This is a genomic window from Loigolactobacillus coryniformis subsp. coryniformis KCTC 3167 = DSM 20001 (assembly GCF_002706425.1).
Lineage (GTDB): Bacteria > Bacillota > Bacilli > Lactobacillales > Lactobacillaceae > Loigolactobacillus > Loigolactobacillus coryniformis.
On record NZ_CP017713.1, the window covers coordinates 1,786,760 to 1,844,430 of the forward strand.

56 protein-coding genes, 1 pseudogene and 1 other annotated feature (1 of these 58 cut by a window edge) are annotated in these 57,671 nt (G+C 45.1%); of the genes and pseudogenes, 20 read left to right on the forward strand and 37 right to left on the reverse strand.

What is annotated here, in order from left to right:
- Nucleotides 1-39 precede the first annotated feature (39 nt).
- The 15 genes from rplT to LC20001_RS08845 all read right to left on the reverse strand — a co-directional run bounded on the left by rplT (nucleotide 40) and on the right by LC20001_RS08845 (nucleotide 17,664).
- The gene (gene rplT, locus LC20001_RS08775) at nucleotides 40-399 is read right to left on the reverse strand and encodes a 50S ribosomal protein L20 (RefSeq protein ID WP_004562617.1); all 360 of its coding nucleotides are present in this window, start codon (nucleotides 397-399) and stop codon (nucleotides 40-42) included.
- 90 nt (nucleotides 400-489) lie between these two features.
- Entirely contained in the window at nucleotides 490-690 is a 201-nt protein-coding gene (gene rpmI, locus LC20001_RS08780; RefSeq protein ID WP_010011013.1) for a 50S ribosomal protein L35, read from the reverse strand.
- 112 nt (nucleotides 691-802) lie between these two features.
- Nucleotides 803-1,306, reverse strand: coding sequence for a translation initiation factor IF-3 (infC, locus tag LC20001_RS08785; protein WP_004562618.1), 504 nt, complete (start codon nucleotides 1,304-1,306; stop codon nucleotides 803-805).
- A gap of 196 nt (nucleotides 1,307-1,502) precedes the next feature.
- Nucleotides 1,503-3,497, reverse strand: a complete 1,995-nt coding sequence (gene thrS, locus LC20001_RS08790; RefSeq protein ID WP_010011012.1) for a threonine--tRNA ligase — start codon at nucleotides 3,495-3,497, stop codon at nucleotides 1,503-1,505.
- A gap of 308 nt (nucleotides 3,498-3,805) precedes the next feature.
- Nucleotides 3,806-4,735 (reverse strand): primosomal protein DnaI, encoded by a 930-nt coding sequence (gene dnaI, locus LC20001_RS08795; protein WP_010011011.1) that lies wholly within the window; start codon nucleotides 4,733-4,735, stop codon nucleotides 3,806-3,808.
- Between the two features lie 2 nt (nucleotides 4,736-4,737).
- A complete protein-coding gene (locus tag LC20001_RS08800; RefSeq protein WP_010011010.1) occupies nucleotides 4,738-6,108 on the reverse strand; it encodes a replication initiation and membrane attachment family protein in 1,371 nt (456 codons plus the stop codon).
- 84 nt (nucleotides 6,109-6,192) lie between these two features.
- Nucleotides 6,193-6,684, reverse strand: coding sequence for a transcriptional regulator NrdR (nrdR, locus tag LC20001_RS08805; RefSeq protein ID WP_004562622.1), 492 nt, complete (start codon nucleotides 6,682-6,684; stop codon nucleotides 6,193-6,195).
- 371 nt (nucleotides 6,685-7,055) lie between these two features.
- Nucleotides 7,056-7,658 (reverse strand): dephospho-CoA kinase, encoded by a 603-nt coding sequence (coaE, locus tag LC20001_RS08810; RefSeq protein ID WP_004562623.1) that lies wholly within the window; start codon nucleotides 7,656-7,658, stop codon nucleotides 7,056-7,058.
- A complete protein-coding gene (gene mutM, locus LC20001_RS08815; protein ID WP_010011006.1) occupies nucleotides 7,655-8,503 on the reverse strand; it encodes a DNA-formamidopyrimidine glycosylase in 849 nt (282 codons plus the stop codon). Before mutM ends, coaE begins: the two co-directional genes overlap by 4 nt.
- A gap of 8 nt (nucleotides 8,504-8,511) precedes the next feature.
- Nucleotides 8,512-11,178 carry a DNA polymerase I gene (gene polA / locus LC20001_RS08820; RefSeq protein WP_010011005.1) on the reverse strand — a complete coding sequence of 889 codons (2,667 nt, stop codon included), beginning with the start codon at nucleotides 11,176-11,178 and terminating at the stop codon, nucleotides 8,512-8,514.
- A gap of 500 nt (nucleotides 11,179-11,678) precedes the next feature.
- Nucleotides 11,679-12,386 (reverse strand): Bax inhibitor-1/YccA family protein, encoded by a 708-nt coding sequence (locus LC20001_RS08825; RefSeq protein WP_003679201.1) that lies wholly within the window; start codon nucleotides 12,384-12,386, stop codon nucleotides 11,679-11,681.
- A gap of 129 nt (nucleotides 12,387-12,515) precedes the next feature.
- Nucleotides 12,516-13,847 carry a UDP-N-acetylmuramate--L-alanine ligase gene (murC, locus tag LC20001_RS08830; protein ID WP_003679203.1) on the reverse strand — a complete coding sequence of 444 codons (1,332 nt, stop codon included), beginning with the start codon at nucleotides 13,845-13,847 and terminating at the stop codon, nucleotides 12,516-12,518.
- Between the two features lie 33 nt (nucleotides 13,848-13,880).
- Nucleotides 13,881-16,490: a DNA translocase FtsK gene (locus tag LC20001_RS08835; RefSeq protein ID WP_010011004.1), complete on the reverse strand. Its 2,610-nt coding sequence runs from the start codon at nucleotides 16,488-16,490 to the stop codon at nucleotides 13,881-13,883.
- 70 nt (nucleotides 16,491-16,560) lie between these two features.
- Nucleotides 16,561-17,217 (reverse strand): YtpR family tRNA-binding protein, encoded by a 657-nt coding sequence (ytpR, locus tag LC20001_RS08840; protein ID WP_003679208.1) that lies wholly within the window; start codon nucleotides 17,215-17,217, stop codon nucleotides 16,561-16,563.
- 15 nt (nucleotides 17,218-17,232) lie between these two features.
- Nucleotides 17,233-17,664, reverse strand: a complete 432-nt coding sequence (locus tag LC20001_RS08845; RefSeq protein ID WP_010011003.1) for a universal stress protein — start codon at nucleotides 17,662-17,664, stop codon at nucleotides 17,233-17,235.
- 80 nt (nucleotides 17,665-17,744) lie between these two features.
- Between LC20001_RS08845 and LC20001_RS08850 the strand changes: the two genes are divergently transcribed.
- Nucleotides 17,745-18,047, forward strand: a complete 303-nt coding sequence (locus tag LC20001_RS08850) for a hypothetical protein (RefSeq protein WP_010011002.1) — start codon at nucleotides 17,745-17,747, stop codon at nucleotides 18,045-18,047.
- On the opposite strand, the gene trmB is transcribed toward LC20001_RS08850, so the two are convergent.
- The 4 genes from trmB to LC20001_RS08870 form a co-directional block, all read right to left on the reverse strand.
- Entirely contained in the window at nucleotides 18,001-18,678 is a 678-nt protein-coding gene (trmB, locus tag LC20001_RS08855; RefSeq protein ID WP_010011000.1) for a tRNA (guanosine(46)-N7)-methyltransferase TrmB, read from the reverse strand. The two genes, LC20001_RS08850 and trmB, sit on opposite strands and share 47 nt — an antisense overlap.
- 188 nt (nucleotides 18,679-18,866) lie before the next feature.
- Nucleotides 18,867-19,658: a phosphotransferase family protein gene (locus tag LC20001_RS08860; protein ID WP_010010999.1), complete on the reverse strand. Its 792-nt coding sequence runs from the start codon at nucleotides 19,656-19,658 to the stop codon at nucleotides 18,867-18,869.
- Nucleotides 19,659-19,803: 145 nt separating this feature from the next.
- Entirely contained in the window at nucleotides 19,804-21,015 is a 1,212-nt protein-coding gene (locus LC20001_RS08865) for an ABC transporter permease (RefSeq protein ID WP_010010998.1), read from the reverse strand.
- Nucleotides 21,012-21,746 carry an ABC transporter ATP-binding protein gene (locus LC20001_RS08870; RefSeq protein ID WP_003679216.1) on the reverse strand — a complete coding sequence of 245 codons (735 nt, stop codon included), beginning with the start codon at nucleotides 21,744-21,746 and terminating at the stop codon, nucleotides 21,012-21,014. The genes LC20001_RS08865 and LC20001_RS08870 overlap by 4 nt, the downstream gene beginning before the upstream one ends.
- A 141-nt stretch (nucleotides 21,747-21,887) precedes the next feature.
- On the opposite strand from LC20001_RS08870, the gene LC20001_RS08875 reads away from it, so the two are divergent.
- The 5 genes from LC20001_RS08875 to LC20001_RS08895 all read left to right on the forward strand — a co-directional run bounded on the left by LC20001_RS08875 (nucleotide 21,888) and on the right by LC20001_RS08895 (nucleotide 25,213).
- Complete coding sequence (locus LC20001_RS08875; protein WP_003679218.1) at nucleotides 21,888-22,328, forward strand: HIT family protein; 441 nt, start codon at nucleotides 21,888-21,890, stop codon at nucleotides 22,326-22,328.
- Nucleotides 22,329-22,381: 53 nt separating this feature from the next.
- Nucleotides 22,382-22,729 (forward strand): YtxH domain-containing protein, encoded by a 348-nt coding sequence (locus LC20001_RS08880; RefSeq protein WP_010010996.1) that lies wholly within the window; start codon nucleotides 22,382-22,384, stop codon nucleotides 22,727-22,729.
- 217 nt (nucleotides 22,730-22,946) lie between these two features.
- A complete protein-coding gene (locus LC20001_RS08885; protein ID WP_003679219.1) occupies nucleotides 22,947-23,993 on the forward strand; it encodes a peptidylprolyl isomerase PrsA in 1,047 nt (348 codons plus the stop codon).
- Between the two features lie 192 nt (nucleotides 23,994-24,185).
- Nucleotides 24,186-24,890, forward strand: coding sequence for an AzlC family ABC transporter permease (locus LC20001_RS08890; RefSeq protein ID WP_010010995.1), 705 nt, complete (start codon nucleotides 24,186-24,188; stop codon nucleotides 24,888-24,890).
- Nucleotides 24,881-25,213: an AzlD domain-containing protein gene (locus tag LC20001_RS08895; protein WP_003679223.1), complete on the forward strand. Its 333-nt coding sequence runs from the start codon at nucleotides 24,881-24,883 to the stop codon at nucleotides 25,211-25,213. The genes LC20001_RS08890 and LC20001_RS08895 overlap by 10 nt, the downstream gene beginning before the upstream one ends.
- A gap of 266 nt (nucleotides 25,214-25,479) precedes the next feature.
- On the opposite strand, the gene LC20001_RS08900 is transcribed toward LC20001_RS08895, so the two are convergent.
- The 5 genes from LC20001_RS08900 to LC20001_RS08920 form a co-directional block, all read right to left on the reverse strand.
- Complete coding sequence (locus LC20001_RS08900) at nucleotides 25,480-26,430, reverse strand: 3'-5' exoribonuclease YhaM family protein (RefSeq protein WP_010010994.1); 951 nt, start codon at nucleotides 26,428-26,430, stop codon at nucleotides 25,480-25,482.
- 149 nt (nucleotides 26,431-26,579) lie between these two features.
- Complete coding sequence (locus tag LC20001_RS08905; RefSeq protein WP_010010993.1) at nucleotides 26,580-29,261, reverse strand: ATP-binding protein; 2,682 nt, start codon at nucleotides 29,259-29,261, stop codon at nucleotides 26,580-26,582.
- Entirely contained in the window at nucleotides 29,251-30,468 is a 1,218-nt protein-coding gene (locus LC20001_RS08910) for a metallophosphoesterase family protein (RefSeq protein ID WP_010010992.1), read from the reverse strand. Before LC20001_RS08910 ends, LC20001_RS08905 begins: the two co-directional genes overlap by 11 nt.
- Before the next feature lie 313 nt (nucleotides 30,469-30,781).
- Entirely contained in the window at nucleotides 30,782-31,126 is a 345-nt protein-coding gene (locus LC20001_RS08915) for a YlbF family regulator (RefSeq protein WP_003679231.1), read from the reverse strand.
- 140 nt (nucleotides 31,127-31,266) lie between these two features.
- Entirely contained in the window at nucleotides 31,267-33,408 is a 2,142-nt protein-coding gene (locus LC20001_RS08920; protein WP_010010991.1) for a PBP1A family penicillin-binding protein, read from the reverse strand.
- A gap of 406 nt (nucleotides 33,409-33,814) precedes the next feature.
- Between LC20001_RS08920 and LC20001_RS08925 the strand changes: the two genes are divergently transcribed.
- Nucleotides 33,815-34,696, forward strand: a complete 882-nt coding sequence (locus LC20001_RS08925) for an RluA family pseudouridine synthase (protein ID WP_010010989.1) — start codon at nucleotides 33,815-33,817, stop codon at nucleotides 34,694-34,696.
- A gap of 85 nt (nucleotides 34,697-34,781) precedes the next feature.
- Here LC20001_RS08925 and argR read toward each other — a convergent pair whose 3' ends face one another.
- The 5 genes from argR to LC20001_RS08950 all read right to left on the reverse strand — a co-directional run bounded on the left by argR (nucleotide 34,782) and on the right by LC20001_RS08950 (nucleotide 40,751).
- The gene (gene argR / locus LC20001_RS08930) at nucleotides 34,782-35,240 is read right to left on the reverse strand and encodes an arginine repressor (RefSeq protein WP_003680056.1); all 459 of its coding nucleotides are present in this window, start codon (nucleotides 35,238-35,240) and stop codon (nucleotides 34,782-34,784) included.
- A 470-nt stretch (nucleotides 35,241-35,710) separates the two neighbouring features.
- Complete coding sequence (gene asd / locus LC20001_RS08935; protein ID WP_003680058.1) at nucleotides 35,711-36,802, reverse strand: aspartate-semialdehyde dehydrogenase; 1,092 nt, start codon at nucleotides 36,800-36,802, stop codon at nucleotides 35,711-35,713.
- 204 nt (nucleotides 36,803-37,006) lie between these two features.
- The gene (argS, locus tag LC20001_RS08940) at nucleotides 37,007-38,698 is read right to left on the reverse strand and encodes an arginine--tRNA ligase (RefSeq protein WP_003680060.1); all 1,692 of its coding nucleotides are present in this window, start codon (nucleotides 38,696-38,698) and stop codon (nucleotides 37,007-37,009) included.
- Nucleotides 38,699-39,008: 310 nt separating this feature from the next.
- Nucleotides 39,009-39,719 (reverse strand): VIT1/CCC1 transporter family protein, encoded by a 711-nt coding sequence (locus LC20001_RS08945; RefSeq protein ID WP_003680063.1) that lies wholly within the window; start codon nucleotides 39,717-39,719, stop codon nucleotides 39,009-39,011.
- Nucleotides 39,720-39,959: 240 nt separating this feature from the next.
- Entirely contained in the window at nucleotides 39,960-40,751 is a 792-nt protein-coding gene (locus LC20001_RS08950) for a hypothetical protein (protein ID WP_010010988.1), read from the reverse strand.
- A 417-nt stretch (nucleotides 40,752-41,168) separates the two neighbouring features.
- Between LC20001_RS08950 and LC20001_RS08955 the strand changes: the two genes are divergently transcribed.
- The 4 genes from LC20001_RS08955 (at nucleotide 41,169) to LC20001_RS08970 (ending at nucleotide 44,606) form a co-directional block, all read left to right on the forward strand.
- On the forward strand, nucleotides 41,169-41,903 hold the full coding sequence (locus tag LC20001_RS08955) for a MarR family winged helix-turn-helix transcriptional regulator (protein WP_010010987.1): 735 nt from the start codon (nucleotides 41,169-41,171) through the stop codon (nucleotides 41,901-41,903).
- A 21-nt stretch (nucleotides 41,904-41,924) separates the two neighbouring features.
- On the forward strand, nucleotides 41,925-43,667 hold the full coding sequence (locus LC20001_RS08960; RefSeq protein WP_010010986.1) for an ABC transporter ATP-binding protein: 1,743 nt from the start codon (nucleotides 41,925-41,927) through the stop codon (nucleotides 43,665-43,667).
- Between the two features lie 186 nt (nucleotides 43,668-43,853).
- A complete protein-coding gene (locus tag LC20001_RS08965) occupies nucleotides 43,854-44,270 on the forward strand; it encodes a DUF1648 domain-containing protein (protein WP_157779227.1) in 417 nt (138 codons plus the stop codon).
- A 72-nt stretch (nucleotides 44,271-44,342) separates the two neighbouring features.
- Nucleotides 44,343-44,606, forward strand: coding sequence for an SdpI family protein (locus tag LC20001_RS08970; protein ID WP_141707584.1), 264 nt, complete (start codon nucleotides 44,343-44,345; stop codon nucleotides 44,604-44,606).
- Between the two features lie 123 nt (nucleotides 44,607-44,729).
- Here LC20001_RS08970 and LC20001_RS08975 read toward each other — a convergent pair whose 3' ends face one another.
- Nucleotides 44,730-45,062: a DUF1648 domain-containing protein gene (locus LC20001_RS08975; protein ID WP_010010983.1), complete on the reverse strand. Its 333-nt coding sequence runs from the start codon at nucleotides 45,060-45,062 to the stop codon at nucleotides 44,730-44,732.
- Between the two features lie 274 nt (nucleotides 45,063-45,336).
- On the opposite strand from LC20001_RS08975, the pseudogene LC20001_RS08980 reads away from it, so the two are divergent.
- The 4 genes and pseudogenes from LC20001_RS08980 (at nucleotide 45,337) to LC20001_RS08995 (ending at nucleotide 49,203) form a co-directional block, all read left to right on the forward strand.
- Nucleotides 45,337-46,646, forward strand: a pseudogene (locus LC20001_RS08980) (IS1380 family transposase).
- 234 nt (nucleotides 46,647-46,880) lie between these two features.
- Entirely contained in the window at nucleotides 46,881-47,690 is an 810-nt protein-coding gene (locus LC20001_RS08985) for an ABC transporter ATP-binding protein (protein WP_010010982.1), read from the forward strand.
- A 26-nt stretch (nucleotides 47,691-47,716) separates the two neighbouring features.
- Nucleotides 47,717-48,442 (forward strand): hypothetical protein, encoded by a 726-nt coding sequence (locus tag LC20001_RS08990; protein WP_010010981.1) that lies wholly within the window; start codon nucleotides 47,717-47,719, stop codon nucleotides 48,440-48,442.
- Nucleotides 48,443-48,723: 281 nt separating this feature from the next.
- A complete protein-coding gene (locus tag LC20001_RS08995) occupies nucleotides 48,724-49,203 on the forward strand; it encodes a nucleotidyltransferase family protein (protein ID WP_081455904.1) in 480 nt (159 codons plus the stop codon).
- Here LC20001_RS08995 and LC20001_RS09000 read toward each other — a convergent pair whose 3' ends face one another.
- Nucleotides 49,204-49,701: a kinase gene (locus tag LC20001_RS09000; protein ID WP_010010975.1), complete on the reverse strand. Its 498-nt coding sequence runs from the start codon at nucleotides 49,699-49,701 to the stop codon at nucleotides 49,204-49,206.
- Between the two features lie 131 nt (nucleotides 49,702-49,832).
- On the opposite strand from LC20001_RS09000, the gene LC20001_RS09005 reads away from it, so the two are divergent.
- On the forward strand, nucleotides 49,833-50,699 hold the full coding sequence (locus LC20001_RS09005) for a hypothetical protein (RefSeq protein ID WP_029508019.1): 867 nt from the start codon (nucleotides 49,833-49,835) through the stop codon (nucleotides 50,697-50,699).
- A gap of 36 nt (nucleotides 50,700-50,735) precedes the next feature.
- Here the strand turns inward: LC20001_RS09005 and LC20001_RS09010 are convergent, their stop codons facing one another.
- A complete protein-coding gene (locus LC20001_RS09010; RefSeq protein WP_004562604.1) occupies nucleotides 50,736-51,155 on the reverse strand; it encodes a MerR family transcriptional regulator in 420 nt (139 codons plus the stop codon).
- Nucleotides 51,156-51,405: 250 nt separating this feature from the next.
- Between LC20001_RS09010 and LC20001_RS09015 the strand changes: the two genes are divergently transcribed.
- The 3 genes from LC20001_RS09015 (at nucleotide 51,406) to LC20001_RS09030 (ending at nucleotide 54,957) form a co-directional block, all read left to right on the forward strand.
- Nucleotides 51,406-52,425 (forward strand): SDR family oxidoreductase, encoded by a 1,020-nt coding sequence (locus tag LC20001_RS09015; protein WP_010010973.1) that lies wholly within the window; start codon nucleotides 51,406-51,408, stop codon nucleotides 52,423-52,425.
- An 83-nt stretch (nucleotides 52,426-52,508) separates the two neighbouring features.
- Nucleotides 52,509-52,756: a binding site (T-box leader), on the forward strand.
- A 183-nt stretch (nucleotides 52,757-52,939) separates the two neighbouring features.
- Nucleotides 52,940-54,316, forward strand: a complete 1,377-nt coding sequence (gene brnQ, locus LC20001_RS09025) for a branched-chain amino acid transport system II carrier protein (RefSeq protein WP_004562607.1) — start codon at nucleotides 52,940-52,942, stop codon at nucleotides 54,314-54,316.
- Nucleotides 54,317-54,423: 107 nt separating this feature from the next.
- The gene (locus LC20001_RS09030; protein WP_010010970.1) at nucleotides 54,424-54,957 is read left to right on the forward strand and encodes a hypothetical protein; all 534 of its coding nucleotides are present in this window, start codon (nucleotides 54,424-54,426) and stop codon (nucleotides 54,955-54,957) included.
- A 46-nt stretch (nucleotides 54,958-55,003) separates the two neighbouring features.
- Here the strand turns inward: LC20001_RS09030 and LC20001_RS09035 are convergent, their stop codons facing one another.
- From LC20001_RS09035 to LC20001_RS09050, 5 genes are all read right to left on the reverse strand, one after another.
- Nucleotides 55,004-55,315, reverse strand: coding sequence for a bacteriocin immunity protein (locus LC20001_RS09035; RefSeq protein ID WP_010010969.1), 312 nt, complete (start codon nucleotides 55,313-55,315; stop codon nucleotides 55,004-55,006).
- 20 nt (nucleotides 55,316-55,335) lie between these two features.
- Nucleotides 55,336-55,485, reverse strand: coding sequence for a hypothetical protein (locus LC20001_RS14410; RefSeq protein ID WP_154646679.1), 150 nt, complete (start codon nucleotides 55,483-55,485; stop codon nucleotides 55,336-55,338).
- Nucleotides 55,486-55,504: 19 nt separating this feature from the next.
- Entirely contained in the window at nucleotides 55,505-55,789 is a 285-nt protein-coding gene (locus LC20001_RS09040; protein WP_010010967.1) for a bacteriocin immunity family protein, read from the reverse strand.
- A gap of 158 nt (nucleotides 55,790-55,947) precedes the next feature.
- Complete coding sequence (locus LC20001_RS09045) at nucleotides 55,948-56,790, reverse strand: ParA family protein (protein ID WP_010010965.1); 843 nt, start codon at nucleotides 56,788-56,790, stop codon at nucleotides 55,948-55,950.
- A 97-nt stretch (nucleotides 56,791-56,887) separates the two neighbouring features.
- Nucleotides 56,888-57,382 carry a methylated-DNA--[protein]-cysteine S-methyltransferase gene (locus tag LC20001_RS09050; RefSeq protein ID WP_029508018.1) on the reverse strand — a complete coding sequence of 165 codons (495 nt, stop codon included), beginning with the start codon at nucleotides 57,380-57,382 and terminating at the stop codon, nucleotides 56,888-56,890.
- Nucleotides 57,383-57,543: 161 nt separating this feature from the next.
- On the opposite strand from LC20001_RS09050, the gene LC20001_RS09055 reads away from it, so the two are divergent.
- A protein-coding gene (locus LC20001_RS09055) for a bifunctional transcriptional activator/DNA repair enzyme AdaA (RefSeq protein ID WP_010010963.1) crosses the window boundary here: on the forward strand, nucleotides 57,544-57,671 show its 5' end (the start). It continues 445 nt past the right edge of the window; the window shows 128 of its 573 coding nt (coding positions 1-128); its start codon is at nucleotides 57,544-57,546; the stop codon falls past the right edge of the window.

A 57,671-nucleotide genomic window follows, 5' to 3' on the forward strand; every position in this document is an offset into this window, starting at 1 on the left:
TGTGCTCGCGCTGAGCACAACTTTTTTTAAACCAAATTATTATTTGGCAATAGCTGATTTTGCTTGTTCTGCTAAGTCAGAAAATGCTTTAGCGTCACTAACGGCAAGTTCTGCTAACATCTTGCGGTTAATGTCGATGCCAGCAACTTTCAAACCGTGCATCAATTTGCTGTAGCTAATGTCATTCAAACGTGCTGCTGCGTTAATACGAGCGATCCATAATTTACGGAAATCACGTTTAACCTGACGACGATCACGGAAAGCATAACGGTATGAAACCATTACTTGAGTGTTTGCTGTTTTGAACAAACGATGTTTTGAACCGCGATAACCTTTAGCTAATTTTAAAACCTTTTTACGACGTTTGCGCGTCACTGTTCCACCTTTAACACGTGGCATTGAAATTCCTCCTCAAATACTTCGGCGTTTCACTATTGTGAAAACTTAGGAGCACGAAGTTACCTAAAAATTTAATCGATCGATGCTACCTTACTTCATTTGGGATAGCATTTGTTTGATCCGCTTCATATCGCTAGCGGAAACCATGCCTGGCTTAGCCAAGAAACGACGTTGTTTCTTAGTTTTACCATGGAAACGGTGGCTCGTGTAAGCGTGATGACGTAACAATCCGCCGTTACCGGTTTTCTTGAAACGTTTTGCTGATGCACGATGTGTTTTTTGCTTTGGCATAATTAATCTTCCTCCCTACAGAAGACTGTGGCGAAAAACTGCCGTCACAGTCTTTCCAAACAATATTAATGGTTGTGCGTTCATTACTGATCGCACCTTGTAGTATAAAATACTACTGCTTCTCGGCGATTGGTTGTAACATCATCGACATGCTACGCCCGTCCATCTTGGGTTGCGCGATAACCGTTGCAATGTCCTTAGTCTCATCGGCCAAGTGCTTGAGTACTTCACGGCCAATTTCCTTATGGGTAATTGCCCGGCCACGGAAACGAATTGATGCTTTAACTTTGTCACCCTTAGCTAAAAACTTACGTGCATTCTTAAGCTTGGTATTAAAGTCATTTTCGTCGATCGTAGGACTCAAACGGACTTCTTTGATGCTAACGATTTTTTGTTTCTTACGGGCATCACGTTGTTTCTTTTGCAATTCAAAGCGATACTTACCGTAATCCATGATCCGCGCTACCGGTGGCTTAGCGTTTGGGGCAACGAGAACAACATCCAAATTAGCTTGGTCAGCAATCCGCAATGCTTCAGTTTTACTCTGAACGCCTAATTGGTCACCATTTTCAGCGATCAAGCGAACCTCACGTGCGCGAATCCCATCATTGACCATCATGTCTTTTGCTATGGCTATTCACCTCCAAAAATTTCGAGAAATTTGCAGAAAAAAACGGAGCCCGCTTCCGCAGACCCCGCCACAAACCAGTAACCTGGTTTGATCCGTTCATTATCTGCCCAGAGACATTTAGTCAGCTTAGGCGAGAAGCGGGCTGCTTCTGCTTTAATTCTCAATACGCTAAAGTATACGGTTATTTCTGATTCTTGTCAAGCTTTTGGGCTACATTTGCTTCGGTACCCTTTAATTTACCGGTGCGACTGTAGTTACCAACTTCGGCAACCATGGCGTCAATATAAATATTGGCATCTTGGGCGATTCCTTTGTCCTCACCGTAATGGCGGACAGAAATGCTGGCGTGACTCTTTTCTTCATCACCAATTACCAAGGTGTACGGAATTTTTTGCGTTTGGGCTTCACGGATCTTGTAGCCCATCTTTTCGTTACGATCATCGATCTCAACCCGCAAACCACGAGCAGCCATCCGTGACTTGATCTGTTCAGCATAGTCCAAATGCAATTCGTTCTTAACTGGAATGATCACTGCTTGGACTGGGGCTAACCAAGTTGGGAAAGCACCTTTGTAAATTTCAGTCAAGTAAGCAGTGAAGCGTTCCATTGTTGAAACCAAACCACGATGGATCATAACTGGCCGATGTTCTTCACCGTCGCTACCAACGTACTTCAAGTCAAAGCGTTCTGGTAACATGAAGTCTAATTGAATCGTTGATAGTGTTTCTTCGTTACCTAAAGCAGTCTTCGTTTGGACGTCCAACTTAGGACCATAGAAAGCAGCTTCGCCTTCTGCTTCAGTGTAGTCAAGGCCCATGTCATCCATAGCCGCCTTCAACATCGTTTGCGCACGATTCCACATTTCGTTATCGTCAAAGTACTTTTCAGTATTTTGTGGATCACGATAGCTTAAGCGGAAGGAATAGTCGTTAATGTCAAAATCAGCGTAAACTTCGATCATCAACTTCAAGATGCGTTTAAATTCATCTTCAATTTGGTCTAACGTAACAAAGGTATGACCATCGTTTAAAGTCATTTCCCGAACACGTTGTAACCCAGAAAGTGCACCAGATTTTTCATAACGATGCATCATCCCTAATTCAGCGATCCGCAATGGTAATTCACGGTAGCTGCGGATATGATGATTGTAAATCTGAATATGGCTTGGGCAATTCATTGGCCGTAATTCCAATTGTTCGCCATCACCCATGTCCATTGGTGGGAACATGTCTTCACGATAATGATCCCAATGACCAGATGTCTTATAAGCATCTAAGTTCATCAGAACTGGTGTATAAACGTGTTTGTAACCATTTGCTACTTCTTTATCGATAATATAACGTTCGATCGTCCGCCGAATCGTTGCCCCTTTTGGCATCCAGTAAGGTAAGCCAGCGCCAACTTTAGGATCAACGAAGAATAGATCCAACTGGTTACCGATCACCCGATGATCACGATCATGGGCTTCTTGCCGCCGTGCATCGTCAGCATCCATTTCCTTTTGACTGAAGAAAGCTGTCCCGTAAACCCGTTGCAACATCTTGTTACTGGATTTACCTTGCCAGTATGCGCCGGCAACGGACAATAACTTGGAAACTTTCAATAATTTCGTATTTGGCAACACGCCTTGTTCACCAAAATCAGTGAAGTCGCCTAAATGATAAAGCACGACTTCATCAGCATCTAAGTCATTTAACAAGCTAGTCTTGTAAGGATCAGCAGCAAATTTAGCCAAAGCATCCGCTTTAGAAACAACTTCGCGTTCGATCACATCACCGTCAGCGACGATTTTAGCCATATGATCATTGATCGCAACTAAGTCATCAACTGAAACTGGCTTAGCATCGTTATCAGTGTCGTAATAGAAACCGTGTTCCGTCAAAGCATGTTCGCCAAAAGTCATTGCTGGGAATAAATCGTGCAATGCGGCACCTAAAGCCAAGCTTGCGGTGTTCCACAAAACTTGTAATCCAGCTTCATCTTTAGCAGTCACGATTTCGATTTTACCGTCTTTAGTCAATGGTGCAGTTAAATCAACTAATTGCCCATCTAACTTACCTGCAATTGCCTTCTTACCTAAACTCGTGCTGATTGATTTTGCCACATCAGCAACGGTTGTTCCTGCAGCGAAGTCTTTGACTGCGCCATCGGGGAACGTTAACTTGAGTTCTGCCATGAATTTGGCCTCCTTAAAATATTAACCGCAAATAAAAAGTCCCTGAGATCAAATAGACCTCAGGGACGATAATTTCGCGGTTCCACCCAGATTTAAAGTGCATGCACACTTCCTCATTAGCGTTATTAACGGTAACGGACCGACCCTACTTTGCATAGAGTTCTTGGAAAGTGGTCATCAACTATTGGCCTAGCAAGTCACAGCACCCTTGCCTCTCTGAAAAGCTAACTTAGTCGACGGTATCTTTCCGCTTCGATAACCCAATTGAACCATATCTCTAAGTAAAATTCAAGTCGGATACTTAATTTTTACGGTTGTCGCCGCCGATTTTTTCCGAGTAATTCGACTTCACGACTGAGAAAACGCACACGTTCCATAATTCGTTTGGCTTTTAATGGTTCCTGCTCGCCACGTTGGGTCACGCTTAAATGCTCTCGCTCCAGTTGCTGCATAGAAAAATTCGACGAGAAGAACGTCGCTAATTCTTCCTGCATCCGGTATTGCAAGATCACGCCTAAAACGTCATCCCGGATCCAACTAGACATTGAATCAGCGCCAATATCATCGATCATTAGAATTCGTGAGCGCTTAATGGCCTCCAATTTCGGCGTCAAATCATTTTGGCCGATGGCATTTTTCATTTCCACGGCAAAAGTTGGAAAATGCACTAACGTGGTTTGAAAACCGCGCACCGCTAATTCATGCGCCAATGCACCTAACAAATAAGTCTTGCCGACACCAAAATTACCATACAGATATAACCCTTGATGGAATTTTTTTGGTGCTTTAGTGTAATCATCCAGAAAAAGGGTCACCGCATCTAACGCAGCGAAACGATCATCATCTTGATAAAATTGACCCAAACGCGCCTCGCGAATATTTTTCGGCATATTGATCGAACGCACCCGTGATTGTAATGCCTTCGCTTCTTCTGCCGCAACTAATTCAGCAGTCGGTTCGTAGGTCACATCAATAAAATGATGATTCAGGATCAGCCGTGGTTGGTAACCCGGTGCCAATGAAGTTTGTTTGGCCTGAAATTTATGATTTTCGGTCACAAACTCGTATAGTTTAGCGGCACTACGATCCAGCATCGGTTGGTCAATGGCCGCACGATTGGCGGCAATAAACTGTTGAACCGCTGGATCGCGCATGACTTTGGCCATTAGTTCATCGTAGTGTTGATTTAAGTTGCGTTTATCCATCAGGATCCGCAGGTTTTTACCCATATCTTCCATCGTTACTCACCATCCTTATTGTCCTGCAATGCCGCTAAGCGCTTCTGTACCGCCGCTCGTTGTTCCGCAGTGACTTGCTGTTTCGGCGCTTTATAACCGTCTTTAGCCCAATCTGGCAATGTTTCTTTGCGAATTGGCTGTTTACTGCGCGTATTGCGCTTAGGCGTCTGCTTTTGCCGGTAAAATGACTTAACTTCCTGCATTGCCGCTTCTGGTGTCGTCACGTTATGCTGCAACCAACCATTGGCCACCCCATCGACATACGCTTGGGTCAAAGTCGGCATTTTGCGTACACTGATCACATAGTGGCTTAAAATATTGATGATACTGGCGTCAGCGAAAACATGACGACTCATCAGCCGCTCCAGCACCCGCTGTTCGCTATCAGTCACGTAGCCACCTTGTTGCTGCTTCAACTGCGTTAAAAAAGTCACCGGTGCTAATTGCTTACTGACAGCGATCAACTGCTGATCATTTTTCGACAGCGCTGCATCTTTAGTAGCCGTCGGCGGTGCTGGCGTTGGAACGGCCGTCGACGCTGTTGTTGGTGCTACTTTCGCTGGCTGCCGCGCTACCAAACGTTTCAACGCCGGAAAATCCAATTTATTCGTCGTAATATTAATGCTTTCATTCACGTATTGCGCCAGTTCCAGCTCATTTAGGCCATATAATGCGTGTAACGTCAATAACTGATCATGATACTGATCCAATTCACGCTCCGAAACAAAGCTAGCATGCAGTTGTTGCTTGAAAAATGGCCAATCGAAATCCGCGGTTGCCCGTTGATCCAACTGCGGTTGCGTTGTTTGTGGCTGCGTTTTAAATTCGGATTTAGCCTCCGCAATCGTTGCCGGTAAGTGATTCAACAACTGTGAATTCACATGGAAAACATCGAGGAAGTTCAGGCTGACCTCTTCTAAATCTGCACTAGGGTGAACTGGATGCAATCGGAACTGTGTTTTTAATTGGGTGAAACGATCCTCACCCACCGCATCGTACAACAATAAACTTAATAGATCATCATTGAAAAACGCATTAGGTGCCTGCGGTGCATATAATTCATAGGTAAAAGTTCGGCCAGCCGCATTAACCTGCTGATAAGTTTTGATCAGGCCTAAAGCTTCCAAACGAATTCGACTTTCATATAAAGTCGGCAAATCAACATTCAATAACGCTAATAACGTACTGTGCGGCTGTGCTTTTTGCGCCACTGACTGCTGCGTCCACAGTAACAAATACAAACTATAAGCGCCGGTCCCCATTAATGGCTGATATAAGTACGTTAGCACTTGCCGATCAAAATCAGAAAGATAATTGGCATCGGTGACCACAAACCCATCACGGGGATCTAATTTAAAAAATGCGTCTTGCATCATCAATACCTCCTTCTAAATGTACTTTTTTAGCCAAAATTGCAAAATTAACCGGATAGTCAAAATCATTCAAGCTGCTCGTCACTATGATGGCTGCTCGTGATCAGACTTACCGGCACGTTTATCCCGGTCAACCATATCATTTAATTCTTTCAAAAACACATTGACGTCTTTGAATTGCCGGTAAACACTGGCAAAACGAATATAGGTGATTTCATCGACATCCGCTAATAACGTCATGACGTATTCACCGATGACCTGTGAAGCCACTTCATTTTCACCTAATGCCCGAATTTTATTTTCGACCTCATCAACGATTTGAGTCATTTGCTCCATCGTCACGGGCCGCTTTTCCGCCGAGCGAATCAAACCACGTAAAATTTTCTCGCGGTTAAATTCTTCACGGGTGCCATTTTTCTTAATGACTAATAGCGGTGTTTGTTCAACGCGTTCAAAGGTCGTAAAGCGAAAATTACAATTTTCGCATTCACGCCGCCGCCGAATAACGCGACCCTCATCAGTTGGGCGCGAATCGACGACGCGGGAACCATTATGATGGCAACGCGGACATTGCATGTTAGACACTCCATTTCACAATTAAAATTGTTTATTAGCACAAACTGCTAATAAATTTAGACGTTCCAGAGAACTTGCCGAATTATAGTTTGATCCAATCGACCTCGGCAAGTAAGTTCCAAGTTTTATTTATCAAATTAAACATTGTATAGCGTTCAGATTTAAATTTAAGCGAAACTAGGCTAGCTAGATTCCATTCCGGTACGCGCGGACGAAACCTAGTTTTTTGTACCCATCAAAAAATCACGTAGTATCTCAGTGCAAGAATATACCAAACTGGACTACTTACAGAAATTATACCATTCAATTGATTAAAACGTGATCTTATCAATCAACTTCATAAAGAAATAAGGTCAGGCCAACGCCCCACCTTATTTCTGTAAACCATATTGTGTTAAAAATTTTACCACTTGTTGCTTAGTTGCCGCAAGTGAATCGTTATTATCGATCACGATGTCAGCCATTTGCCGCTTAGCAATCAACGGCCATTGACTGGCGATGCGCTGTTTAGCCGCAACTTCATCTAAATGATTGCGAATCATCAGACGTTGTAACTGCGTGGAACCATCAACGTAGACCACCATAGTCAAATCAGCGTTTTGCTGATAGTGGCCTTCGAATAATAATGGAACATCTAAAACGATCAATTCTTTTTTAGCGTGCTTCAGCGCCACTAATTGGCGGTTGATCTCTTGGCGGATCAAGGGTCCCGTGATCGCCGTTAATTGTGCCAGCTGGCGGCGATCGGCGAACACGATTCGACCTAACTTTTGCCGATCAAGTGCACCGTCAGCCGTTAAAATTGCCGGTGAAAATAGGGTGGCCAATTGGCGTAACCCGATCGTCCCTGGGGCAACGACTTGCCGGGCGATCACATCTGCATCAACGATCGGATAACCATATTCAGCTAGCCAATGACTAACCGTCGATTTACCACTAGCGATTCCCCCAGTTAAACCTAAAACTAGACTCATGAGGCACTGACCTGGCTTTCCGGCAATACCTGACAGTGCGGGCAAAAATGGGTCCCGCGTTGGGCAACTTTGATTTTTTCGATGGTCACACCACAACGTTCACAGGGCTCACCTTCGCGACCGTACGCATGCAATGACAATTGAAAACCGCCGGTAGCGCCATAGGCATCGGTATAACTGCGGATCGTCGTGCCTTTGGCTTTGATTGCTTTAGCCAATTCGGCAATAATATTGTCGTGTAATGCCTGGATCTGTGCGCTAGTCAATGTGTTAGCTGGCTGTAATGGGTGAATCTGGCTTAACCATAACACCTCATCCGCGTAAATATTGCCTAAACCAGCGACCACCTTTTGATCTAGCAAGGTTGGTTTGATCGCCTTTTTATGCTTGCGTAACCGTTGCGTAAAATCAGCCACAGTGAAATCAGTTGCGGTCGGCTCAGGCCCCAACGTTTTCAAGCCGCCAACCTGATCTTCAGTGCCCGTTTTGATCAAGGTCATTCGGCCAAACTTACGCGTATCCAAATAGCGCAACGCAGTGCCATCAGTAAAATTGAAAATAACGTGAGTATGCTTGGTCACTTCTTGCGCTTGCGGCGTGACGCGGTACTTGCCCTCCATCCGCAAATGCGAAACGATCGTCAACTCGTCACTGAGCCGAAATAATAAATATTTGCCGCGACGGTCGATCTCCTGAAAAGTTAATCCAACTAAATCATTGGCAAACTGGGCACTATCACCATTGATGATCTTACCCCAGCGGACTTCCACGTTAGCGATTGTTTTATTTAAAATCAAGCCGCGCAATCCTTGGCGGACGGTTTCAACTTCTGGTAATTCTGGCATGTGTTCACCTAACCTTTTTTAACATCGTACCAAGTTGGGCCGCTGCCGTAGCCGACCTTCATTGGCACTTCCAACTTAACTGCGGCATCCATTACTTGTGGCACCAATTTTTCTAAAGTGGCGATCTCCGCTTCTGGTGCCTCAAAAATTAATTCATCATGGACCTGCAATAACATGGTTGCTTGTAACTGCTGTTCCTTTAACGCCTTTTGCATATTTAACATCGCCACTTTGATGATATCAGCCGCGCTACCTTGAATCGGCGTATTCATCGCTGTCCGTTCAGCAAATGACCGTAAATTGAAATTCTTCGAGTGGATATCCGGTAAATAACGGCGCCGATGGAATAACGTTTCGACGTAACCATATTTTTTGGCCGCCGCCACAATATCTTCCATGTATTGCTTAACGTTGGGATATTCGCGGAAATAACTATCAATATACGTTTTAGCTTGCTTACGGGTGATACCTAAGTTTTGCGACAAGCCGTAATCACTGATGCCATAGACGATCCCAAAATTGACCGCTTTAGCTTGCCGGCGCATATTAGGCGTTACTTCCGCCGCACTTTCTAGGCCAAAGATCCGCATTGCCGTGCTAGCATGAATATCCGCCCCTTCGCTAAAGGCCGCCTGTAAATTCTGATCATGGGAAATGTGGGCTAAAACCCGCAATTCGATTTGTGAATAATCAGCGGCAAAGATTTGCCAACCGGCTTTCCGCGGCACAAAGGCTTGACGAATTTGGCGGCCATCTTCATCACGAACTGGGATATTTTGTAAATTCGGATCAATTGACGATAAACGACCTGTAGCCGTCAAGGTCTGTAAATAAGTGGTGTGGATCTTACCATCATCTGGATGGATCACCTTCAATAAGCCATCAATGTAGGTTGATTGCAGCTTGGTCAAGCCACGATAATCAAGCACATCACTGGCGATCGGTGCGATCGCTTTTAATTGTTCCAACACGCCAACTGCCGTTGAATACCCGGTTTTCGTTTTCTTGATCACCGGCAGATTCATTTTTTCAAATAAAATTTCGCCTAGTTGTTTGGACGAATTAATGTTAAATTCTTCTTCCGCTTCGGCGTAGATTTTTTTAGTTAGCTCATCGATGCGTTGGGCAAAGTTTTTACGTAGCTGATTTAAGCGGTCAGGATCAACCCGAATACCGGCGATCTCCATTTGTGCTAAAACAATGGCCAAGGGTAGTTCCATTTCCTTGAATAAACCATCTTGTTCATTTTCAACTAATTGTTGGTCTAGCTTAGCCTGTAATTGTTCAATTGCTTGTGCCTTTTGGGCTAAATGCTGGAAAAAGACTGCCGAATCATCAGGAATTGCGCGTTTAACGCCTTTACCATAGACTTCTTCATCGGTGGCTACATCGCGATATTGGTGTAACTGGGCGATCTTACCTAAGTCGTTGCCGCTATCGTTGGGGTTGAGCAAATAAGAAACCAGTAATAGATCAAAGCTGATCCCCGCCAAAGTGATGCCTAGCCGGTTCAGCCCAACATAGGTGCGCTTGGCATCGAAAACCAACTTAGCTCGCTGGGGGTCGGCAAAAAACTTAGTAAAAGCTGGTAACTTCAATAATTCAACCTCGCGGCTCACATACCACTGACCCTTTTGACCGATCACAAAGCCAGCAAATGGTGCCGTATGGTAATTCGTATCCAGCATTTCTAAATAAAAAGTTACTGGGCCGGTGAAACTAGCCAGAACTGCTGGCACCGCTTCTGCCGTCAGTTCCTGAAATTCGATGGCTGCCCGGGCCTGTTCCGTTTCTGGATCTGCCAATTTACTAAGAAATGAGTTGAAATCCATTTCCTGATAAAATTCACGCAAAGCAGCGACATCACGCCCTTGATAAACTAGATCAGCCAAACCGATCGTCAGTGGTGCATCTTGACGAATCGTCGCTAAATCCTTACTTAAAAAGGCCTGCGCGCGATCAGCAACTAAATGTTCCTTCATTTTGCTAGCTTTCAGCTGATCCAGATTTTCGTAGATGCCTTCGACGCTATCAAATTGTTTCAATAACTTGATCGCTGTTTTTTCACCAACTTTGGTGACCCCAGGATAATTATCAGAAGTATCACCAGCCAAGCCTTTCATGTCAATGATCTGCCGCGGCGTTAGTTCGTATTTTTCAGCAACGTGCGCCGGCGTGTAGGCTTCTAACTGGTTCACCCCTTTGACCGTCACGTTGACGGTGACGCTTTCGGTTGCCAGTTGCGTCAAATCGCGATCACCAGTGACCACATCGACTTTAAAACCCTGCGCTGCTGCCTCTTGCGCTAACGTCCCGATAATATCGTCGGCCTCATAGTTAGCCAATTCGTAAGAACGAATGCCGTAAGCCGTCAATAAATCGCGCAAATGCGGTAACTGTTCCGAAAGCTCACTAGGTGTTTTATCCCGTTGCCCCTTGTAATCATCAAATTTAGCCGTCCGAAAAGTCGTTTTACCGGCATCGAAAGCTACCAGCACATGGCTGGGGGCAAAGCTTTTTAACACAATATCTAACATCGTGTTGAAGGCATAGATGGCATTCGTGTGCAGCCCGTTGTGATTAACGAACGTGTTGATCTGTGAATGTAAGGCAAAAAACGCCCGAAAAGCGACGCTATTACCGTCAATTAATAATAAATGTTTATCGTCGGCCATATTAAGCTCCTTAAAATTAGCTATTAACAAATTAAATACGCAAATTACGCTTCCTGCAGCCACAATTAATTTACGTTTACACTACCTTATATTCTAACAAAAAACGCAGCACTTTGCTTCAAACAAAGTGTCTTGGACACAAAAAGAAGCTTGCAACTGATCAGATTTATTTTGAAGTATGGTTATTGAGTGCATAGGAACAGTGCAAGGTTCCATTCCGACAATAACTGAACATTGAATCATTAGCACAGCTAAATACTCAGTTAGTGTGCTTGTAGCTGAATAATTCGCATTTTTAAGTAAACAAAATACCAGTAAAAACAGATTTCACTGTTTTTACTGGTATTTTTGTGTACAACTTATACTGTTTTGAGTGGTGCAATGACCCTAAATTCAGGGTGCACTACCGTGGCCAACTGGAATGGAATCTAACTTTTTCTGTTTAACTCTAACCCTGTTTCAGAAAGAACCATTGAACAGTCACAAGCCCCTACAAATTTTTAATCGTTACTGCTGCCGCCAATACCGAATATCCGTAAGAAGAATAAGAATAAGTTAACGAAATCAAGGTACAGCTGTAAAGCACCCATGATTGCTAAACCATTTAGATCGGCACGACCAGCATTTTGCACGTACATCATTTTAATTCGTTGGCTATCCCAAGCGGTCAAACCGATGAAAATGATTACCCCAATAAAGGAGAAAATGTAATCAACCATCGGGTTACGCAGGAACAGATTAACTAGCGTGGCAACTAACAAGCCGATCAACGCAGCGAAAGCCATTTGGCCGATACCAGCCAAGTTACGCTTGGTTAGTGAGCCATATAGCGCCATCGCGCCAAACGTTCCGGTTGCGGCCACAAAGGCAGTCGTGATATTGGCTACACTATAAAAGGATAACGTTAACGCCAACGTCAGCCCATTGATCACCGCAAAACCCATAAACAGCACAAATGACAAGGCACCACCGCGGCTGGCTTTAAAACTAGTCCCCATGACAAAAGCTAATTCAAGGAAAATCAGCGCGTACAACATGATCGGATTATTGCCGATCAAAGTGGCAAATTGAACCCGATAAATGGTCAACGCTAAAAACGAAACTAATGCGGAAACGGCTACGCCTAAGCTCATATAACCATAAACTTTAGTCAAATATTGACCGAGGCTAGCTTCATTAACAATCATATTTCTTGGTTGTTCTTGCATTGTATACTTCCTCTCCTACTTCTACTTACTTCGTATTGTAACAAATTACCGGTAGTTGGCAACTATTTAGTCGTCAGCTTACATCCCGTTTTTTCCGGAGACTACCAGCTCACTTATTGGTGAGTAATGCTAGTTATTTTTCAAACTAGAATCACTTAACAACGCTTCGTAAGCTTTTTCGTACTTTTGAACGTCACCAGCCCCCATAAACACGACCACGTCATTATGGTATTCCAACAAGGCCGACATATTATTTAAATGCAACACCGTGCCACCTTTGCTGATTTTAGCACCGAGGTCAGCGCTGGAAACTTTGCCGTCATGTTCACGGGCGGAGCTAAAGATCTCAGTCAAATAAACCACATCAGCTAAGCTCAAGCTCTTTGCAAAATCGTCCATATAGGCGATCGTCCGTGAGAAGGTATGCGGTTGGAAGACGGCGATAATTTTCTTATCGGGGTATTTCTGCCGTGCTGCATCCAAGGTCGCTTTGATTTCAGATGGATGATGGGCGTAATCGTCTATGATCGTCATATCAGCCATTTTCCGTTCGGAGAAGCGGCGTTTGACCCCTTGGAAAGTCAAAAGTTCACGCGCAACTTCGGCGTGAGGGATTTTTTCCATATGGCTAACTGCGATCACGGCTAAGCTATTCAGTACGTTATGTTCACCAAATAAATGGATCACATAGTGGCCTAAGTTTTCATCATGATAGTAAACGTCGAATTCAGAACCGTTGACCGTCCGCAAAATGTTGCGCGCTTGGAAATCATCACGGTCGCTGGTGCCATAATAATAAACAGGTACGTTGGCTTTTAATTTACGTAATTCAGGATCATCGCCCCAAGCGAAGATGCCTTTTTTGACTTGATTGGCTTCCGTCTGGAAAGCATCAAACACGTCATCGATACCATGATAATAATCAGGATGATCAAAATCGATATTGGTCATGATCATGTAATCAGGTGCTTGCGCTAAGAAGTGACGGCGATATTCGTCAGCTTCAAAAACGAAAAATTGTGAGTTTTTGATGCCTTTACCGGTACCATCACCGACTAAAAAGCTAGTTGGGGCAATGCCACCGAGTACGTGGGCCAATAAGCCAGTGGTACTGGTTTTACCGTGGGCACCGGCAACACCGATACTAGTGTGCCCAGCTAATAATTCACCAAGCAAGTCTGGGTAGCGTAATACCTTTAAGTCCAAGGCTTTAGCCGCTTGAATTTCGGGATGAGTGTCTGGGAAAGAATTACCGGCTACAATGGTCAAACCAGCGTGAATATTTTCCGCAGCAAATGGCATGATCTTGACGCCGGCTTTTTCCAGATCACGTTGGGTAAATGTATATTGTTCAATATCTGAACCTTGAACGCGATAGCCTTGATCGTGCAAGATCATCGCTAACGCACTCATACCTGAGCCTTTAATTCCAACAAAATGATAGATCGTATTGTTATCCACTACAAAAATCCCCTTTTTTCATCATGATCAACTTTAATTCATGTGTTTACTCTCTTGATATTGCGCTAGATCTTCCGGCGTGAAATAAACATCCCGTGGTTTAGACCCACTGGCCGGTGAGATCAATTTTCGTTGTTCCAAAGTGTCGATCAAATTAGCAGCGCGATTATAGCCAATCGAGAACACGCGCTGTAATTTAGAGGTCGAAACCTGGGCTTCATCCGCGATGTAAGCCAACACTTCCGGGAAAAGTTCATCCTGGTTTTCAGTTGCTTCCACTTTTTCTAACAAGCCTTCTGGCTCAAATAAATAATGTGGCGGCAATTGTTGTTTAACAAAGTCAACGATCGGATCGATCTCGCTTTCCGCGTAGGTCCCTTGGATTCGAATCGGCTGACTTTGACCGTTGCCTAAATAAAGCATATCGCCACGCCCTAATAGTCGCTCGGCACCACTTTGATCAATGATCGTCCGCGAATCGATCTGGCTGGAGACCATAAAGGCGATCCGCGTTGGAATATTATTCTTGATCGTCCCGGTGATGACATCGACACTAGGCCGCTGGGTCGCTACCAACAAATGAATCCCGGCAGCACGCGCCTTTTGCGTGATCCGCACGATGTAATCCTGAACTTCGCTGGAGGCGATCATCATTAAATCAGCTAATTCATCAATAATGATCACAATATACGGCATTTTCAAGCCAAAATCTTTATGTGCGGTGGCCTTGGCGTTGAACTGTTCGAGGTTACGCACGCCAGCAGCTGCCAGTTTATGGTAGCGATTTTCCATTTCATCGACCGCCCACTTCAACGCTGCCGCCGCCGCTTTTGGATCAGAGATCACCGGCGACAACAGATGCGGTAAGCCATTGTATGGTGCTAATTCGACCGCCTTAGGATCGATCAGTAGTAATTTGACTTCACTTGGCTTGGCTTTAAATAAAATCGATAGCAACAGGCTATTGATGAAGACACTTTTACCGGAACCTGTGGCCCCAGCAATCAAGCCGTGGGGCATTTTCGCCACATTGGTGATCATCGGTTGCCCAAATAGATCGACCCCTAAAGCCACGGTCAATGGTGACTTGCTTTCCTGAAATTTAGCTGATTCCACAACTTCAGATAACATCACCGGTCGTGACTTCAAATTAGGGATCTCGATCCCCACTGTTGATTTACCAGGGATCGGCGCCTCGATACGGATATCCTTCGCCGCTAAAGCCAACTTCAGATCATCGCTTAAGTTAGTGATCTTGCTGACTTTGACACCGCGGGCTAAGCTAACTTCAAACTGGGTGACCGCCGGACCAATACTCCAGCGACTGACCGTTGCCTGCACGTTAAAAGCTTTTAGCGTTTCATTCAAAACGACTCGCTGCTGCTCGACCCAGGCCTTCATTTCACTACTATTATCTTTGATTGGTTCTGGCAATAGTGAAAATGGTGGCAATTGATAGTGCTGATCATCTAACGGTGCCTGTGTTTTGATAGTCAATTGCGGCTTTGCATCGTGGCTATCACCGACTGTATTCACGGCTTGATGCATACTCGGCGGGCGCTGACTGGCTGACTCGCTAACTGGTGTTGCACTGATCGGTGCCGCCGATTCAACCGTCACGGGCACCGCACTTGGTGTATGGGCCGCTACTGCCGCCACTACTTTACGCCAAGTTGGCTGCTCCGTAGTTGCGGTACTATCGTCAGCACTTGGCGTTTCTTCTGCCACTACCGCCGCTGATTCAGCTGCTTCTACTTGTACAGTGACTGCTGTCGCGGCACTAACTGCATCCTCCTTTGACAATGCTTGCGCGTCAGACTGCTGCATTTGCTCGTCCGCCGCACTTACTACCTCTTCGTTCTCCACTACACTAGTTACCGCAGTATTTGAATCGGCCACATCTGCTGCCGATTCTGGTGCAACGGACGTTGGGGCGGTACTTGTTTCTTCAACCACGTCAGCTACTGAATCGCTTGACCCATTTTCATCAGTAGCTGCCGCGGTGGACGTTGGTTCAACCGCACTTGTTGCCGCTGTAGTCGTAACTGTGGTCGCACTGCTTTCATTGTCTGACTGTGCAGAAACTACAACTGCAGGCTGTTCGCCTGAACGATCAGCTGTCGCAGTTGTGCTGGTAGCGGTAGCTGCTTCAATGCTGCCTGATACTTGTGCTGCCACAGAAGCCGTTGGTTCAACAGCAGTAGCTACTGCCGCAGCCGTGCTATCCGCTACGCTTTCAGCGCCGACTACCGTTGACGTACTAGCTGTTGCCGCGTTATCGGGCAAGAAAGTTGGGGCTTCTTCAAACGCAGCTGCTGGTTCATCTGCTGCTGTACTGAACAAAAGAACACTATCGTTGGTTTTATTTAATGCTTGGACATAACGAGCTAAACGTACCTGCTCGTCACTATGTTGTTGGTGTTGTTGCGACTGTGGAATATACTTCGGTGTAAACCGATGTGTACTGTTAACCGAGGGCCGCTTAGCTGCTACTGGTTGCTGTGGCCGCCGCTTCGGTGTGGCCGTTGCAGTCGGTACCGGCGCTGGTGCTTCTGGCACAACCTGCCGCCGAGCCGGTGTTGGCTTAGCTACAGGTTTATGCTGCTGACGCCGCAAAAATACAGGTCCATCATAATGTTCCACACAACTACCCCCTCTACTTCACTATTTACTATGTATGCGCGACACTTTAAACAAGTCCCGCGCGCTGCTACTATTCGGCTGCGTTTTGCGCTGCCACCACTTGTGCTGCCTTTTCAAGATCAAATGGTGTGCCGGCAGGAATATCAGCCGGCATAACCAAAATACCCCGCTTTTGTGGCGCATTCGGCACAGCTAATTCACGTGCTGAGCTGATCATACCATCACTGGATACGCCGCGGAGCGCTCCTGGCCAAATAATCTGGCCATTAGGCATCATTGCACCAACCTTAGCGACAACCACTTTTTGGCCTTGCGCCACATTGGGAGCACCGCAGACGATCTGCAGAGTTTGCCCATGGTCGACTTCAACTTCGGTCACTGATAAATGATCAGAATCAGGATGGGCAACTAAACTTTTAACGTAGCCGATCACAAATTTAGGACTTAGGTCCGCCGCCAATTCGCCAGCAAAACCATTATCTGTCAGCAATTGATTTAATTTAGTCACTTGATCTTCAGTTAAGAAAACTTGACCGTTACCGGTTAGATCAGGTAAATATTGGCTAACGTGAAAAATATTGAAACCTAGCGTTTGGTCAGTGGTCTGATCATAAATGCGCACCACATCACCTTGCTGCTTGGTGGCTTGCAAGTTAGCCGTATCAGCGGCGACGATCAAAATTAACGTATCAGCAAATGATGCTGAATTCAAACTTGAAATTAACATAACTCTTCCTCTCGTTTATACCTTTTCATTACGAACCACTAGGACATCACCAGTCGCTTCGCGCACAATCGTTTCCGCGAATGATCCGAGCATGAAACGATCCAGCGCTGATTGGCCCGATTGCCCCACCACGAGCAGATCCGCCGATTGTGTTTCTAGCAATGTTCGGGCAGTTCCGGTTAAAATAGTTGTGGTTACTTTTTCGATACCCGCAGCCAATGCTTGCTGCCGGGCAGCGGCTAGTTCAGTGGTAAAAGTGGCTTGTTCTTTTTCATGCGCTTGTGCGACTAATTCTGCTGTACTACCAACTTGGGGTGAATATTCGATCACATGGACTAACTGCAATGCAGCGTGGTCACTTTGAGCCAACTCAATGGCTTTTTGAAGCGCCGCTGCTGCTGGGCGACTACCGTCAAGCCCAACCAAAATAACGTGATAGTGTTGCACCGCATTCATCTCCAGCCTATACTTTGACTAAACTACTTCACGATCAACGATCATTACTTCAATCAATGGAGGTCTTCATTATGTCGCAGAAATCAACAACTAACTTATCAAGTGGTCTACTACTATTAGCAGCCGGCAGCGCACTTAGCGCCCTGCTGTGGCGGCGTTATCGTGGTGCCCAACCTGACAAATTATTGCACCAGATCAAACAGGAATTCGACACACAACCAATCACTGGTTCATGGATCGATTTTCAACCTTTCCGCTATCAAAAGCGCTGGGCTTACCGTGGCGGCATTCGCCAACAGAACCGGGAGTATCGCTTTATTGTAGCGGCTAACGGTCAGCATCTGGTTGGACATTGGCAGCCGTTGACGCATTAAATTGTGCCTCGATCAAATAGATCGGATGGCCCATTTGACTGAAACGTTGTTCATATTCCGTTTCAATATTTTCCGGCACATCATCTGCATGTAGATCCAACGATAATTCCTTAAATTGCATGCCAAACTGATTGAAGCTGATCAGCGAAAATTCAAACAACCCCCGATTATCAGTCTTGAATTGTAGGCTACCTTCAGGCTGTAAAATTTGTTGATACATGGCTAAAAATAGTCGATGCGTCAACCGCCGTTTTGCGTGGCGTGACTTGGGCCATGGATCGGAAAAGTTCAAGTAGATCTGGGCCACTTCGTTTTCAGCAAAGAAGTCAGTTAAATCGCCACCATCAGCTTGGATCAAGTACAAATTTGGTAGCTTAGCGACCAATTGTTTTTCTAAGATCATGATCGCCACTGACGGTTGTATTTCAATTCCGATAAAATTACGCTCGGGATGAGCCTTAGCCATTTCAACGATAAAGCGGCCCTTACCTGAGCCAACTTCAATACTCAACGGTTGGGCTTGGGCGAATTTACTTTGCCATTGACCCTTAAATTCAGCCGGTGTGGTCGTGATATATTGTGAATTAGCTGCAATTTCGCCAGCAGCCCGCGGCTTGTTTCTTAAACGCATACTTGACCTCATTTTCCTTTTCTGGTGTATTTTAATTGTAGCTTAAATGACGTGCGATTGATATTTTTCAACTATGTTTAGCCTAAATAGCGCTCAAAACGCTTTTGTCTTCTGAATGCAACTATAATATCTATTCACATAAAAAGGCTGGAACGTAACCTTGTTACCGCTCCGGCCCTATCTGTCCCTTATTGTCCTGATCGTGAGGTGAATAGCTCACGTAGTTGGAGTAGTGCCTGATTCATTTCATGATAACGTTGCTCCGAATAGAAACGCTTAACGATCAGTAATAAATTTAAAAATCCATACCATTCGATACGTTGAATGATGCCGTTATCGCTACTGATGCCGTAATCGCACAGCCACCGATTCCACTGATCACGTGGTACGTACTGGCACAATACGGTACTTAGATCAAACGCCGCATCAGCGAACATCGCGTCATCCCAATCAACAATGTAAAGGCGTTGTTGCTCTGATAATAACCAATTTTTGTGATTCAAATCCCCATGGCAGACTTCCAGCTGTTCTGGATCAAATACTGGTTTGTTCTGGATCAAATAAGTCAGCACCTGCTTCAAAAGCGGATGACTGCGAAGATCCGAGGATAGATTTAAATAATATTGTTGTAAGAAGTGATCCGAGGTGACGGTCATCCCGCCGACTCGCTGTAACATTTTCTTCAATGACTTCGAATGATGGACGCGGGCTAATAACTTAGCCACTGCGGTATCCGCCATCTCTTTACGCGATAAGGTACGACCATTCAGCCATTCTTGCGCGGTCAAAACATCACCGCTTGAGATCCGCTTAGTCCAGATCAATCGCGGCGAAATTCCTTCCATCGACAACGCAGCGAGAAATGGTGACGTATTGCGCTTGAGGAATACTTTCTCTTGCGCCCTAGTCCCCACGAAGGCGGCTCCGGTACTACCGCCCGCCGGCTGAATCTGCCAACCAGCATCTAAATCAAAATCCATCGCCACACCCCCTTAAATTAGTGTGTGCCGCAAAAAATATTTTGCGACACCGCTTTGTGATCGAGTCAATTACCGCACTCATTCATAATAACTCCACTCACTATTTTACTGGTCGAGAAAACTAACGTCAAGCAACTATCCACCCTTATTTTTCTGTGCGTAAACGCCGGGGGAAATACAGCTGCGTCAAAAGGAAAACTGCCGCCAATTCAACGACTACGAACAAGCCCCACTGACTCAATGTACTATTGAATAAGATCACCACCGCAAAAACAATTGCTTGCACTAGCAACAAACCTTGCACTAAATGCTGAAATGAACGTATTTTGCTAACTTGCGGGACGGGGTACAAATGTGCCAATAAATTTTCATTAAAAATTTGGTAAAACGGTAGTAGTTGAAAACCGACTAGATAGAGGAAAATCGCCCCAGTTATTGCTGCGACCCACCATAGCGGAATAAACCATAAAATCACTGCCCCCAGCACCAACAAGCGTAGGTACAGGCCTAAATATTCGGTACCGCGGAAAAATTCGCGTAAATACAAATAACCAAATGTACGTTGCTGACTACCTTTAAACAAATTTAATAATGGATCTAAATAAGCTCGCCGATGAACCTTGCCACTTAATTGCGGCACATCGGTAAATAGGTTGATCAACCGGTAAAGCTGCAGCATCCGCGAATTTTCATTTTTTACCGCCGCACGCCATTGAAAAACTGCCGTAGTCAGTTGACGCGGAATGTACCAGCGTAATGCAAATTCAGCGATCACGACTAACAAAATGCCAACCAACGGCGTTACCCACAGACTTACCGCTAAAATTAACGCTGCTACCAAATAAAATAACCAGCGTATTTGGGTGATGTGCTGGGGTTGGTCATCGTAACTGGCCAACAATTGTAGCCACAACTGACCGTCTTTTAACGCCACTAGGACCACGAACAGCCCGATGCTGCTAGTGGTAGCTAAATTAGTTGCCACCACTTGAAACGGTAATAACGCGCCTAAACACAGCGCAAAGATTCCGGCTGGCAACCATAGACTATAGCGCCGCGCCGCCAACAAATAACTGAGTAAAGCCCGTTCTTTCGGCAATAAAAACAGCGTATCGGCATCTTGTAATAAGGTTGCCCAGCGACCAAAGCTGAGTACGGCTAATAATAAAATTAAAATCAGTGGCTTAGCCCACCAAAGCTGGGTGTGAATCGTATCCAGTAAATTGGCGTAGCTATAAGCCAGCGCCCCAATAAAAATAAACACAGCGATCATAAAGAATTCATTGAACACGTAACGCGAGTACTTCAGCATTTCCTTATGATGCTGGCGTAATCGTTGTTGCCATAACTGTTTCATTTTGCTACCTCGTCGATCATCTTGAAGTAAATATCGTCCAAATTAGCATCAGTCATGCCGAATTGTTGCTTCAATTCGGTTAAGGTCCCCTGCGCGCGAATTTCGCCATCGCTAAGCAAAATAAAGCGATCGGCGTACTTTTGGGCAGTAGCCAGCACGTGAGTCGACATTAAAACGGCTGCACCGCGCGCTTTTTGTTGCTCGATGACTTGTAGTAAATCACGAATCGCCAACGGATCTAGTCCGGTAAATGGTTCGTCAATAATGTACAAATCGGCTGGCACAATAAAGGCACAGACGATCATGACCTTTTGCTGCATCCCTTTGGAGAAATTAGCTGGGAACCAATCCAGACGTTTGTCTAAACGAAAACGGACCAAAAGATCCCCCGCCTGCTGCCAAGCTTTTTCATGATCAAGATCATACGCCATGATCGTCAATTCAACGTGCTCGCGCAGTGTTAGTGCTGGGTACAAGACAGGCGTTTCCGGCACAAATGCCAACGATTTACGATAAGTTTCCGGATCATTGGCTAAGGTCACACCATTTAGTTTGATCGTCCCTTTTTGTGGGGTCAAAATGCCAATAATATGTTTGATCGTCGTTGATTTACCGGCACCATTTAGGCCAATCAAGCCAACAACCGTTTGTTCAGGGATCGTAAAGTTTAAATCTTTCAGAACGGGAACGTGCGAGTAGCCCCCGGTTAAATGTTCAACTTCTAAGCTCATAAAATTATTTGGCTCCTTTGTTTAAGCGTTAAATCAGCCTTTATTTACCGATAATTATAACATACCCCACTAGTGGTATTGGTTCAATTTAGGTGCCTAATATGGTAGCATGAAGTAAACATAGAAAGAAGGGTCTGCCCTATGGCATATGATGCAGATTGTATTTTTTGTAAAATTATTCAGAACGAAATTCCTAGTACGGTCGTTTACGAGGACGACGTTGTCAAAGCGTTCCTCGATTTAACGCAAACGACACCGGGCCACACTCTAGTCGTACCTAAAACTCACGTCGCTGATATTTTTGCGTACGATGCTGACCTGGCCGCACAAGTTTTTAGCCGTATTCCCAAAATTGCCCGTGCCATCAAGGCTAGTGACCCTGCGATCGTCGGCATGAATATCATCAATAATAATGGTAAAGTCGCTTCACAATCAGTCTTCCATTCGCATTTCCATTTGATTCCGCGTTATAGCGACACGGACGGCTTTGGATTGAAATTCACTGACAACAGTGCCGACTACACCCCAGAAAAATTACAACAAGTTGCCGCAAAAATTAGCGCACAATTAAACGCTGATTAGTGTTACATATCCCGGCTTAGTTGGAAAAGTTTTAACTCGATGGAGGTTATGCTATGAAACATTTCAGCACTGGTTTATTGCTTGGCGCTACTGTGGGCAGTGTGTACGCCCTGTTCACCGCTAAACGCAGCGGTCGCGAAACCCAGGCCCAAATCAAACATTACTTAGATGATGTCACTGAAGGCGCACTAGCGGTCAACGATAGTTTAGCTAGATTGCGGCAAGCAGCACAAGTTTTAGCTAAGGAAGGCAGCGGTAACGCCGCACAAACCGTCCAAGAGCTACAACAATTATTTGATGATTTTAATTTTCAAACTGAATCACGGATCAAACGAGCCAAAGACGCCAGCGAGCAACTACAAAAAGATCTCGGCGACTTTGATCAACATTCAGAAAACTAGCTCTGACTCACGGTCACCAGTTACTGGTGGCCGTTTTTTTAACCGCTAACTAATTTAGCCTAAGCGTGCGTAAAATCTAAACGCTTTTACATTCACGTCCTTAGATTTATTGAAGTTTTCATGAAGAAATCACTCGATATTTCAAATCTTGCTTACGTTATGGTATATTAGGGCTTGTGAGTTTCAGAAAAATATAATTTATAAGGATGTGCTATGCATGCGGAAAAAATGGCTATTGTCCATTGTGGGCGTTTTACTAGCCGTCACTCTTGCGGGCTGTGGTAACAAAACAGTTGCAACGACCTCTGGTGGTAATGTAACACAGGATGATTATTACAATGAAATGAAGAAATCATCCAGTGGTAAACAAGTTTTACAGCAATTGATCTTGAATAAAGTATTGGAAAAAGAATACGGCGATAAGGTCTCCAAGGCTAAAGTCAACAAACAATACAATTCATATAAGAGCCAATACGGTTCATCATTTAGCTCAGTTCTATCACAAAATGATATGACTGCTTCCAGCTTCAAACAAAATCTACGTTCTAACTTATTATTAGAACAAGCCGTTAAAGATAACGTTAAGATCTCTAACGCTGATTTGAAGAAGCAATGGAAGTCATACGAACCAAAAGTGACCGTTCAACACATTTTAGTTGCTAAGAAAGATACTGCTGAAACGATCATTTCTGAATTGAAGAAGGATAATTCTGCAGCTAACTTCAAGAAATTAGCTAAGAAATATTCAACTGATACCAGCACCAAATCTGATGCAGGTAAGTTACCTGCCTTTGATTCAACTGATACTAGCTTAGATTCAACTTTCAAAAAGGCTGCCTTCAAACTTAAAACTAACGACTATACAACCACGCCAGTTAAGACCCAATACGGCTACCATGTTATTCGTATGATCAAGAACCCTGGTAAAGGCACAATGAAGTCACACGAAGCAACATTGAAAGCACAAATTTATGCTGCTGATATGCAAGACAGTACCGTTCTGCATAACGTGATCGTTAAAGTCTTGAAGAAGGGTAACGTTCAGATCAAGGATAACGATTTGAAGGATGTTTTGTCTGGCTACACTAAGACCACTAAAGCTAGCTCATCTAGCGCAAGTGCAACTTCAAGCAGTGATTCTGCAACTGAAGCGTCATCTTCTGAATCAAGCTCATCAGATAGTTCTAGTGAATCTAGTTCCAGTGCCGCAAGCGAATCAAGCTCAAGTGCTGCTACTAGCTCATCATCTAGCGCTGCTGAATAAACTCATTTAAAAAACGTTCCGAACAAAATGTTCGGAGCGTTTTTTTGTGGCTACTCTATTTTTATGAGCAATGATCATTTAGTTCTTTAATCATTTTCTAATTTAGTTTAAACTAGATATTAACTATTTATTTCAGCTCGCCCTATTTTCAGCACCATTTAACCTGGAATATCGCATAAAGGGAGTGACCTAATGGGTTCAGAATTAACTTTTCGCAGTGGTCTGCACGATGTATTGCCAACCACTTTTGGCTATATCGGCGTTGGGCTTGCTTTCGGTGTTGTCAGTCGGACCAGCAATTTATCTCTATGGACCGTGCTATTGATGTCGTTGGTGGTCTACGCCGGTTCCGCGCAATTTATTATCACCAGCATGCTGTTAGCTGGTAGCCCGATCTCAGCCATTATTTTTTCCGCTTTTTTAGTTAATTCGCGGATGATTTTAATGAGTACGTCGATGGCGCAATATTTTAAAAAATATTCCTTAGCCACTAATATTGGCATTGGCTCATTGTTGACTGATGAAACCTTTGCGCTGGGGATGAATAAGTTAAACGATACTGGCCGTAAATTAACGCCAGTTTGGTTCCATACCGCGAACGTGGTCGCCTATTTGGTTTGGGCAGTGGCCACGGTTGCTGGTGCGTTGATCGGTAATTTGATCACTGACCCGAAAACATTTGGCTTGGATTTCGCTTTAGTCGCTATGTTCTTGGGCCTACTCTACCTGCAGATGGTCAGTGATCGTAGCAAAAAGTTAAGCTTACAATTATCAGTGATCGCTTTTGTGGCGGTGGCGGTTTATGTGCTGTTGATTTTCTTATCAGCTAATTTTGCCCTTTTAGGTGGGACGATCTTAGGCTGCTTATTCGGGATGGGGGTGACAAAATGGCGTTAACTGGTTACGTTTTTTGGACGATCATTGGTTGTGGCTTAGTCACTTGGTTATCCCGCGTACTGCCATTTATTCTGGTTAAGCAATTTGAATTGCCCCGCTGGTTGGTGGAGTTTCTCTCCTTCGTCCCAGTAACAATCATGACCGCCCTGGTGGTGGAAAACTTGTTTGTCGCTCACCCCGGTCACCTACCCAGTCTGGACGTCGGCAACACCCTAGCCACTCTGCCAGCATTAGTCACTGCGATCATTACTAAAAGTTTATTAGCCATCGTTGTCGTCGGTATCGCTGCCATGGCCCTAGTACGTGCCCTCGGTTGGGCATAAAAAAGTGTGCTAAAAAAGCACCCAGATTATGTGGAACAAACAAAATGGTATGCAAAAAGCCCAGAATTTTTTCTGGGCTTTTTGCGTTCTTTCTTCACTGTTTTCATCCATGTTTTTCGCTGGTGTAGACGATTCAATTTTTAAATTCGCGAATTACCAAATTTGGCGTTCATACCCAATTGGACTAACATTCACGGTGAAATGAAAATGCTGGCGTATTCTGTGGGTCTTTAACCAGGCTTGAGAAAGAGAACCATTTTTCGGTACTATTCTTCTTTAGGTTGATAGAAGTTGCGATTATTCATCCCAAAGATGCGCTCGGAGAAACCACCTGGTTCGGTGTGGCGCAACGTGGTGGTCATCATTTGCATCGACGCATCCAAATTATCCAATTGATGGAGCACTTCGGCTTCGATCAACTCCGGCTCGACTGGCGAACCGTATTCGCGTAACCCATGATGCGCTAAGATCACGTGCCGCAACAGCAACATATCTTCACTGGCAGCATCGATTTTCAACGCTATACAGGCACGAACAATTTCTTCATCAACGATCACGATATGCCCCAATAAATTACCGGCGACCGTATATTGCGTTGCCACCGGCCCCGTTAGCTCAACGGTTTTACCGATATCGTGCAAAATGACACCGGCATATAGTAGTGGCCGCTTGATCTCGGGATACTCGTCACACGCTGCTTTTGCTAAATGCAACATCGTGATCGTATGGTAAGCCAAGCCACCTTTAAAGGCATGATGGTTGGTTTTAGCCGCCGGGTATTCAAGAAACTCTTCTTGATGCCGCGCCATGATCCAACGCACCACCCGATTCCAATTAGCATTGGTGATCTCAAAAATAGCTTGATTCAACTCTTCAAGCAAGGTGCTAGCACTGACCGGCGCCTTAGGTAAATAGTCGGCCACGTGTTCATTTTCATCAGGGGTAGCTAAGCGTAATTTATGAATCTTGATCTGTGGTTTGCCTTGATAAAGCTCACGTTTGCCGCTTAAAAAGACGATCTCGCCGGCTTGATAAAGTTCAATATCAGCATCACTAGCGTCCCAGAATTTGCCGGTGATCGAGCCAGAAGTATCCTGGAAAGTAAAAGCGATAAACTTCTTGCCGTTTTTGGCTACGCGAACTTCAGCGCCTTTGACCAGCACGAACAGCGCAACTTCTTCATTATTTTGGTAATCATACAACTGTTTATCGGCCACAGCGAGGGCCTCCTTTTCTTAAGAGTGCGTTGAAAAAGCTTTTTCAACCACGTTTATAGTTAGGGGCCGATTGCTCTACAGGGGTCTCTAACTATTTTAGTAATACTACTGCGCACTAGCCCCTAACCGTTCGCTCATCCAGCAACCGATTACGCTTGAAGCTGGGTCACTTGACCGCTGGTAACTTGTACAGTGCGGGCCGTGAAATAGATGACCTGATTGGTGCGACTTAATTCAGTTAATAAGGTTAGCACTTGTTGTTGGCGCGGCGCATCAAAATTAACGAAACTATCATCGATCACCAGCGGAATTTGTTGAACGTCACTGATGGTTTGTGCAAAGGCTAAACGCAACGCTACGTATAATTGTTCCGCCGTTCCTTGTGATAACTCACCGACCGCAAATTGTTGACGATCTTGTCGTACCACCGTAATTTGGTCAGGTGTCAGCTTTATTTTAACATATCGCTGCTGGGTTAAAATGGCAAAATATTGTTCCGCCAAAGTTAGCATCGCCGGCAAACGTTGTTGTGAGGCTTGACTTAAGGTTTGTTCGATCCACTGGGCAGCTAATTGGTAGCTTAACCAGCGTTGCGTCAACTCAGTGATCTCTGCTTCTTGTTGCGCGACTTGTTGCCGCAATACCCGGTAACTGCCGTCGCTGGCCAACTGCGTTAATTCGGTTTGATCCGTTGTTAATTGACGTTGCGCTGTATCCAGTTGTGCTTGCTGCTGTTGTAACTCGGCTTGCCGCGTGTGCAACTCAGTTTGTAAAACTGCTTGATCAGGATACTTTTTTAACGCCGGCAACAATGCATCGAGCTGACTGTGCAGTACTTGTTGTCGTTCCAGCAATTGATTTTGGGCCTGATCAGCCTGGTGGCGCTGCTTCAGTTCATGTTCACTCACTAAATGATGTTGCGCTAGTAAATCATGTAAGGCTTGATCCAGCGTGGCCAGTTCTTGTTGCACGCGCGTCGTTTGTTGCTGATAGTAAGCATAATTTTGGTTACCATCACGTAACGTTGCTAATTGTTGCTGCTGATTAGTGACAAAAGTCGTGACCTGTTCGATCGCTGCTGCCGGTTCAGCATTAGCTAACGGCAGCCAATCGCGAGCAAAATCAAAGCCGGCCAGCCACTGCTGAATTTGCTGATCCGTTGCGCTTTGGCGTTGTTTTACCTGACTGATCTGTTGCTGGCAAGCTAATAAACGCTGCAGGTCGTGTTGATGATTTAAAATCACATCATCACTTAGTGCATCATAAGCGTAACGCGTCTTCAACGACTCCCACGCTGCGGTATAAGCTGCTAAATTGGCCTGGGTCGTCGTTTGTTGCTGAGTCAGTGCCGCGATCTGGGCTTGTTGCTGATCTAATTCAGCCAACGCTTGTTGCCACTGTTGCTGCACCGGATCAGTTGACGGCGTCATCGTCTGTTGCTGGCGGTAAAATTGCCACGCGCCACCAGCTAGGCCGACCAAACCAATTAATTTAGCCCAACTTGGCAACAATAGCCCAATCACAGCCACTACACCCCAAATTAAATAATTAGACTGCTTATGCTGCCGCTGACTGCGGCTTGTTGGTTGTTGTAACTGATTTTCCAACTGTACAACTTGTTGCTCTAACTGCTGACTTTGCGCTTGTTGCTGTTGTAAGGCTTGTTGCTGTTGTTGCGCTTGAACTTGCAGCTTCTGCCGTTGCTGTTGATTATTGCGCGCTTGGGTCAAATCGAGCTCACTTAAGGGTTGCACCGCGGTGGTCACACCTAAGCTTTGCTGAAGTTGCTGACTTTCTTGTTGCAGGGCTTGGCTTTGCTGCTGTAATTGTGCACTGACTTGCACCGCGGCTTGGATGTCAGCCACTTGCGCGATCTGAGCGTCAAATTCAGCTTGATGTTGCTGATAAAATAAAAAGGCTGGCGCTAACTGCTGTTCATCGGTGGTTGCATTTAATTTAGCCGCCAATTGCTGTAATTCAGCATTTTTGCTACTGCGTTTTTGTTGCAACGCTTGGTAGTCTTGGTAGACTTGTGGGGCTAAGCTAGCCGGCTGTTGAGCCAATTGCTGGCTGACTTCCTGCCAAGCTTGATAGTTAGGCCAGGCCGCCACTAATTGGCTCAACTGATTGACCAAGTCACGCTCGGCATTAAGCTGTTGGCCTAACGTCGCCACAGCTGCCTGCTGTCGTTGGACCTTTTGTTGCTGGGCCAAATAAGCTGGCAAAGTTGCTTGCGCATCGGCTAATTTAGCATTTAAATCGTCCAGCTGGCTTAAAGCCTGATTCAGTGGCCACACACGGCCCCGTGGTTTATACAGTCGTGCGGCTTCACGCCGATATTTTTGCGCTAAGTTCAACCAATCTTGACTACCGGCCGCACCCACTGTCAATAAATGCCGACTGAGATCCGCTTGCTGCAATTGAAAAATCGCCATCAGATCCTGTTGGCCAAACCGAAAAATTTGCCGGAACAGTTGTCCATCGATTGGTGCCAGCAATTGCTGCAAAAAAGCCTCATCATGTTGCTGACCATCAGCAGTTGTCACCGTGACGTCCCCACCAGCCCGACCGGCAACGCGCTTAACTACATAACGCTGGCCGGCTTGCACCAAAGTCAACTGACCACCATAACTGTGGCCAGTTTTCGGAATATACTGCGCGTAGGGTTTCTTTTTAGTCGCAAAACCAAATAAAACCCCGTCAATAAAGGCACTTAGCGTTGACTTACCGGCTTCATTGGCTCCTTGAAACACTTGCAGCTGCGGATCAAAGTCAAAATGCTGATCATACCATTTACCAAAGCCAAAAATATCAACTGCTTCAATCCGCATCTGAATCACCTGCCAATGCTTTATTTTCACGCAATAAATTCAGCACTTGTGCCTGCAAAGTTGCCGGTAAATCAGCTTGTTGTAATGCTGCCGCTAGGAAGTCCGGCTGCGTCAGTGGCTGTGCTACTTGGGCAATATTTTGCGCCGTAAATATTTTTTTTGCGCTGGCTTGCCAGTAAGCTTGATCTAATTGATTAAAGTTCAGCGTGGCGGTCATCTGCGGCCGTAATGAATAGATCCAGCGCCACGGCTGTTGTTGTCGCTGTTTTTGTAAGTAGCTTAATAACTCGCCACTTTCAATTCGTTGCAATAGCGCTGGGCTCAGCGTCTCCGCTGCAGTCAAGTTCACTTGCAATAGTAATGCTTCTGGCTGTTTTAATTTAGCCACGGCCTGTTCGATCGCGTTGATCACCGTTGTCAAGCGAACAGCACCAGCCACCGAAACGGTACACGTTTGCCATTGGATCGGCGCTACTGCGTGAAATTCTGGCTGCAGTTGCGCCCCCTTTTGACTGACCAAATAATAACCGCGGGCACCAGCTTCATTAGGATTGCGGCCTTGCGGATTGCCAGCGTAGACGATCGGCGGCTGTTCCTGTAAAAGTTGATGCTGATGAATATGACCTAAAGCCCAGTAATCGTAACGTTTTTGATTCAATTCTGTTAACGTAAATGGGGCATAAACCGCGTGGGCACTGGTCACACCACTTTGACTACCGTGCAATAACCCAATGTGCCAATCCGTATTGGTCTTGATTGGAAATTGCGGCGTCATATCGGTTTCCACCCAACGCTGGGCATAGCTAAACCCGCTTAATGCCACTGATTGCCCGTCTTTGGTGGTCAAGGTAAAGGTTGCACCAGTACTGGGAAAAATATGCGTATTTTCCGGTAATGGTAACTCAGCGGCAGCGTCACTGACGTAATCATGGTTCCCGTAACTCAAATAAACTGGGATGGCCGCATCAGCCAAGCGCTGGAGCTGTTTTTGTAAAAATAATTGAGCCTGAATGCTGCGTTCAGCACGGTCGTATAGATCACCGACCAAACAAACAAAGTCCACCTGTTCCGCTAAGGCCGCGTCAACGATCTTAGCAAAAGCTGTAAACGTCGCGTCATAGATCTGTTGCCACAACGCCGCCGGTGCTGTGCGTAAGCCGAGAAATGGCGTATCTAAATGTAGATCCGCCGCATGAATAAATTTCATCGGTGCTGGGGCCTCCTTCTAGTTTTACAACGCAAAAATCGGCCACGCAGGCTTCCAGTCAGTATACTGCCCCGACCATTCGTCCCGCGCGACCGACCTAAATGCGCTAATTTTTGTTGTTTATCCAAACGTACAGTGGTGCCTGTGCGTAAACGTGGCATAATGCCATATAGCTACGCTAGCTAAACGATCCACTATGTTGTCTTTTCGCCTAGCTGCCACAAGAATGGTCAACGTCCGCAGCGTCAAAGATTAGCTAATAATGCAAAGTAGTCGACTACATTCCGTAATCTGGACGCTTTTTCGACACACGCTAATTTGCGTACAATTCTTGAACTGGCTTCGTAATGATTTGGTTCAAGTCGTCCATGATTTGGCTCATGGCTTTTTCTTTTTCCATCAACGCTTGGACTTCTTTAAATTCGCCCACTTTGCCAGCTAGATCATGTGCTTTTTCGATCTCGGCATCGGCTAATTCTTGGCCTTGCATTTGTTTTTGTTGTAATTCAATGTTGATTTTTTGGAATTGTTTAAACATGTCATAGGCGGTTTTATTTTGTTTCATCGCATCATAGGCTGCCTGTAGGGCAACAAATTCATCGATCTGCCGTAATTCGCCTTCTAATTTGTTTGCTGTATCGTACACATTGACTGCCATGTTGTGCCTCCGTTGATTTAAATTATGTTTAGAGTGGTTGAAAAAGCGCTAATCACTTTGCCAATTCACGCTAAACATTATAGCTTCCAGTATAGCATGTTTCTAAACGTTTTCCTAGTTGGAAACGAACGTTTGTACGCTTAATTTCCACCAAAAAGTCCTTTGACCGAATCGATCCAATTCTTCGCCTTGCTGGTAGCTGAATCAAGATTTTCCTTGGCCTTGGTCGCGCCATCTTTGACCTGACTCCAGACATCCGATGAATTCGTCGTTTGTTCCGCGCTAGCCCGGGTCTTCGCATCTTTAGTGCCAAATTTGGTTTCTGCAGTTGTTGGTAAAATATTAGCCATTTCTGACCGCCAAACTTTAGCCACGCCCTCTTCGCTGATGCCCTGTAAGAAATGGCTACTGTCGGTGCTATCAAAGCCGATCCACGTTGCCACGACCACATCTGGCGTGTAACCGACGATCCACTGATCTTTGGTGCCAAAGCCGTAGCTATCGGGCACTTCAGTACTCCCAGTTTTACCGGCAACGTCATACCCAGTTGGCTTCGCCGAAGTTCCGGTGCCGTAATCGAAAACGCCAAGCATCATGCTGGTCATTTCTTTAGCTGTTTTCGCCGACATCACTCGTTTGGACTTGGTTTCGGTATTGTCAACGATCACATTGCCGCTGGCATCAACGATTTTGGTGATGAAATGACTTTCCGGACGTTTACCTTGATTAGCAAACGTCGCGTAAGCCCCCGCCATTTGGTACGGCGACACGCCCACGTTTAAGCCACCTAAAGCCATCGCCAGATTCTGATCACTTTTTGGTAACGTAATGCCAAAATCTTTTACCGATTGAACGCCTTTTTGAACGCCAATCTGATCTAATAACCAAACGGCCGGCGCGTTTAGACTCTGAGCCAAGGCACTGTACATTGGTACTTTACCTTGATAATTGTTGCCATAATCGGTTGGTGTGTAGTGATTCGAGCCGTAGGACAATTTTTTATCGGTCAGCTGTGAGTCATAATGATAGCCATTTTCCAGCGCCGGCGTGTACACCGCCAGGGGCTTCATCGTTGACCCCGGCTGGCGCTTGATCTGGGTCGCTCGATTGTAACCGCGGAACACCGGCTCCGTATTCCGTCCACCAACAATTGCCGCGACGCCACCCGTTTGTGGGTCCATCGCTACCGACGCCCCTTCAACTTTGGTTCCATCCGCCGCATTAGATGGGAAAATCATACTATTAGCGAAGGAAGCCGTCATCTTTTGCTGATAGGTTTGATTTAACGAGGTGTAGATCTTGTAGCCCTTATTCAAGATATCCTCTTCGGATAAACCGTAACGACTGATGGCCTCGTTGATCACCGCGTCAAAATAGTACGGATAGCGGTAACCGTTAGTTGAATTGTAATTATCCTGTAAGTTTAACGCCTCTTGCTTGGCAGCATTAGCTTGACTGGTGGTCAACTTATTATTATCGACCATCAGATCTAAAATCAAATTACGTCGTGAAATATTGTACTTCGGATGATCAATTGGATTGTAGAAACTAGGGCTACGCAACATCGCCGTCATACTAGCTGCTTCTGCTGAATCGATCTCGGCCGCACTTTTACCGAAGTACTTCTCGGCCGCATCTTGCACACCCCAAACGCCGTTGCCAAAGTAAGCGTTGTTTAAATACATTGTGATAATATCTTTTTTACTATAAACTTTGTTGATCTCGATCGCTAAAAACAGCTCTTCGGCTTTGCGGACAAAAGTTTGCTGCTGAGTCAATAACGCGTTTTTGGCCAGCTGCTGGGTCAAGGTACTCCCACCACCACTGATCTGGCCGTGATGGATCACATAGCTAACTGCCGCCCGCGCATAACCTTTAATACTGAACCCGGGATTAGTCCAAAAAGTCCGATCCTCAGTGGAAGTCACCGCATTTTGAATTTGTGGTGAAATTTTGTTATAGCTAACGTAAGTGCCTTTTTGCGCGTACAACGAACCCGCTTTTTGCTGCCGATAGTCATAGATTGTCGTTGACGTCTGCAAATTAGCCTTCAAATGTTCCACATCTGACGTTTTCGCCAAAAAAGTTAAGTAGGTACTGACGCCGAGAAAGATCAACATTAGCACCAAAATCAGCCAACGAGTCATTAAAAACCGCCGCCAAAACCGCCGCACAACATGCCAAAAACTAAGCCAGTATGGCGCAATAAAATGTAATATGGGGGCTAAAAAATGCCCGATCGCGGCAAAAAAACGCCGTAAATTTGTTAAAAATTTTTGCATAAAAATCCTCATTTACTAGAGAGTGAGTTGAAAAAGCGCCCTGCTTATAGCAGCTAGCCTACTTTTTATAACCACGTGGATACTAAATCCAAAATAACATCGTCCTAATTAACAAGTGCGCTTAAAATCCAGCCTAAAAATGCGGACTCCATAGCATGGTAAATTACGCCAGTCTCATTCAATGGCTAAAGCGCCATTATATTGTAGCATACTTCTACTTCACCTAAACTTAAGCCTGATTTAAGTTTAGGTGAAGTGGTCGTAATGCACCACCGACTTTAGACGGAAAAATCAATTGCTATGGTCGTAGTTTAGCGTGTCACCAGCACCAACGACCAAACTAATTTGGCACGGCCGCCTTTTTTAGTTAGAATGGTAACAGTCTAATAATCGAAGGAAGAATTTCATGCAAAAATGGCAATATCATTGTACCGTTAACACCGCACAAGCTGGGCACCGCCTCAAACAATATTTGCGTGGTGATTTATTGATCCCGAAAACGATCTACCATGAATTACGGATCCATCATGCGGTGACTTTAAACGGGCACTATCAATCTGTCCATACCACTGTTGCCACCGGCGATGACGTTCAATTCACTTTTTACGCCAGCGATTTTAGTACCCCAGAGCCACAATATCAAGGCGGCGATGCCAGTCAAGTTCACGTTTTATATGAGAATAGTGATCTATTAGTCGTCGACAAGCCGATTGGCACTAAAACCCACCCTAATCGGCCAGACGAGCAGGATAGCTTGATGAACCACGTGACCGCTTATTTAGGTTCCCCAGCCTATGTTGTTCACCGGCTGGATCGTGATACCAGTGGCGCCATCGTGATCGCCAAAAATCCAGTGGTGCTGCCGATCCTCAATCGCTTGATCAGCAGCAAGCGGATCACCCGCCAATACCGCGCGTGGGTCCACGGTCATTTACCGGCTAGCGGAACGATCAGTTTGCCGATCGGTCGTGATCCACTGGATAAACGTAAACGGCAAGTCGACGGTCCTGACGCAGTGGCGGCGATCACCCACTATCGCGTTTTACAGCAAACGGCTACTAAATCTTTACTAGCGATCCAGTTGGAAACTGGCCGCACCCACCAGATCCGCGTTCACTTTAGCTACTTAGGCCATCCCTTAGTTGGCGATGTGTTGTACGATCCCCAAGCTAGCCACTATTCGCGTTTATTTTTACATTCCGCCAAAATGCGCTTACTGCTACCGTTTAGCTTCGCGCCGATCGAAGTGATGGCGCCATTGCCGCAAAGTTTTTTGGATATTGAATAAACTGCTAACCGCCTATTTTTATTCTAGGCGGTTTTTGAGGCACAAAAAAAAGCCGCTCAAATGAGCCGCTTATTCATTATATGATTTATTCAACGACCATTCGTTCAGCAAAATAATCGTGTACGTATTGCGCACTGTCCCGATCAGGGCTGATGATCAAAATCGTATCGTGCCCCGCCAATGTACCGGCTACCTGCGGAAAAGCGAGATCGTCAATGATCGCCGCCAAAGAATTGCCATTGCCTGGTGCGGTGTGGATAACATTGACAAACTCCACTAATTTGACGGCTACCACCACTTCGGCAATCGACTCATCCAACCGCTCAGCCACCGTTTTTTCACCATTATGATAAATTGTATAGCGTAAAGTCCCATCTTGATCGCGCTCTTTAACGACTTGCATCTCGCGAATATCCCGTGAGATCGTCGCCTGCGTTGCCGGAATACCTTCAGCTTCCAATGCCGCTAACAAGGCTTCCTGAGTCGCAATTGTATGTTCCTTGATGATCTCTTCAATTTTTGCTTGCCGATCTACTTTTTTCAAAATAGTCACCTCTGCTCCACAATAGTAGTTAATTCTGATGCCAAAACCATACTGCAAGTAATGTGTTTACTTGCAGACAACGCTAACCGTACTTATGACCAAAATATAGGCCAGAAAATAGGCAACGCGCTGCTTTTTGAGGGCAGAATTTTAACTAGGCTAACTGCACAACGACGCCAAGAAAATTCGCCGCAATTAAGGTTACTATCGGCGGACTTTACTCAGCACACAGCCGGATACTCCGGTTTGCAAGCCCATACTTTACCGATTACCTTGATTATAACAAAAGTCAGCGCACTTTACTCAATTTTACGAATAAAAATGCGTTACGCTTCCCGAACAGTAAAAATATTACTTGCCAATTTGCAGTTCTAACTGCTGCTGACAAAGCCATGGATTGCCAGTGTTTGGCGCAGTTGTCAGTGATTAAAAAAAGCCGTGGAAAAATTTCCACGACTTTTTTAATGACTTTATTTTTTAGTAATGTAGCCTTGGGCCTTCAATAATTCAGCACACAGGATCGCGCCACCAGCGGCGCCACGTGCAGTATTATGCGATAAGCCGACAAATTTCCAATCGAAAATTTTGTCTGGCCGCAAGCGACCGATTGAAATACCCATGCCATTTTCAAAGTTAACGTCGTAACGCACTTGTGGCCGGAAATCGTCAGTCATATACTGAATAAATTGCTTGGGCGCACTAGGTAAACCCAATTTTTGTGGCTCGCCACTATAACTTTCCAAAGCAGCCACTAATTCTTCCTTAGTTGGCTTTTGTTTGAAGTTGACAAAAGCAGCCGCGGTATGACCGTATAAAACCGGCACCCGCAAGCATTGGCTAGTGATCGTTGGCGCATCTGCGGATACGATCGTCCCAGTCGCGGCATCAACGTGGCCAAAAATCTTAAGTGGTTCGTCTTCGGACTTAGCTTCTTCGCCGGGAATGTAAGGAATCACGTTGCCGACGATCTCTGGCGCATCTTCTAACGTTTTACCGGCACCAGAAATTGCTTGGTAAGTCGTAGCGATCACTTGAGTCGGTTCAAATTGTTGCCAAGCCGCTAACGCTGGCGTGTAACTTTGAATCGAGCAGTTAGGCTTGACCGCAATAAAGCCGCGTTTTGTGCCTAAACGTTCACGCTGATATTTGATCACATCAGAATGCTCAGGATTGATTTCGGGTACGATCATTGGTACATCAGGGGTCCAGCGATGGGCACTATTATTGGAAACAACTGGCGTTTCCGTTTTAGCGTAGTCTTCTTCAATTTTACGGATTTCGTCTTTGGACATGCTGACCGCAGAGAAAACAAAATCGACTTGGCTAGTGACTGCTTCAATGTCGTTGGCATCTAAAACAGGCAACTCTTTGACACCATCAGGAATTGGGGCTTGCATCTTCCAGCGACCATTAACGGCTTCTGCATACGTTTTGCCGGCACTATGGGCACTTGCGGCAACAACCGCCACTTCAAACCAAGGATGATCGGCTAATAACGTGACGTAACGTTGACCCACCATACCAGTCGCGCCAATCACACCAACTTTTAACTTTTCACTCATTCTCTCAACCTCACTTTTTACATTACAATTGCTATCATATAGTTAAATTGCATGAAAAATCAATTAAAAAAATCTAATAAATAAAATTCTTTTCCCATTTTACACTTTCCCGTAGTCAAAAATCAACTGTTGCTGTATTTTAGTTAGCCGTATACAAAAAAGGCTAGCCATAATGCGCCAGCCTTCGTTATTTACTGCTTCACTTTACATTTCTTTTGGTGCTTGGACGCCGAGCAAGGCTAAGCTTTGGGTCAAGACTTGGCTCACACTAGCAACCATTGCTAAGCGGGCCGTCTTTTCACCGTCGTCAACAAGGACTTTAGTGTTAGCGTAGTACTTGTTGAAGTTCTTCGCTAAGCGTAATGCATATTTAGCGATCACGGATGGTTCGTATTCTTTGCTGGCGCGGACGATCACGTCAGGGAACTCAGCCAATTGCTTCAACACATCCCACGCTGCTGCATCAGTGATCGTGTAGTCAGCGTCGGCATTTAATTCAACCGCAGCCTTGCGTAAAATGCTTTGTGCCCGCGCGTTCGTGTACTGCACGTAAGGACCAGTTTCGCCTTCAAAACGAACAACTTCTTCCAGATTGAAATCAAAGTTGTTCAAGCGATCATTTTTCAGATCGTGGAAAATAACCGCGCCGATACCAACTTCTTTAGCAACTTGTTCTTTGTTAGCCAAACTAGGATTCTTAGCGTCGATTTCTTTTTGCGCCAAATCAACTGCATCGTTCAAGACTTTTTCCAACAAGATCACACGGCCTTGGCGGGTCGATAACTTTTTGCCCCCCTGTGTGATCAAACCAAACGGGATATGATGAATATCGTCAGACCAAGCAAAGCCCATTTCTTTCAAAACAGCCTTCAATTGCTTGAAATGATCACGTTGTTCGTTACCGACTACATATAGTGACTGCACAAAATCATAGGTCCGTTTACGATAAATTGCTGCCGCTAGATCACGGGTGATGTATAAAGTCGCACCATCACTCTTCTTGATCAAAGCGGGATTCAAGTCGTAAGCCGACAAATCAACGATTTCAGCGCCGCGACTTTCTTTTAATAGCTCTTTATCTTCCAACATTTGGACAACTTCAGCCATTTTATCATTATAGAACGCTTCGCCATTGTAGGAATCAAACGTGATGCCTAACATGTCATAGATCTTCATGAATTCCTGCAAGGAAACTTCGCGGAACCATGACCATAGCTTAGTTGCTTCTTCGTCGCCGGCTTCCAACTTAACGAACCATTCCCGCGCTTCTTCATCAAGTTCAGGATGTTCAACGTCTTCTTGATGGAATTTAACGTAGTACTTCAATAAATTAGTGATCGGATCCGCTTTGACCGCAGCTTCGCTACCCCATTTTTTGTAGCCAACGATCAATTTACCGAATTGGGTGCCCCAATCGCCTAAATGATTGATCTTAACTGGTTTGTAACCAACCTTGGTTAAAATGTTGGCGATGGCATTTCCGATCACGGTTGAGCGCAAATGGCCCATTGAGATTGGCTTAGCAATATTTGGACTAGACATATCGATCGGCACTTGGCCTTGGTGACCAAGATCAGCATCACCGTAGTGATCGGCCGCCGTTAAAATAGTTTGCAGCAAGTCATGACTGAATTTAGGTTTGTCCAAGAAAAAGTTGATGTACGGGCCAACCGCAACAACTTTTTCAAAATTACTTTGGTCGATCTGTGCCACTAAATCAGCGGCGATCTGTTGTGGTGCTTTACGGAAAACTTTAGCTAAACGGAAAACAGGAAAAGCATAATCACCGAGATCAGACGTTTTCGGGGTTTCGATCAATTGACTGATCGTTGCTTCATCTAAATGTTCCGCCAATAAAGGCTTTAATGCCGCAATAACAAGATTTTGTTCGTTCATAATAGACTCCTTTATTTGAATATGACAGGTGCTTTTTAAACCACCCTTAACAACAAAAACCGCGGGTAAAGTCCATCCCTACAGTTAACCTGTAAGAGACGAGCTTTGCCCGCGGTACCACTCTTTTTGATAAAATATCCACTCAATTATTTAATTGCTTGCTCCTCAAAAGGACGACTCAACCGCTTGATCATCTAGCTCCCACCAAATCTAGATTCGCTGTGCATTTTTCTGGTTGATTATTTTTCTCACTGGAGCGACTTCGCTAGTTACTATACCTGATTTGGCTAATGAATTCAAGCCTGCAAAATTAAATCGCAAATAAATGCCCAACCGCGTAGGTGACGATCATTGTCAGTAAACCAACCACTAAGTTGCGCCAAACGGCTTTGCGCCGCCTAGTCTGTCCTAAAGTGGCACTAACGTAGCCGGTCAATAACAAGGCACAAGCCACCGCAACAAAAGTCACTTGAACTTTCCACCGTGCGGGCACCAACGTGATCGTCAGTAACGGTAAAATGGCCCCCACAAAGAAAGAACAAAACGACGAAACCGCAGCGTGCCACGGATTAAAATAATTGCCTAATTCAATATTATATTTTTCACGGCAAGTCGCGCCTAGACCATCCTTAACCATCAATTCAGCGGCAACTTGATGCGCTAATTCCACCGAAATCCCCTTATCAACGTAAACCTGGGTCAACTCGGCCAATTCTTGGGGATAATGTTCCGCGATTGCCTGTTGTTGCTTTTGTGCCGCTGTTTTCTGCATATCGCGCTGCTGACTGACGGAGACAAATTCGCCGCCGCCCATCGAAAAGGCCCCTGCTAACATCCCCGAAATACCGGCGATAAACAAGGCAAACGAACTCTGTTGTGCGCCAGCCACGCCGAGAACGATCCCAGCAGTTGAAATAATACCATCATTCATACCCAAAACACCGGCCCGCAAAACATTCAGCCACTCTGACAAACGCAATGACGGCTTAGTTTGGGTGCGGTGAAGATGTAAATCAATCATATGGATCGTCCTTTCTACTTCACAAATTGATTGGTTGTTAGCAACTAACCACGGCTATCACACTATGTATCTATAGCCACGTCACACTAATTTTTTGATCAGTCTAAACGCTTAAAACCCAATGAATTAAGCGCTTTACTTTGTAACTGATATTACTTCTCAATTATAACACGAATTGCAAACGAATACAGCCCCTTGCCTGCTATATTTTTATTTAAGCAAAAAAAGTTTTAGCTATATTCATGCTAGGATGGCCGCGTAATTACCATTGATGTATTGCGCGTGTACAAAAGTCGCCAATTGCTCGTAATCTTGCGCGCAACTGATGATGTTACGTTCCAACAATTCCCGTCGATGTACCCATAAAACTTTATTGATCGCTAAAACACCGTTGGCTTCCAATTGCCGCAAAGTCCGTGCCACTGAATAACAACTACGCCCATAAGTTGCGCCCAAAGCTGATTGGCTTTGGTAACAAACACGAAACGCATCTGTATGATGGTAGATATTTTGTTGGACGGCCAAATATGCGGCGTACCCCTTTATTTTATCAGCCGGTTTGATTAAGCGTAATTTGATCCGCTCCCAATCAATAATATTGATCCGACTAAAGCCTTGCAGATAGCCGACACCGTCAAAATTGATCGGCAGCTGGCAGCAGAACCACCCTTGCAACCAATCCATAGCTGGCTCGATTGGCGTTACTGCAATGATCTGGGCGGTGACCATTTTTTGCAACGCTTGGCGGACCGCGACTTTCTTACGTGAATCTAAACCTAAACTGGTACACAACAAATCAACCGAAATTGCCCGTGTTCTAATCACACTTTGATGTTCATACTTTTGGCTCCCAGGTAATTGAAATAACGTGATCCCACCGTAAACAGCTAATGTAAGTGCATCTAGCTCAGCCAACGTGAAAATCGTACGCGGAAAATTAACTGAACCAAGATCGATTGGCTTAATACCATAATATTTGCTCCAATGCGCATGTTCCGCTTCTGACATTTGTCGTAATTTATTTTGCTGCATGATTGCACCCTCCTTGAGTTAAAACTAGTTGCGGCTTAAGTTCCTAATGCGTTATTCCCTAATCTTTTAAATCCTTAATGCTTAAATACATACTGTGGCGTTTTCGACAATAATCGGTCGAAATGGATCACAAAAACAACAGCTTTCGGATATTTTCACCATGCACAATCACCCCTTTCTGTATATAAATTACGCAAAAAGAACGAGATCTGTTTTTTTTACTTTTATTTTTTGCCAAGTTGGGGCTTACCGCACCCTTCTGTGGGGGTATTTTTGCCAAGTTGGGGACTTTTTACCCCAACTTGGGGGCATAAAATACCCAACTTGGGGGTACCCACCAAAAAAGTTTGAACCAACTAGTTGACAATTAGTTCGGTACCGAACTATTTCTTAAAAAACTGAAATGAGGCAGATATAATGAGTGAATTTACCGATGATTTAATGAAGCAGTTACGCTTTATCAGCCAAGCCAGTAACGCTTTTATGCGTGACCATAAACAAAAGTTGACCGGCCAACAACGCGTGTTAGCCGTGCTGGCACATGCCGATAACTTAAACCAAAGTTATTTAGCGGCGATTTTAGACCTGCGTCCCAGCTCGCTAGCCGAATTATTAAAAAAAATGGAGCAAAACGGCGATATTGTTCGGACGGAGGACGCCACCGACAAGCGGAGTAAACAAGTGGCTTTGACTGAACAAGGCCGTCAAAAAGCACAAAAAAATGCCGACCAAAAAACAGCCGACTACAGTGAGATCTTTTTTAAAGGGCTAGATGAGGATCAACAAAAACAATTTGGCGATTATTTAGCCAAAATCACAGCTGGCTGGCCCGACGATTTTCAGCAGGAAGCGCGTCGTTTTATCGACCCGTTAGACCGTCTACAAATGATGCAAACTATGCGGGACAATTTTATAACCCAGTACGGTGAACGCCAGAACTTATCGGTTGCGGAAATGAAGGATTTGAAAGCACGTATGCAGCAAGCTATGCGGGAGATGCCGTTTGCCGGTCAGCGCGGTATGCCTGGCTTTGGTGGCCCCCACTTTCAGCGGGACCATCACCACGGTTTCCGCCGCGATCCGCGCGCTGGTTTCTGGAATCAACGCCCCGATGGCGAAAAACCTAACGAAGACGATTGGAAAGATTTTTAAAGACGGAAGAAGGCAGTTAACATGCGTAATCCAGCATTAATGGCAGACTTACCTGCTGCTAAAAATAAATTTAAATTACATGATTTTCTCCACTTGATCAACAGTGTCAATCCGAAAAAAGCGTTGTTTGCGCTCGGTATCGGCTTCAGCTTGATCACCAGTGGCGCTAGTTTGATCGTTCCCCAATTGACTAAAGGCTTGATCGACACTAGCAGTCTTAATAAAATCAATGGCCCAATGATCGCCATTTTGGTGGTCGCCTTTTTAGCACAATTAGGCTTTGGTACTTTAGGCGGCTTCCTGCTGCGCTATGTCGGTGAAAGTGCCGTTAAAACGCTACGCGAACGGCTGTGGGCTCACCTATTAAAATTACCCGTAACCTATTTTGATGCGCATAAATCAGGCGAAAGCAGCTCGCGCTTAGTCAATGATACCAGCGTGATCAAGGATTTAGTCACGCAACAATTCCCTAACTTTATCACTGGCGCGATCCAATTAATTGGTGCAATGATTATTTTATTCGTGATGGATTGGCGCATGGCACTATTGATGTTTAGTGCGGTGCCGATCATCGCGTTGATCATGTTGCCGATCGGCCGCCAGCTACAAGCCGCTACCGCTGATTTCAACGCCGATGCCAGTGAAAAACTAGCCGACGTCCGCCTGATCAAAGCCAGCAATGGCGAAAATTTTGAAAAAGTCACTGGTGGTCATTTTATTGAACGAATCTTCACGCTCGGAGTCAAAGACGCCAAAATCGAAGCCGTACTGCAGCCAATCATGATGACGGCGATGCTAGGTCTTTTCGTTGGTATCTTGGGCTACGGTGCCGTCCGCGTTCAATCTGGCACTTTGACCAGCGGCTCATTAGTCGCTTTCCTAATCTATTTGTTCAACATTATCGCACCGGTAACCACCTTTGCCACCTTCTTTTCCCAAGTGCAAAAAGCGATGGGCTCGACGGAACGAATTCAAGAGATCCTTGCCACGGAACCTGAACCAGCTGACCAAACAGCTGCCGTGGACGTTGTCGGCCAAACCATAACGGTAAACCAGCTTTCCTTCGGCTATACTGCGGACCAAACGATTTTGCATAACGTTAATTTTACCGCCAAACCGAATACGGTCGTTGCCTTTGCTGGTCCTAGTGGCGGCGGTAAATCAACGATTTTTGCCTTGCTGGAGCGTTTTTATCAACCATACGCTGGCACGATCAAAATCGGTACACAAAATATTCAGGCCATCGATCTGGCCAATTGGCGCCAGCAAATCGGCTATGTTTCCCAAGATAGCGGCGTTTTTGCCGGTACGATCCGCGAAAACCTACAGTATGGTTTAGCTAAAACGTTGACCGACGCTGAATTATGGCACGGCTTAGAATTAGCCTATGCCGACCAATTTGTCCGCGACTTTACGGATCAATTGGACACACAGATCGGTGAACGCGGCGTCAAGTTGTCCGGCGGGCAAAAACAACGTCTAGCCATCGCCCGTGCCTTTCTCCGTGATCCGAAAATCTTGATGCTGGACGAAGCCACCGCTAGTCTGGACTCGCAATCCGAAGAAAAAGTGCAACGCGCCCTTGACCAACTCATGGTCGGCCGCACCACCCTAGTGATTGCCCACCGACTCTCCACCATCGTTGACGCCGATCAGATCTACTTTATCGAAAACGGCGCCGTCACCGGTCATGGTACCCATAGTGAATTAATGCAGCAGCATGCGTTGTACGCACAGTATGTGAACGAACAAGTTGTGAATTAGGCGAAAGACCTATCTGGAACTCAGCAGATAGGTCTTTTTTGTACGCGCTACGAGTTCGCAACATAGCCAATTATTTTTGGCTCTAATAATAGATGCAGACTACAGCAACTAAGTTTGACTGAAAAAACATTCCCGTTTCAGCTTGTGTAAGCGCTATAATTAAACTGAAGAATTAAACCCAAGGAGTTGAGCATATGCACCCCCCGTAAAAAATTGGCCGCTATTATCGGTGGCAACACCCTTGTTCAAGTTGTACTCGTCGTTATTTTTCAACGTCTACTACCTGCGCAAATTCCTTCACACTTTGGCTTTTTCGGACAAGTCGACAGTTATGGCTTCGCCGGTAAGCCCCTATCAACCAGCATCGTTTTGATTCTAATATTTAATCTCGGCGTACTTTTGCTGAATTACGCTAACGTTTTAATACCGCATCTATTTCAAGTTTTAAGTCTTTTTCTGGCGGCTAGTCTGTGGGTGATCATTTTGCGGTTATTGCTGCATTTTTCTTGGTTAGCCACGATTCAATTTGGACTCAATATTCTTGTGGCAGTCGCACTGGCTTATTTAGTGTTGCGCTACATCGTAACTTATCTACGATTTTAAAAAGGTTGGTGCCAAAAATGATCGTTTATGGCGTGGGCATTCTTTTTCTAGTACTTTTTGGCTTTTTTTGCAGTGGCTAACATTCCGATCAATCATTGGGCCGGCTACCGTACGCCAGCATCGATGCGCGCTGAAAAAAGTTGGCGCCTTGCTAATCATTACATGGGCAAAGTGAGCATCATTCTAACTTTATTGTACCTACTGTTTTATTTCCTTTTGACTCAGCTGCATATTGGCGCCACCACTTCCGATAACTGGCTGCTTGGCTATATTGTAATTCCATTTATCTGCATAGGATTGACTGAGTTGAAACTGCGTAAAAATAATTCAGCTTAACTTGGATCAATAATATGGCTTCATAAAAGATTTTTCTAGATCAAATAAATCCAGCTTGCAAATAATCGTTTTATCTGCAAACTGGATTTTTATTTTACACTGATCAAAGTTTAAAAATTTCATTCACAACGTGATTTGCTGGTACATCACACCGACAAACGCCACTAACACCACGATTGCTAACACAATATAGCGCAGTTCCCCAGGCAGCAAAAAGTTTAAATTGACATCATCGTTTCTTACCCGTTCGCGCTTAGCTTTGAAAATCAGCAATTCATCCACAATTAATTGCGCTACCGGCAGAATGAAAATTTGCCACGCTGGCCCAGTCGCATCTACCTTATTATCGATCGTAATATGTGTCGCTATTGTAGCAGGCTCAATAATGAAGCAGATCAGCCCAATCAAAAAACATAATCCAGAGATCAACCTAATAGTAAGCTTAAGTTTTTGCATGGCGCACTCCCCCAATCAGTTTGTATTATACGCCCCAAAAAAGCGCTATCAAGACTGCTTCCACTAAAATTATCAGCCGTCCGTCTGACCCATTTGCAGTATACTTAGGCCTGAATTATTCACCATAAGTTCTCCAAGTACAGTGTCACCCCGGTATCATGGGCGGTACTGTGTTTTTTATTTTTCACCTTTTTAGTGCAGAAAAAGAACCTCCGATTTGGTATAGTTGATTCACCACAAGTCAGCTATCCACCAAAAGAAAGAGGTCCTTCTCATGGCAACTTTACCGGAAAAACGAGTTAATTTCAATCCTAAATTACATATTTCGCACACTGGTGGTGAACTTTCCACTGATGCTGGGCTAGTGTTGGTCAAAGAATTAATGGCGCAACTCAATTTCACGACCTTAGCGTATCAATTAATCCATTTTGATGACCAGCGCCATTACGCTCGTTACAGCAACGTTAGTCTACTAGAACAGGTCGTGCTGCAGTTGATCGCCGGTTACCCGGCTGATCTAGCTGCCACCAGTTTGCGCAATGACCCCACATTTAAATTACTATTGGCACAACCGCAATTGGCCTCACAACCGTCATTATCCCGTTTTGGCAACGCTGTGACGAGCAGACCATCACCTCATTACAAACGTTGAATCAAGCATTGCTTGACCAAGCGTGGACTGGCGCCAAGCAACAACAGCTGATCCTCGATATTGACTCGACTCACGCCGATACTCATGGTCATCAGGAAAAAACGGCCTTTAATGCGCATTACGGTACCACGGGTTACCATCCGCTGGTCGCTTTTGACGGGCAAACGGGCCACTGTTTAAAGGCTCAATTGCGCCCAGGTAATGTTTATACCAGTACGGATATTGCCCCCTTTATCACACCACTACTACAGCACTATCATCAAGTCAAACCGAACGCTGATATCTTGGTCCGCGGGGATAGTGGCTTTGCGACTCCAGAATTATACGAAACTTGTGAAGCCAACGACACTTTTTACTTGATCCGCCTGAAAGCCAATCGGCGGCTGAACCAACTGGCTGAACGTTTTGTTCAGATCAGTGATGAGCAGAATTGGACTGAGACCGAGGTCCATTATTATCGCGCGTCTTATCAAGCCCGATCATGGCCTAAGCCGCGCCAGATCTATATTAAATCAACTCGACCAGCTGGTGAATTGTTATTTCAACATGAATACCTTGTGTCCAATTTAACGAGTTTTGTCGCCGAAGATGCGTTTCAAGCCTATCATCAACGGGGCCAAATGGAAAATTATATCAAGGAAGCCAAGGCTGGCTTTTACCTGGATAAAATGACTAGCTCGCAATTTATACCAAATTATGCCCGCATGATGCTCAGTGTCCTCGCTTATAATTTAGTCAGCTTGATGCGCCAATTGTTGCCTGTACAACATCAGCGATTACAGGTTACAACCTTGCGCTTATGGCTGTTTAAAGTAGCGGGTAAGCTGGTGACCAGCGGCCGGCAACTTTATCTAAAATTAAGCCGCCACCACGTCTATCAGGATTTGTTTTATCAACTGTTAGCTCGAATCCAAGCGCTACAGTGGGGCTAAACTGGTGCAATAAATCAAAAAAAGTCGGTTCGGCCAAGGGGCAAGTATGCTCAAAATTGAGGATCAAAAATTTATCCAGCCCCATAATTTGGTAGCCTTTAGCAAAAACAGTACATCTTGGTTTGACTACACCATAGCAGCACGAGAATTGGTCCAAAATTGTGCGGTATGCCGATATTAAACCTCGTATGAATAATTCGGGTTAGGCTAAGTTACTGAACGAGGTGGTATCACATGTCCCAAAATTACATCAAATTAACCGATCTAGCTTACGGTTATGGTACGAAAATTCTGCGGCAAGCCGTTAATTTAACGATTACAACTGGTGATTTTCTCGCACTGATCGGGCCAAACGGCATTGGTAAAACGTCACTTTTAAACATTATCCTAGAATTAAAACGACCATTACAAGGGACACTGGTCAAGAACCATGCCTTGATCGAACACTACGCACCAGAACATTTTCCACCCACCAAATTAACGGCGCGAGCTTATTTAAAGTCGATTGCCAGCATCAGAGCAGTATCAACCCCGCAACCAAACAATTATGCGGCTTTGGTTGACAGCTTAGCCTTCCAAAGTTTATTGGATATCCCAGCCGATAAGTTATCCAAAGGCAGTTTGCAAAAACTTAACCTAATTCAGGCTTTAGGTGGACACCCAGATGTTTTACTTTTAGACGAACCGCTTGAAGGACTGGACGAAAAAGCGCAACTATTTTTGTTAGATTGGCTAACTGCCTATAATCAAGCCGGCAACACGATCATTATGTCCGTTCATGGTCAGCGCCTAGCCAACCGTGCCAAAACTATTTACGATGTCGCGCATAATACCTTAATGACCACAACTAACACAAACCAGGCCACTTATTTGGTGGCTTTTAAAGTCACCCCAGATGCCGCTTTAGCTAAAATATTTAAACTGTTTACCTATGAAAAGGCAGCTACCAAAGTGGTCCTGACTTGCACGGCTAAAGACTTAATTACGGTCTTACTTTTACTGGAACAAAACGATTTTGAGCTTTTAACCATCACCAAGCAATAAATATTTTTTGAAAGGAATCATCACTTTTGAAATTGATCAGAGCGGATCTCACCTACATTACCAAACTATATTTTCATTCAACTAAAGTTATTCTGCCTAGTATTATTTGGCTGCTAAGCGTTTTACTCAACTATCAAGTGCAGCCTAATTATATTACCGCTAGTTTTTTGACCACCGCCACAGTGATGTTTATCGTTGCAATGATCACGACTTACGGTTTCTTTGAAAATCTGACCACCTTACAGGAAAAGCTGCTACTACTAGATAATCGCAATCAAAACAGCATTTATCTCGCCTTTTTTATCTTTATCTACTTAGTTTTGGCCTTAGGTTCCACTTTAGCCATCATCATCCCCATGATCAAATACCTTTATATTGGTAAAAACTTCTTCATCGGTCAGCTCACTGGCATCGATATTATCAGCGGTTGGCTCGTCCAGTTGATCGGCATTCCCTTAGGCATCGCAATCGGCTTCTGGACGCAAAAAAGGGTCATCAAACGCCGTAAAACAGCGCTGCTATTGACCGCATTGATCGCTATTATTGCCATTCAATCGGGCTCAATGTTCGGTCAAACCAGTTGGCTCAGTTATGTATTTCCCCCGATTTATCCAGTTTTCTTAATGCTGGGCAAAAGTAACCAATTTCATTTAGCTTCCGTTTTACTGGCGTTTATTATTGTCTACGGCTATGCGCTGCTATTATTGTTACTGAATTTCTATTACCTCAACCGCTGCAAATTCGATCGTTAAAAGGAGTGTCCACTATGTTAACTGGTATCAATCAGCCCCTCGCCAAACAAGTTGCCCTGCTGGAGCACATTTTGCGGTTAAACCCCGCGCTATATGAACTGATCACAGCGGTCGCCCAACTGAAGGAGTTGTGACATAAGTCGTTTATGCCCAACGCCTTCTTTGCACTTCCGAGCAATATAGTTAAAACGTGTGACATAAGGCAACTTTTTCCGCTTAGCTACGATCGTCAAATAATCCACTGCGTGAATTATTCGCCGCTCTAGGCTAATGCTCAAAAGCTGAGCGCCTTATGTCACACTCTCGGTAGCATCACCCAATCGGTTTGGAACGCACTTTTTCACCAAACACCGGATTACGGTAGCGACGTCGATATTGTGTATTACGACCCCGACTTAAGTGTTGCAAAAGAAGCTGCCACGCAAGAAAAAATTGCGCAGCAGCTCGCAGGAAATCAATACACGATTGACGTCAAAAATGAGGCGCGGGTTCATTTATGGTACGCACAACGCTTTGGCAAAACGATCACACCCTATCAATCAACCGAAGATGCCATCAGCACCTGGCCGACGACCGCAACCGCGTTAGGCGTCTATATTGACGAAAACGCACGGTTACAGGCCTTTGCCCCTTATGGTCTGAATGATTTATTCATGGGCATCGTGCGCCCCAATAAAAAGTTGATCACAGCAGCCGTTTATCAAGCTAAAGCACACAAGTGGCAACAAAAATGGCCTGATTTGACCGTTGTGGATTGGTGATCATCCCCTCACTTCACGAATGATCCGCGCCACCACTTCACTTTGGCTCAATTCCGCCGGCAGCAACTGTTCCTGCGGAATATTCAAGTAGTCGTGCTCTAACCACCACTTTTGCATGACTTCGGCACCAAATTCCTGAGCCTGAGCACGCTGACGGTGTCGGCGCAATGTTTCGGCAAAAGTCAGATCAAAGTAATAAGCGTAGACTTGCTCATCAAAATAAGTGATCAAATCGCGGAGCATCGGCTGATACTTTGCCAGCCCTAAAATACCTTCTAAAATAACGTAGTCACACTTGCCCTTACCGTATTTACAAATAGTTGCTAGCAAATCGATTGCCGGATTAGCCGGTCGATCTTTCACATTGAGCATGCCTAAGCGCACTTCGTCTTGTGATACCCGTAACGCCTGACCAGCCGGAAAAGCGTGCTGCAATTTGATTACCGTCGTCGTTTTGCCGCTACCAGAATTACCGCGGAGAATGATCAATTTAGTCATAATGGCACCCCCTGATGTTAATCATCCCACCTTAACCAAAACTTTACCCATTTTTCGGTCAGTCTCCACACCTTCACCACCAAAAAGTTGTACACTATACAAACAAACTGAACCCATTGGAGCTGTAAGTTATGGCAAATCATTATTCAGATGCACCTATGAGTCGTGAAGAATTGCGGCACCGCAAACAAGCACAATTAGCCGACGAGCAAGCGGAAGCCAAATTAAATAAAGTGCATAAAAAGAAAAAGCGCCGCCGTCACCATAAATTCTGGTTTGGCTTGATCATTTTGATCCTGCTCATTGGCGCCTTTTTCATGTGGCACGGTTCACGCTCCGCGCTGACTGGCTCGTGGGTCGAGGTCAGTACTGCCCGCGGCAACGCGTACACCAATAGCAGCGATATCGCCGATCTCAGTACCTTGACCATCAAAAATGATAAGTACACCTATACATCGAAAAATGAGCAAAGCAGCGCAACTACAGGTAGCTTTGCTGATGATAGTAATAGCGGTCAGGCGACGTTTGACAACGATACCGCCGATTACACACTAACCGCAGATGACGATCAGGTCACCTTTACCGCTAATAGTGGCACGATCACCGGTCTCGGCAGCAACACGAAAGTGACTTTTGTGCGCTATAACTCAACTGAGTATAAGCAGATCAAATCACAGATCAGCGCCCAAAGCGAAAGTCGCGCTGCCGCGGCCAGCAGTTCCAGCGTGGCGGCAGCGGCGTCTAGCTCGGCTGCCGAATCTAGCTCAAACAAGCTCAGTAGCACCATTGCCGGCATTAAAGATAAAATTACCAACAATTCATCCTCCGCAACCAGTGACTCCAGTAGTGACGGTAGCACGGATAGTTACAGTTCAACCGACTCAGCCAGTAGCAGTACCCCGGATTCCGCCACCACTGACAGCAGCACTAATATTATCGATCAGCTGCAAGAGCAAGTGCAAAGCTGGCTCAACGAGCTTGGTAACCAATCAAATTAAAGTCACTAAAAAACGACGAGCAATTGCCCGTCGTTTTTATTTCGCAACGCTAGCCTTTTCTTGGGCCACGTAAGCTTGTTCTAATTCAATGATCTCGGCAGCTTGTGGCGAATTATAAATACGCAATTTATAATCAATTTCCTGCAAACTAGCCGCTAATTGCTTCTGCTGCGCCAACACTTTTTGCCGTTGCGCCGTCAGTAATTCACTGCGTTGCGCGACTGTATCTGCACCGGCCATCACATAATCAATGTATTGACGGATGTCGTCAATTTTCATCCCCGTATCCTTCAAACAACAAATCGTATGCAATAAATTGAGATCCGAATCGGTAAAAACGCGATAACCTTTTTCATCACGCAAAACAAACGGCAATAAACCAGCTTTATCATAATAACGCAGCGTATAGATCGACAAACCAACCTTAGCTGCAACTTCTTTGATCGTATAAGTCATTATTTTCTCCCCTTTCATAATTAAGGTCGTCTATTAACCAAGTAGGCTAATAAACATGACGTTCCGAGTCGCATCATTCAACTACGGTAAAAATCGCTGCGTTGAAATAGTGTTCTTTTGCTTGCCCTAGAGTATACTCTAGGGACTATTATAAACAAAAAGAAGCCATAAACAAGGATCATGCTACTTAACGGCATGGCATACATGACTGATTAAATTAACCCTCATTAGGGAATAGGAGCATAACATTATGACAAAAAACGTATTAGTTACCGGCGGCAACGGTTATCTGGGTCTGCACATTATCTTACAACTTTTAAATCAAGGTTATCACGTCCGTGCCACCTTACGCCAACTCGACAAACAAACCACCGTCCGCACCGCCCTAAAAGAAAATCAGGCGCAACACCGCGAAAATTTAAGCTTTGTCGCCGTTGATCTCACTCAAGATGCTGGCTGGACAGTAGCTATGCAAAATATCGACTATGTCTTAAGCGTAGCATCACCCGTTCTTTCCAATGACCCGAACAGCGACACAACTGCCACCGAGGGTATTTTACGCATTTTAAAGGCCGCCCAACAGGCCCACGCCAAGCGTGTTGTCATGACCGCCAACTTTGGCGCCATCGGCTTCAGTAATCACGACCAAACGAGCATCACCACTGAAGCCGATTGGACTGATCCTAACGAAAAAGGCTTATCGGCCTATGAAAAATCCAAACTGATCGCCGAACAAGCTGCCTGGCAGTTTATTGAACAAAGTCACGGCAGTTTAGAACTGACTACGATCAATCCGGTGGCGATCATGGGCCCAGCATTAGACGCCCACGTTTCTGGCAGCTTCGATCTATTGAAAAATTTGCTTACCGGTCGTCCCAAAATGATTCCCAATATCCCACTCAATCTGATCGATGTGCGCGATGTTGCTGACTTACACATTCGTGCGCTGACCGCACCTCACGCTGGCGGGCAACGTTTTCTGGCTAGTGCTGCTGGTCAGATATCACTACCAGAGATAGCAGCACTGATTCGCCAAAAACGACCGCAAATTGCCCAAAACATTCCCACTAAAACGATGCCGAACTTGCTTTTAAGCAGCGCTGCTTTGTTCAACCAGACCGCCCGCGAAGGCAATTTATTAGTGCACGTCAATCGTCAGTTGAGTACCCAAAAAGCGCAAGATATCCTAAAATGGCAGCCACAGTTTGATAATACGACCATCGTATTAGATAGCATTGACACGTTAATTCAATATGGACTACTGCCTTAAATTATAAATTTATTTTTATCACCCCCTTGACAAACACTTAAAATCGCGTTAAATTATAGCCACATGATAAATCAATGAGTAAATTAAACGCTGTGATAAGAAAAGTATAATTGTATTCACCAGTTAAGCGAGCGTCGTTTGGTGCAAGGACGTCAAGGTGCGACAATTAGAAAATCATCTTTGAGCGATGGATGCGAAGTTTGAGCGTTCATTGGGGGCTCCCATTATCGAGCTAGGGTATTTCGTACCAATTGGTGCTTGTACCCGAAGAGGCTGTTTTCGTGAGAAAATGGCAAATCAAGGTGGTAACACGTTTATTAACGTCCTTATCTGAAATTAATTTTTCAGGTTTGGGCGTTTTTTGTTTATCGTGATCATTCCCGCGCAGGATGATCGCCGCCATTACTAAAGTCGACTTAGCAATGGCAACACTCATGATTTAAACGTGGGGCAACAGACGCTTAGTCTTTGAACCACATTTCCACAAACCTACAAAATTTAAGGAGTGCTGCTTATGTTAGAGGAACGTAAACTCACTAAACGCGATTATTTCGTGGTTAGTTCAATGCTTTTTGGTCTATTCTTTGGTGCTGGTAACTTGATTTTTCCATTACATTTAGGCCAGTTAGCGGGACAGAATTGGGTGCCTGCCGCGCTTGGCTTCTTAGTCACTGGTGTGTTATTACCATTATTATCCGTTTTAGCAATCAGTATCACTCGTTCCGAAGGTGTCTATGATGTTGGGCGGCCTTTAGGTCCCGTATTCGCGCTCTTATTCATGATCTTGATCCACGGCACCATCGGCCCACTTTTTGGTACACCACGGACAGCCACCGTTTCCTACACGGTTGGCTTAGCGCCACTAGTACCAAAGAATTTCCAAACAGTTGGTTTATTAGTTTTCTCCGCTGTTTTCTTCGGCTTAGCCCTCTTTTTCTCATTAGAGGAAAATAAAATCGTCAACAATATCGGTAAGTTATTAAATCCAGTTTTCTTAGTCTTATTAGCTGGCGTTTTCTTCTTAGCTTTTAGTTCACCAATGGGCCACGCCGGTGTTCAACACGCCACCGCTGCTTATACATCAGGCTCTTTCGTCAATGGTTTCTTGCAAGGTTATAACACGATGGACGCCTTAGCTGGCTTAGCCTTCGGGGTCACCGTAGTTACCGCCGTTCGCACCTTAGGCAAAAAACGCGCTAACAGTGTCGCGCTGGTCACTGCCCGTGCCGGCGTCTTCGCAATGGCAATGATCGCCGTCATCTACGTTGGTTTGATCTTCGTTGGCGCGATGTCCTTAGGTAAATTCAAAGTTTCCGCTAATGGCGGCATCGCTTTTGACCAAATTGTCAATCATTATATGGGCGTCGCTGGTCAGGCCATCTTAGCCACTTTGATCACCGTCACTTGCTTAACCACGGCGATCGGTTTAGTTGCGGCTTTTGCCCAAGACTTTCATAAACATTTTCCCAAAGTTAGCTACCGCACTTGGTTAGTTCTAACTACTCTGGCATCATTCTTGACCGCTAATATCGGTTTAAATCAAATCATCGCTTGGTCAACGCCAATGTTGATGTTCTTATACCCACTATCAATGGTCTTGATTTTGTTGTCAGTCGCTTCACCACTGTTCCACAAAGACCCAGTCGTGTATAAATTCGTTGTTCTCTTTACCGTTGTTCCTGCTTTTTTCGACATGGTAACTGCTTTTCCAGCGGTCGTCAGCCAAAGTAGCTTCGGTAAAGCGATGACTGGCTTCGAACAGGCATACTTGCCATTCGCCAACTACGGCTTAGCTTGGTTAGTCCCTGCCTTAGTCGGTGCCGTTTTAGGGGTTGCCGTCCACGTCTTCAAACGTGTTAGCGCCCGCAACACCGTTTCACAAACTAAATAGGTAAGTCAAAAAAACGTTCACTTGCGGTGAACGTTTTTTATTGCCTTTAAATTTATTTTCACATCACATTGCCCTTCCCGTAACCTAGTAGTAGGAGTTGAAGGTCAATGAAAAAATGGGTACTCAGCAGTCTACTTGCATTACTAATTTTTAATTTTGGGCAAACTGTTCGCGCACAAACTACGCTGGCTGGACAAAGTTTTCAATCACCAACTAATCGTACCAACTATCTACACCTGACTTTAATCGATCAAACAAATTATCGTGCAGCTACCGGCTTGGCTGCAGGCTTTGGTGTGGTAATCAATTTTGAACAAGGTACTTACCATGTGCAGCACAATCGGCTTGTTTTAAAACCTAGTCAGATCGATCCACAAGTAAGTTATTCAGACGTCAATAATGGCGATTGGGAACATCCAGCAAACTATAACAACATCGTCGAAACGCATCCCGACGCCATTAATCACCGCTACCGTTTACGCGTCAAACACGACCATCTACGCGCTACCTTTAAAAAAAGTGCTACGCAAATCAGTCATACCAAAGCGCTAACTTTACGACCAACAACCATGACGACATCGACTTATGCCGCATTTATGCAGAATCTACCACAAACTAAAAACTTTCGGCAAGCAGACTAAAAGCGTCCATCGTCAAACCATGACGATGAACGCTTTATTAGTTGTCCTAAAAACTATCCTTATTCCCATAAGCCATAAACGCCCCACCAGCGGGACCAGCACGTTTGCCGATCTCAGCTAAGTCCCTGATCAAACGCTCTTGCTCCTTGGTCAAACCTAAATACCCCACGGTCCCCGTCGAATAGATCAAATTAACCAAGCGACTGTAAAGCGGCTCAATGTTTGCCGTCTGATCCGTTTTATTGTAGACCTTCAACAAGGCTGCTCGGATATCCGCGATTTCCGGTGCTTTATTACTGCCTAAACTATTGTACAACTCATGAATCGTTTGCTTTGCTTGTGCTTTATCTGGTTTCATTCCCTAGTTCCCCCTCGTATTTATTTCAACCAAATGCTTGCCGTCATAGCACCGCGATAAGCTGCTGCCGCTGACCCAACCGCGGACGATAGCCGCATTAAAGCTGGTGCTGCCTTGAATTGGTGAGCCAACAAATACGCATTGATGCCCTTATCTATTGTGCACATCATCAATTGACACTTTTAAGCCTCAATAACCCCATTTAATTTCAACTAATGCCATCAGAGATTTCAACCGCGCCTCATTATCAGCATCGACGACAATCTTATTTTCCCGCATCACTTTAGCAACAGCAACGTTCATTCGACTCAAAATGTACGGAATCGACTGACTTTGCGCAGCTATTTCCTGATGGAATTGAAATAATAACTGCTTTAACGGTAACTCATTATCGTTATTTAAATGGTTGATCAGCTCAGTTAAAAGTTCAACCGCTTGCTTTCCTCGCTCTGTGCCACCAGCGTACCATTTCATTGTGCGCTACCCCCCCATTAAGCTCACTCATTATATTTATCGTATCATACCTATTTAATAGCGTTAATACTTTGTCGCTGGACAACTGACCATAATTGTCCACTAAATACGCAAAACAAAAAGCCGCCACAAGTGTGACGACTCTGTACGACAATAAATCAGGCAAATAAATCGACGGCTTGCCCTTGCTCAGTCAAACCAGCGTTAGTCGCAAATTTGCCCAGTTGTTGCTGCAACGCGATCCGCGCCTGTAACTCATTGAAAACCTCACTATACATCGCGCCCGCCATTTGCCGTGCAATCGTATTATGCGTTGCCTGCGGCGCAAACGGTGCGTCCTCCGCCAACCATTCATTATGGGTGATTACAGTGCGGAACGCATCGACCACGTCAAATGATGACACTGGCTCCACCTGATAAAATGGCGCGGTTTCCGTGAAGTCCACCGCTAAATGGCCAATGATCTCGGCCTTGACCGTCGGCAGCTCTTGCTTTAATTGCTTCAAATAATAGAACAGCTTATCCGTGGCATCAAAGCCAGCTTTGCCAACTGGCTGCATGATGACCACATAATTGGTGCTAGCCAAACAATTATCCATCACCGCAGCGAATTTGGCATCACTATCAATGAAAATATAATCATAACGGTCGCGTAAAATATTCATTAATGGCGGCACTAACCCTAAGGTTCGTGCCGTTTTAGTTGTGCCCGCCGCTTCCATAGCGGTATTAAAATAATCTTCCAGCGTTGGGACGCCAGCAATAAAATCCAATCCCGCGCGCAACGGGGTCACTACTTTAGCCAAATCTTTGACTGCCAAGCCAGTCAATACATTACTAGTTGGTTCAATATTAAAAATCTGTTTAAAATTTTGTGTTGCTTTTAAAGTTGTTGTCGCGTCGATCACTAAAACACGCTGTTTAAACAACTGATGAGCCGCCAACGCCGCCATAATTGTGGCAGTTGTTTTTCCGGTTCCGACTTTTGAGCCAGCGAACATGACCACTTACCCCATAAAATCACCCACTTCGTTTGTTTTGTATCCACTTTCATTATAGCTTAAAAAAGTGGCGCTGACAGCTGTTATTTCAACGCACCTATTTTTGTTCCAGTGCTAAAAGCGTTTGTTTCATGATTACCCCACCACGATAACCGCCTAACTGACCGTCTTTACGCAAAACGCGATGACAAGGCGCAACGATCAATAGTGGGTTTTTACCAACCGCACTCGCCACCGCGCGAATGGCTTTGGGATAGCCGGCTTGCTGCGCCAACGTCGAATAATCCACCGTTTGCCCGTACGGCACTTTAAGCAGTGCTTGCCAGACCGCTTGCTGCAGTGGCGTTGCTTGCGGCCAAGCTATTGGGATCGTAAATTCGCGCCGCTGACCGTTCAAATATTGTGCTAACTCGGTGGCCGCTGCTTCTGTTTGTGTCGTTGCCGGTCGTAACTCAGCCAGTGGATAAAAACTTTGTAGCTCGGCTAATGTTTGCGCCCACGAACCGACAAAACACAACCCCTGCGCCGTGGCGCCTAAATAATAAGTGTGTCCCGCCAAGTTATGTCGGCGATAATAAATTGTTGGCATCATGCCACCCCCTCTTTTAATTTGACCATAGTATAGCAGAAAAAAGTCAGCTTAAACTTCACTATCTTGCTTTTCAATTCAAATCACTCGAAATTCACCCCACTTTTGCATATGCTAGAGTGGGATGAGAAATAATGCTTATTAATATCAAGGGGGTGCTGTACATGACTCACTATCGCCTGACCGCTAAACGTTGGCACGCGATCCAAACTAACGACCACCACGCTGATGGCCAATTTTTCTACGCCGTCGCCAGTACCGGCATTTTTTGCCGACCATCCTGTGCTTCGCG

Bases quoted from the DNA above. Each gene is read 5' to 3' on its own strand.
- rplT (WP_004562617.1), bottom strand. From the start codon at position 399: ATGCCACGTGTTAAAGGTGGAACAGTGACGCGCAAACGTCGTAAAAAG.
- rpmI (WP_010011013.1), bottom strand. From the start codon at position 690: ATGCCAAAGCAAAAAACACATCGTGCATCAGCAAAACGTTTCAAGAAA.
- infC (WP_004562618.1), bottom strand. From the start codon at position 1,306: ATGGTCAATGATGGGATTCGCGCACGTGAGGTTCGCTTGATCGCTGAA.
- thrS (WP_010011012.1), bottom strand. From the start codon at position 3,497: ATGGCAGAACTCAAGTTAACGTTCCCCGATGGCGCAGTCAAAGACTTC.
- dnaI (WP_010011011.1), bottom strand. From the start codon at position 4,735: ATGGAAGATATGGGTAAAAACCTGCGGATCCTGATGGATAAACGCAAC.
- LC20001_RS08800 (WP_010011010.1), bottom strand. From the start codon at position 6,108: ATGCAAGACGCATTTTTTAAATTAGATCCCCGTGATGGGTTTGTGGTC.
- nrdR (WP_004562622.1), bottom strand. From the start codon at position 6,684: ATGCAATGTCCGCGTTGCCATCATAATGGTTCCCGCGTCGTCGATTCG.
- coaE (WP_004562623.1), bottom strand. From the start codon at position 7,658: ATGAGTCTAGTTTTAGGTTTAACTGGGGGAATCGCTAGTGGTAAATCG.
- mutM (WP_010011006.1), bottom strand. From the start codon at position 8,503: ATGCCAGAATTACCAGAAGTTGAAACCGTCCGCCAAGGATTGCGCGGC.
- polA (WP_010011005.1), bottom strand. From the start codon at position 11,178: ATGGCCGACGATAAACATTTATTATTAATTGACGGTAATAGCGTCGCT.
- LC20001_RS08825 (WP_003679201.1), bottom strand. From the start codon at position 12,386: ATGCAAGAACAACCAAGAAATATGATTGTTAATGAAGCTAGCCTCGGT.
- ytpR (WP_003679208.1), bottom strand. From the start codon at position 17,217: ATGTTAATTTCAAGTTTGAATTCAGCATCATTTGCTGATACGTTAATT.
- LC20001_RS08850 (WP_010011002.1), top strand. From the start codon at position 17,745: ATGTCGCAGAAATCAACAACTAACTTATCAAGTGGTCTACTACTATTA.
- trmB (WP_010011000.1), bottom strand. From the start codon at position 18,678: ATGCGTTTAAGAAACAAGCCGCGGGCTGCTGGCGAAATTGCAGCTAAT.
- LC20001_RS08860 (WP_010010999.1), bottom strand. From the start codon at position 19,658: ATGGATTTTGATTTAGATGCTGGTTGGCAGATTCAGCCGGCGGGCGGT.
- LC20001_RS08865 (WP_010010998.1), bottom strand. From the start codon at position 21,015: ATGAAACAGTTATGGCAACAACGATTACGCCAGCATCATAAGGAAATG.
- LC20001_RS08870 (WP_003679216.1), bottom strand. From the start codon at position 21,746: ATGAGCTTAGAAGTTGAACATTTAACCGGGGGCTACTCGCACGTTCCC.
- LC20001_RS08875 (WP_003679218.1), top strand. From the start codon at position 21,888: ATGGCATATGATGCAGATTGTATTTTTTGTAAAATTATTCAGAACGAA.
- LC20001_RS08880 (WP_010010996.1), top strand. From the start codon at position 22,382: ATGAAACATTTCAGCACTGGTTTATTGCTTGGCGCTACTGTGGGCAGT.
- LC20001_RS08885 (WP_003679219.1), top strand. From the start codon at position 22,947: ATGCGGAAAAAATGGCTATTGTCCATTGTGGGCGTTTTACTAGCCGTC.
- LC20001_RS08890 (WP_010010995.1), top strand. From the start codon at position 24,186: ATGGGTTCAGAATTAACTTTTCGCAGTGGTCTGCACGATGTATTGCCA.
- LC20001_RS08895 (WP_003679223.1), top strand. From the start codon at position 24,881: ATGGCGTTAACTGGTTACGTTTTTTGGACGATCATTGGTTGTGGCTTA.
- LC20001_RS08905 (WP_010010993.1), bottom strand. From the start codon at position 29,261: ATGCGGATTGAAGCAGTTGATATTTTTGGCTTTGGTAAATGGTATGAT.
- LC20001_RS08910 (WP_010010992.1), bottom strand. From the start codon at position 30,468: ATGAAATTTATTCATGCGGCGGATCTACATTTAGATACGCCATTTCTC.
- LC20001_RS08915 (WP_003679231.1), bottom strand. From the start codon at position 31,126: ATGGCAGTCAATGTGTACGATACAGCAAACAAATTAGAAGGCGAATTA.
- LC20001_RS08920 (WP_010010991.1), bottom strand. From the start codon at position 33,408: ATGCAAAAATTTTTAACAAATTTACGGCGTTTTTTTGCCGCGATCGGG.
- LC20001_RS08925 (WP_010010989.1), top strand. From the start codon at position 33,815: ATGCAAAAATGGCAATATCATTGTACCGTTAACACCGCACAAGCTGGG.
- asd (WP_003680058.1), bottom strand. From the start codon at position 36,802: ATGAGTGAAAAGTTAAAAGTTGGTGTGATTGGCGCGACTGGTATGGTG.
- argS (WP_003680060.1), bottom strand. From the start codon at position 38,698: ATGAACGAACAAAATCTTGTTATTGCGGCATTAAAGCCTTTATTGGCG.
- LC20001_RS08945 (WP_003680063.1), bottom strand. From the start codon at position 39,719: ATGATTGATTTACATCTTCACCGCACCCAAACTAAGCCGTCATTGCGT.
- LC20001_RS08950 (WP_010010988.1), bottom strand. From the start codon at position 40,751: ATGCAGCAAAATAAATTACGACAAATGTCAGAAGCGGAACATGCGCAT.
- LC20001_RS08955 (WP_010010987.1), top strand. From the start codon at position 41,169: ATGAGTGAATTTACCGATGATTTAATGAAGCAGTTACGCTTTATCAGC.
- LC20001_RS08960 (WP_010010986.1), top strand. From the start codon at position 41,925: ATGCGTAATCCAGCATTAATGGCAGACTTACCTGCTGCTAAAAATAAA.
- LC20001_RS08975 (WP_010010983.1), bottom strand. From the start codon at position 45,062: ATGCAAAAACTTAAGCTTACTATTAGGTTGATCTCTGGATTATGTTTT.
- LC20001_RS08985 (WP_010010982.1), top strand. From the start codon at position 46,881: ATGTCCCAAAATTACATCAAATTAACCGATCTAGCTTACGGTTATGGT.
- LC20001_RS09000 (WP_010010975.1), bottom strand. From the start codon at position 49,701: ATGACTAAATTGATCATTCTCCGCGGTAATTCTGGTAGCGGCAAAACG.
- LC20001_RS09005 (WP_029508019.1), top strand. From the start codon at position 49,833: ATGGCAAATCATTATTCAGATGCACCTATGAGTCGTGAAGAATTGCGG.
- LC20001_RS09010 (WP_004562604.1), bottom strand. From the start codon at position 51,155: ATGACTTATACGATCAAAGAAGTTGCAGCTAAGGTTGGTTTGTCGATC.
- LC20001_RS09015 (WP_010010973.1), top strand. From the start codon at position 51,406: ATGACAAAAAACGTATTAGTTACCGGCGGCAACGGTTATCTGGGTCTG.
- brnQ (WP_004562607.1), top strand. From the start codon at position 52,940: ATGTTAGAGGAACGTAAACTCACTAAACGCGATTATTTCGTGGTTAGT.
- LC20001_RS09030 (WP_010010970.1), top strand. From the start codon at position 54,424: ATGAAAAAATGGGTACTCAGCAGTCTACTTGCATTACTAATTTTTAAT.
- LC20001_RS09035 (WP_010010969.1), bottom strand. From the start codon at position 55,315: ATGAAACCAGATAAAGCACAAGCAAAGCAAACGATTCATGAGTTGTAC.
- LC20001_RS14410 (WP_154646679.1), bottom strand. From the start codon at position 55,485: ATGATGTGCACAATAGATAAGGGCATCAATGCGTATTTGTTGGCTCAC.
- LC20001_RS09040 (WP_010010967.1), bottom strand. From the start codon at position 55,789: ATGAAATGGTACGCTGGTGGCACAGAGCGAGGAAAGCAAGCGGTTGAA.
- LC20001_RS09045 (WP_010010965.1), bottom strand. From the start codon at position 56,790: ATGTTCGCTGGCTCAAAAGTCGGAACCGGAAAAACAACTGCCACAATT.
- LC20001_RS09050 (WP_029508018.1), bottom strand. From the start codon at position 57,382: ATGATGCCAACAATTTATTATCGCCGACATAACTTGGCGGGACACACT.